At 63.8% G+C, this 57,671-nt stretch carries 53 protein-coding genes (1 of these 53 running past the window's edge); 25 read left to right on the top strand and 28 right to left on the bottom strand.

Translation table 11 applies throughout. From position 1 onward, the window contains the following. The 21 genes from fliK to NKJ67_RS23230 all read right to left on the bottom strand — a co-directional run. On the bottom strand, positions 1-425 hold the start of the coding sequence (fliK, locus tag NKJ67_RS23330; protein ID WP_352583327.1) for a flagellar hook-length control protein FliK. 958 nt of this gene lie to the left of the window's left edge; only the first 425 of its 1,383 coding nucleotides appear in the window; the start codon lies at positions 423-425; its stop codon lies beyond the left edge, outside the window. Beyond that, positions 422-1,801: a MotC family chemotaxis protein gene (locus NKJ67_RS23325; protein ID WP_352583325.1), complete on the bottom strand. Its 1,380-nt coding sequence runs from the start codon at positions 1,799-1,801 to the stop codon at positions 422-424. The genes fliK and NKJ67_RS23325 overlap by 4 nt, the downstream gene beginning before the upstream one ends. Next, complete coding sequence (locus NKJ67_RS23320; RefSeq protein WP_352583323.1) at positions 1,798-3,141, bottom strand: MotB family protein; 1,344 nt, start codon at positions 3,139-3,141, stop codon at positions 1,798-1,800. The genes NKJ67_RS23325 and NKJ67_RS23320 overlap by 4 nt, the downstream gene beginning before the upstream one ends. Further along, the gene (locus NKJ67_RS23315) at positions 3,138-3,764 is read right to left on the bottom strand and encodes a hypothetical protein (RefSeq protein WP_352583322.1); all 627 of its coding nucleotides are present in this window, start codon (positions 3,762-3,764) and stop codon (positions 3,138-3,140) included. The genes NKJ67_RS23320 and NKJ67_RS23315 overlap by 4 nt, the downstream gene beginning before the upstream one ends. 3 nt (positions 3,765-3,767) lie before the next feature. Then, positions 3,768-5,414 (bottom strand): flagellar basal-body MS-ring/collar protein FliF, encoded by a 1,647-nt coding sequence (gene fliF / locus NKJ67_RS23310; protein WP_352583321.1) that lies wholly within the window; start codon positions 5,412-5,414, stop codon positions 3,768-3,770. Positions 5,415-5,546: 132 nt separating this feature from the next. Then, positions 5,547-6,611, bottom strand: a complete 1,065-nt coding sequence (locus NKJ67_RS23305; RefSeq protein WP_127270046.1) for a flagellin N-terminal helical domain-containing protein — start codon at positions 6,609-6,611, stop codon at positions 5,547-5,549. A 257-nt stretch (positions 6,612-6,868) separates the two neighbouring features. Beyond that, a complete protein-coding gene (locus tag NKJ67_RS23300; RefSeq protein ID WP_127271439.1) occupies positions 6,869-7,855 on the bottom strand; it encodes a flagellin N-terminal helical domain-containing protein in 987 nt (328 codons plus the stop codon). Between the two features lie 198 nt (positions 7,856-8,053). Then, positions 8,054-8,785 carry a flagellar type III secretion system pore protein FliP gene (gene fliP / locus NKJ67_RS23295; protein WP_127290412.1) on the bottom strand — a complete coding sequence of 244 codons (732 nt, stop codon included), beginning with the start codon at positions 8,783-8,785 and terminating at the stop codon, positions 8,054-8,056. Beyond that, a complete protein-coding gene (locus NKJ67_RS23290) occupies positions 8,782-9,276 on the bottom strand; it encodes a flagellar basal body-associated FliL family protein (protein WP_127399238.1) in 495 nt (164 codons plus the stop codon). Before NKJ67_RS23290 ends, fliP begins: the two co-directional genes overlap by 4 nt. A 17-nt stretch (positions 9,277-9,293) precedes the next feature. Continuing rightward, a complete protein-coding gene (gene flgH, locus NKJ67_RS23285; protein WP_352583320.1) occupies positions 9,294-10,001 on the bottom strand; it encodes a flagellar basal body L-ring protein FlgH in 708 nt (235 codons plus the stop codon). Then, positions 9,998-10,582: a MotE family protein gene (locus tag NKJ67_RS23280; protein WP_502905229.1), complete on the bottom strand. Its 585-nt coding sequence runs from the start codon at positions 10,580-10,582 to the stop codon at positions 9,998-10,000. Before NKJ67_RS23280 ends, flgH begins: the two co-directional genes overlap by 4 nt. A gap of 9 nt (positions 10,583-10,591) precedes the next feature. Further along, a complete protein-coding gene (locus tag NKJ67_RS23275; protein WP_352583318.1) occupies positions 10,592-11,833 on the bottom strand; it encodes a flagellar basal body P-ring protein FlgI in 1,242 nt (413 codons plus the stop codon). Beyond that, entirely contained in the window at positions 11,830-12,357 is a 528-nt protein-coding gene (gene flgA, locus NKJ67_RS23270) for a flagellar basal body P-ring formation chaperone FlgA (RefSeq protein ID WP_352583317.1), read from the bottom strand. Before flgA ends, NKJ67_RS23275 begins: the two co-directional genes overlap by 4 nt. Before the next feature lie 3 nt (positions 12,358-12,360). Further along, positions 12,361-13,149 (bottom strand): flagellar basal-body rod protein FlgG, encoded by a 789-nt coding sequence (gene flgG / locus NKJ67_RS23265; RefSeq protein ID WP_013529795.1) that lies wholly within the window; start codon positions 13,147-13,149, stop codon positions 12,361-12,363. Between the two features lie 11 nt (positions 13,150-13,160). After that, entirely contained in the window at positions 13,161-13,487 is a 327-nt protein-coding gene (fliE, locus tag NKJ67_RS23260; protein WP_127397190.1) for a flagellar hook-basal body complex protein FliE, read from the bottom strand. Beyond that, on the bottom strand, positions 13,487-13,903 hold the full coding sequence (flgC, locus tag NKJ67_RS23255; RefSeq protein WP_013529797.1) for a flagellar basal body rod protein FlgC: 417 nt from the start codon (positions 13,901-13,903) through the stop codon (positions 13,487-13,489). Before flgC ends, fliE begins: the two co-directional genes overlap by 1 nt. Positions 13,904-13,905: 2 nt before the next feature. Then, entirely contained in the window at positions 13,906-14,286 is a 381-nt protein-coding gene (flgB, locus tag NKJ67_RS23250) for a flagellar basal body rod protein FlgB (RefSeq protein ID WP_027038255.1), read from the bottom strand. Between the two features lie 79 nt (positions 14,287-14,365). Beyond that, complete coding sequence (locus NKJ67_RS23245; protein WP_292336253.1) at positions 14,366-15,205, bottom strand: hypothetical protein; 840 nt, start codon at positions 15,203-15,205, stop codon at positions 14,366-14,368. Continuing rightward, a complete protein-coding gene (gene fliI / locus NKJ67_RS23240; RefSeq protein ID WP_127408453.1) occupies positions 15,192-16,595 on the bottom strand; it encodes a flagellar protein export ATPase FliI in 1,404 nt (467 codons plus the stop codon). Before fliI ends, NKJ67_RS23245 begins: the two co-directional genes overlap by 14 nt. A gap of 3 nt (positions 16,596-16,598) precedes the next feature. Then, a complete protein-coding gene (gene flgF / locus NKJ67_RS23235; RefSeq protein WP_352583316.1) occupies positions 16,599-17,321 on the bottom strand; it encodes a flagellar basal-body rod protein FlgF in 723 nt (240 codons plus the stop codon). A 7-nt stretch (positions 17,322-17,328) separates the two neighbouring features. After that, the gene (locus tag NKJ67_RS23230) at positions 17,329-18,450 is read right to left on the bottom strand and encodes a DUF1217 domain-containing protein (RefSeq protein ID WP_352583314.1); all 1,122 of its coding nucleotides are present in this window, start codon (positions 18,448-18,450) and stop codon (positions 17,329-17,331) included. Positions 18,451-18,596: 146 nt separating this feature from the next. Between NKJ67_RS23230 and motA the strand changes: the two genes are divergently transcribed. Genes motA through NKJ67_RS23200 form a run of 6 tightly spaced genes read left to right on the top strand, consistent with a single transcriptional unit; the run spans position 18,597 to position 23,435 of the window. Then, positions 18,597-19,472: a flagellar motor stator protein MotA gene (gene motA / locus NKJ67_RS23225; RefSeq protein ID WP_127326683.1), complete on the top strand. Its 876-nt coding sequence runs from the start codon at positions 18,597-18,599 to the stop codon at positions 19,470-19,472. A gap of 32 nt (positions 19,473-19,504) precedes the next feature. After that, a complete protein-coding gene (locus NKJ67_RS23220) occupies positions 19,505-20,452 on the top strand; it encodes a FliM/FliN family flagellar motor switch protein (RefSeq protein WP_352583312.1) in 948 nt (315 codons plus the stop codon). A 16-nt stretch (positions 20,453-20,468) separates the two neighbouring features. Next, entirely contained in the window at positions 20,469-20,855 is a 387-nt protein-coding gene (gene fliN / locus NKJ67_RS23215) for a flagellar motor switch protein FliN (RefSeq protein ID WP_023809994.1), read from the top strand. 43 nt (positions 20,856-20,898) lie between these two features. Beyond that, positions 20,899-21,909: a flagellar motor switch protein FliG gene (locus NKJ67_RS23210; RefSeq protein ID WP_027038262.1), complete on the top strand. Its 1,011-nt coding sequence runs from the start codon at positions 20,899-20,901 to the stop codon at positions 21,907-21,909. A gap of 9 nt (positions 21,910-21,918) precedes the next feature. Beyond that, entirely contained in the window at positions 21,919-23,001 is a 1,083-nt protein-coding gene (gene flhB / locus NKJ67_RS23205; RefSeq protein WP_027038263.1) for a flagellar biosynthesis protein FlhB, read from the top strand. Beyond that, positions 22,998-23,435: a BspJ family T4SS effector nucleomodulin gene (locus tag NKJ67_RS23200; protein ID WP_023809991.1), complete on the top strand. Its 438-nt coding sequence runs from the start codon at positions 22,998-23,000 to the stop codon at positions 23,433-23,435. Before flhB ends, NKJ67_RS23200 begins: the two co-directional genes overlap by 4 nt. Before the next feature lie 34 nt (positions 23,436-23,469). Here NKJ67_RS23200 and NKJ67_RS23195 read toward each other — a convergent pair whose 3' ends face one another. The 4 genes from NKJ67_RS23195 to NKJ67_RS23180 form a co-directional block, all read right to left on the bottom strand. Continuing rightward, positions 23,470-24,240: a helix-turn-helix transcriptional regulator gene (locus tag NKJ67_RS23195; RefSeq protein ID WP_027038264.1), complete on the bottom strand. Its 771-nt coding sequence runs from the start codon at positions 24,238-24,240 to the stop codon at positions 23,470-23,472. After that, positions 24,237-24,947, bottom strand: a complete 711-nt coding sequence (locus NKJ67_RS23190; RefSeq protein ID WP_352583309.1) for a helix-turn-helix transcriptional regulator — start codon at positions 24,945-24,947, stop codon at positions 24,237-24,239. Before NKJ67_RS23190 ends, NKJ67_RS23195 begins: the two co-directional genes overlap by 4 nt. Positions 24,948-25,499: 552 nt before the next feature. After that, complete coding sequence (locus NKJ67_RS23185; RefSeq protein ID WP_352583307.1) at positions 25,500-26,531, bottom strand: histone deacetylase family protein; 1,032 nt, start codon at positions 26,529-26,531, stop codon at positions 25,500-25,502. Positions 26,532-26,557: 26 nt separating this feature from the next. Next, positions 26,558-27,319: a TetR/AcrR family transcriptional regulator gene (locus NKJ67_RS23180; RefSeq protein ID WP_352583305.1), complete on the bottom strand. Its 762-nt coding sequence runs from the start codon at positions 27,317-27,319 to the stop codon at positions 26,558-26,560. A 154-nt stretch (positions 27,320-27,473) separates the two neighbouring features. On the opposite strand from NKJ67_RS23180, the gene NKJ67_RS23175 reads away from it, so the two are divergent. The 8 genes from NKJ67_RS23175 to NKJ67_RS23140 all read left to right on the top strand — a co-directional run bounded on the left by NKJ67_RS23175 (position 27,474) and on the right by NKJ67_RS23140 (position 38,100). Further along, positions 27,474-29,153 carry an amidohydrolase gene (locus tag NKJ67_RS23175; RefSeq protein ID WP_352583303.1) on the top strand — a complete coding sequence of 560 codons (1,680 nt, stop codon included), beginning with the start codon at positions 27,474-27,476 and terminating at the stop codon, positions 29,151-29,153. A 141-nt stretch (positions 29,154-29,294) separates the two neighbouring features. Next, positions 29,295-30,389, top strand: coding sequence for an ABC transporter ATP-binding protein (locus tag NKJ67_RS23170; RefSeq protein ID WP_127380735.1), 1,095 nt, complete (start codon positions 29,295-29,297; stop codon positions 30,387-30,389). 2 nt (positions 30,390-30,391) lie between these two features. Then, complete coding sequence (locus NKJ67_RS23165) at positions 30,392-31,312, top strand: ABC transporter permease (protein ID WP_352583301.1); 921 nt, start codon at positions 30,392-30,394, stop codon at positions 31,310-31,312. Further along, positions 31,305-32,105 carry an ABC transporter permease gene (locus NKJ67_RS23160; protein WP_352583299.1) on the top strand — a complete coding sequence of 267 codons (801 nt, stop codon included), beginning with the start codon at positions 31,305-31,307 and terminating at the stop codon, positions 32,103-32,105. Before NKJ67_RS23165 ends, NKJ67_RS23160 begins: the two co-directional genes overlap by 8 nt. A gap of 23 nt (positions 32,106-32,128) precedes the next feature. Next, positions 32,129-33,163 (top strand): ABC transporter substrate-binding protein, encoded by a 1,035-nt coding sequence (locus tag NKJ67_RS23155; RefSeq protein ID WP_352583297.1) that lies wholly within the window; start codon positions 32,129-32,131, stop codon positions 33,161-33,163. 68 nt (positions 33,164-33,231) lie between these two features. Continuing rightward, complete coding sequence (locus NKJ67_RS23150) at positions 33,232-34,428, top strand: serine hydrolase domain-containing protein (protein ID WP_352583295.1); 1,197 nt, start codon at positions 33,232-33,234, stop codon at positions 34,426-34,428. Between the two features lie 35 nt (positions 34,429-34,463). Beyond that, positions 34,464-35,645, top strand: coding sequence for a serine hydrolase domain-containing protein (locus NKJ67_RS23145; RefSeq protein WP_352583293.1), 1,182 nt, complete (start codon positions 34,464-34,466; stop codon positions 35,643-35,645). 127 nt (positions 35,646-35,772) lie between these two features. Continuing rightward, positions 35,773-38,100, top strand: coding sequence for a Tex family protein (locus tag NKJ67_RS23140; protein WP_352583291.1), 2,328 nt, complete (start codon positions 35,773-35,775; stop codon positions 38,098-38,100). Here the strand turns inward: NKJ67_RS23140 and NKJ67_RS23135 are convergent, their stop codons facing one another. After that, a complete protein-coding gene (locus tag NKJ67_RS23135; protein WP_127326690.1) occupies positions 38,101-39,012 on the bottom strand; it encodes a LysR family transcriptional regulator in 912 nt (303 codons plus the stop codon). Between the two features lie 138 nt (positions 39,013-39,150). On the opposite strand from NKJ67_RS23135, the gene NKJ67_RS23130 reads away from it, so the two are divergent. The 9 genes from NKJ67_RS23130 to amaB all read left to right on the top strand — a co-directional run bounded on the left by NKJ67_RS23130 (position 39,151) and on the right by amaB (position 52,984). Further along, positions 39,151-40,347, top strand: coding sequence for an acyl-CoA dehydrogenase (locus NKJ67_RS23130; RefSeq protein WP_127257792.1), 1,197 nt, complete (start codon positions 39,151-39,153; stop codon positions 40,345-40,347). A gap of 112 nt (positions 40,348-40,459) precedes the next feature. Beyond that, the gene (locus NKJ67_RS23125) at positions 40,460-43,819 is read left to right on the top strand and encodes a transglutaminase family protein (protein ID WP_352583289.1); all 3,360 of its coding nucleotides are present in this window, start codon (positions 40,460-40,462) and stop codon (positions 43,817-43,819) included. A 6-nt stretch (positions 43,820-43,825) separates the two neighbouring features. Continuing rightward, positions 43,826-46,237: a circularly permuted type 2 ATP-grasp protein gene (locus tag NKJ67_RS23120; protein WP_352583287.1), complete on the top strand. Its 2,412-nt coding sequence runs from the start codon at positions 43,826-43,828 to the stop codon at positions 46,235-46,237. A gap of 66 nt (positions 46,238-46,303) precedes the next feature. Then, positions 46,304-47,188: a transglutaminase family protein gene (locus NKJ67_RS23115; protein WP_127270501.1), complete on the top strand. Its 885-nt coding sequence runs from the start codon at positions 46,304-46,306 to the stop codon at positions 47,186-47,188. Between the two features lie 143 nt (positions 47,189-47,331). Then, on the top strand, positions 47,332-48,270 hold the full coding sequence (locus NKJ67_RS23110; protein WP_127271543.1) for a glycosyltransferase family 2 protein: 939 nt from the start codon (positions 47,332-47,334) through the stop codon (positions 48,268-48,270). A gap of 99 nt (positions 48,271-48,369) precedes the next feature. Further along, a complete protein-coding gene (locus tag NKJ67_RS23105) occupies positions 48,370-49,476 on the top strand; it encodes a DNA topoisomerase IB (RefSeq protein WP_127271541.1) in 1,107 nt (368 codons plus the stop codon). Positions 49,477-49,584: 108 nt separating this feature from the next. Then, entirely contained in the window at positions 49,585-49,959 is a 375-nt protein-coding gene (locus NKJ67_RS23100) for a YciI family protein (protein WP_127270092.1), read from the top strand. Continuing rightward, positions 49,956-51,230: an RNA polymerase sigma factor gene (locus NKJ67_RS23095; RefSeq protein ID WP_127270094.1), complete on the top strand. Its 1,275-nt coding sequence runs from the start codon at positions 49,956-49,958 to the stop codon at positions 51,228-51,230. Before NKJ67_RS23100 ends, NKJ67_RS23095 begins: the two co-directional genes overlap by 4 nt. Before the next feature lie 239 nt (positions 51,231-51,469). Continuing rightward, positions 51,470-52,984 (top strand): L-piperidine-6-carboxylate dehydrogenase, encoded by a 1,515-nt coding sequence (gene amaB / locus NKJ67_RS23090; protein ID WP_502905228.1) that lies wholly within the window; start codon positions 51,470-51,472, stop codon positions 52,982-52,984. 46 nt (positions 52,985-53,030) lie between these two features. On the opposite strand, the gene NKJ67_RS23085 is transcribed toward amaB, so the two are convergent. Then, positions 53,031-53,897, bottom strand: a complete 867-nt coding sequence (locus NKJ67_RS23085; protein WP_352583283.1) for a hypothetical protein — start codon at positions 53,895-53,897, stop codon at positions 53,031-53,033. 154 nt (positions 53,898-54,051) lie between these two features. Further along, positions 54,052-54,924, bottom strand: coding sequence for a hypothetical protein (locus tag NKJ67_RS23080; protein ID WP_256745537.1), 873 nt, complete (start codon positions 54,922-54,924; stop codon positions 54,052-54,054). Between the two features lie 446 nt (positions 54,925-55,370). Between NKJ67_RS23080 and NKJ67_RS23075 the strand changes: the two genes are divergently transcribed. Together NKJ67_RS23075 and NKJ67_RS23070 are read left to right on the top strand one after the other, a co-directional pair. Further along, entirely contained in the window at positions 55,371-57,077 is a 1,707-nt protein-coding gene (locus NKJ67_RS23075) for a ShlB/FhaC/HecB family hemolysin secretion/activation protein (RefSeq protein ID WP_256745538.1), read from the top strand. Between the two features lie 10 nt (positions 57,078-57,087). Then, the coding region (locus tag NKJ67_RS23070) for a two-partner secretion domain-containing protein (protein ID WP_352583281.1) at positions 57,088-57,671 on the top strand (584 nt) is incomplete at its 3' end.

The raw sequence follows: 57,671 nt of genomic DNA, 5'->3' as shown, positions 1-57,671 counted from the left end.
CCGGCTGCCTTGGCCGTTGTCGAGAAATGCCGCAGGTCATGAAACGCGATCAGCAGCGGCAGGTCGTCCTGAAGCGGCTCGGCGTCCGGCGCCGTCTCTTCAGCGTCGGCCTTCGCGTTTGCTTCCAAATCGTCCTTGCCGGTTTTCACGTTTGCCACTTTGGCCGAGATGGTCCTTGCGGGCTCGGCCGATGCTGGTTCGGCCTTGGCGTCATGCCCGGCAAGGCCGGCCGCGAGCTTGCTCCAGCGCTGGTCGCGCGATCCCGCCTCTGTCGACGGCTGCCGTTCCGGGCGGGCAGCACCGGCATCGTCGCGCAGCATCTTGCCGAAGCCGGCGTCATCGTTCCTGCCGTTCGCGGCCGGCTGCTCCGACGTCGCGCGCGTGGAGGCAAATCCTGGCAAGGCCGAGCCGAGGCTGGTGGTCATTTGGGGGCGGCTCCAAGCATCTGGTCGATCAGGTCGAGCTGTCGACGTGTTCTGGTCATGGCGGCGTCGGTCGGATCGGCGGGCTCTGGAACGGCTGCGGGTGACGGTGCCGACGCCGGCATGACAGTCGCAGGGTCGGGGGATGCCGCTGCTGCCGTGTCCGGCGCATTGGCGGCTGGTCCGCCGGAGGCCGCGGTGACGGCGGGTTGCTCCGAGATGGCGCCTTCGACCGGTGGCAGGCCACTGTCATCGGCGCCTTGCACCGTGGCGATCTCGGGCACCGGCTGCGCCGCGGCGGCAGGAACTGGGGCAGGCTTTTCCGCCGGAAGGGCGGTGGGCGGCGCGACGACCTCGCCGGCAATGGCCTGCGCGGCGTCGAGCAAAGCGCGGTCGCCCTCCGACAGCCGGCTGCGGTCGATCTTGCCGAGCTTGGCACGAACGTCCTCGATTGTGCCCGAGGTGACGGTGGAAAGGCTGGCATAGAGCAGGGCGCGTGGATCGTCCTGATTGGTGTTGCCGTCGCGGCCCTGCTCGGCCCGCGCCGAAGCGAAGGCCGACAGCTCGTTCAGGCCGTCTATCGCGGCCCGGCGGGCGATGCGCAGATAGATCACCTTCTCGCGCTCGGGATCCATCATCGAGGTGATGTCGCCCAGCTTCTCTTGGCTGATCGACATGTGCAGCGCGATGACGCCGGAGACGAAGGAGTCGGCGAACTGGCTGGCATAGGGCGAATAGAGATAGCGCTCGACATATTGGGTGGAAGCAAGGGCGAAGCGTGCCGCGTCGCCTTGCGCGACTGCAAGGCCGACCGAACGGCGAAGTGCCGCTTCCTCGACCAGCGTGCCGGGGCTGAGCAATCTTGCCTCGTCGAGCAGACGGAGTGCGGTCGCCGGCTGATCACCGGCAAGCAGTGAGCCTTTGACCAAAGCGAGGAAGGCGCCGAGATCCGGAGGCAGCGCCATGGGATCGATCGGCCTCAAGGCTTCGATAGCCTCGCCGGGCCGGCCGTTGAGATAATCAATCACGCCTTTGGCGATGGCAAGGCTTTGCGGATCCGTCGTAGCGCGCGACGTGGCCGCTTCGACGGTCACCGGGTTGCCGCCGCTCATGCCGTAGACAAGCAGGGCTCGAAAGTTCTTGGGATCTTTGTAGTCCTCGGCATTCGCCGCCCGCAGGCGCGCATCCGCCATCTCCAGCAGCTTGGCCTGCATCGGCAGGGCGGCATGATCGCCGGCGGCTATGCGGTCCTGGATGAGTTGCAGCGAGCGCACCAACTGATACGGCTGCAGCGCGTCCTGGGCGAAACCGGCCGACGGGTGTCCGCCGGCCAGCAGCAACAAACCAATCAACCGGCGGGTGACGGCCGCTCGCTTCATCCGCCGGTCGCCATCAGGATCTCGATGCGACGGTTCGCGGCCGCCAATGGATCGGCTGCTACCTTCGGCTGGCGGTCGGCGAAGCCGGCGACCTCGGTGATGCGGCGTTCGTCGACGCCGCCGCGCACGAGCATGTAGTAGGCGGAATGCGCGCGCGCCGTCGACAGCCGCCAATTGTCGTAGCTGTCGCCGCGGAACGGCCGGGCATCGGTGTGGCCGTTGATGCTGATGGTGCCCTTCTGGCTGTTGACGATGCGGCCGATCTTCTCCATCGCCAGCACCAGTTCGCGTCTCGGCAATGCCGAGCCGACCTCGAACATGCCGAAGTCGAGCTGATCGGTGATCGAGATGACGATCCCCTTGTCGGTGGCTTCGACCGAGACGCCGTCGTGCAGCTTGTCGCCGGGCTTGAAGGCATCGGCCAGCTGCCGCTTGACGTCGGCAGCTGCCTTGACGGCAGCCGCGGTTGGCGCCTTCTCGCCGATGTCGGGCCTGGCGGCCTTTTGCGCCTCAGGCTCTGCCTTGGCTGCGTCGGCGACCGTGGTGCCGTCCGGTTTGGTCTCGCCGGCCATTGCCGTGGCAGGGTTCGCGGCCTGCTTGCCGGTCGCGTCCTTGGCCAGCGGCTCAAGCGGTGCGGCCGCGACAGGCGGCACGGCTTTGACTTTGAGCACTTTCGTTTCGGCGGTCTTGTCGCCGGGCTTGGCCGGATCGCCCTCGACCTTCGTGCGCTCGGCGCTGGCTTCGGCGCCGGGCGCCGCTACCTGCTGCGACCAGAAATCCGGCTCGAAGGGATCGCGGTAGGAGGCGCCACCGGAGGCGCCGGTAGCCGGGCCGGCAGCCTGCACGCCGCCGTCGCCTTTCTGGCTGACATTCTGCATGACGCCGGTATCCGCGGCGATTTCCGAAAGCACCGCGTAGGGATCGGCGAAGAGATGGTCGTCGGAGCGTTCCGCCTGCTGCGGCTCCTGCTTGTCCTGCTTGCGGTCCGACGCGCCCGCGCCGGCATTGCCGTTCTGTCCGGCTTTGCTGGTCGCCTCTTGCGGATCGTCTGCCGTCAGCCCCATGGCGCGCGGTCCGTCGCCGAGATCCTCCAGGCCCTTGCGGCTCGAATTGCGGTCGACCAGCTTGACCGGGTTGAAGTAGCTGGCGACGGCTGCCTTGGTCTGCTCGTTGGCGGCGTTGATCAGCCACATGACCAGGAAGAAGCACATCATGGCCGTCATGAAGTCGGCGAAGGCGATCTTCCAGACGCCGCCATGGTGGGCCTCGTCATGGTCGTCATGGCTGCGCCGCACGATGATGATCTCGTGGCGGCCGTGGTCGGCGTCTGCGACGCTCATGCCAGGACCTCCGAGAGGACCGTCGACCATTCGGCCATGCGCGTCTCGAACACCGCCTCGTCGATGGCGACGGTCAGGTCGAAGCCTGGCGCCTCGACAAAATCGAGATTGGCGGCGCGGGGTCCGAGCGACGCCTTCAGTGTTTCGAACATCGAGAGCGGGCCGCGCACGACGATGCGCACCGCTTCGGCATCGCCGACCGCTTCGCGGATGGCGCCGGCCAATGCCTCGATCGAACGTTTCTGCAGATCGTCGCTGACGATGCCGCCGATGATGCGGGCGACCGTGGCGGCGACAAGTCCGGTGACGCGCGCCTCCATGGCATCGATGCGCAACGAGACCGCCTTGCCGACATCGTCGCCGAGGCTTTCGAGAAATATCCTTGCTTCCTCGGCATTGGCCTGGCGTTCGGCTTCGAGCGCGGCGTCATGCGCAGCCGACAGGCGGACCTCCAGCGCTGCCTCCGCCTGGGCAACCGCCTCGGGGATCAGCGTGCCGATATCGGCCTGCGGCGCCAGCGTCTCGGGCTTGTGTTCGGGATCGATTGCTGCCCGTGACTGGCCGGCACGTTGCGCGCGCGTCCCGAAATCAGGCAGAAGGTCGAAGAGGGCTACGGAGGGCATGGTTTACACCGCCACTTCCTGGGCGGCCCATTTGCGCAGGATCTGCGCGGTGCGCTCCTCGTTGAGATCGACCATCCTGGCAAGCCTGTCCTGCGGCGCCGGCCGGATCTTCTGGCGAAGATCGTCGAGCGGCGTGGGGCCTGGGCGTGTGCCTGGCAAGGTCCCAATCGCGGCACTGTCGGTGGCCGCTATTGCCTCCGGCGTCGGCAGCGAGCGCTGGACGTCGTCGAAGCTGGGACCTGCCAGGGCCGGAGTAGCCTTTGCCGTCAGCGCCGCGGCCATCGGCCTCAGGCCGAAGAAGGCGACCAGGAACACCACGACGATGAAGGCACCGGCATTGATCATCGTGCCGGCATGCTGGCCGATCGAATCGAGCATTCCCGCCTGCGGGATCGCCTCGCCATCCAGGCCGTCGATGAACTCGACCGCCGAGACGTCGATGATGTCGCCGCGCTTTTCGTCAAGGCCGGTAGCGGACGTGACCATCTTCTGGATCTCGGCGACGCGCTTGGCGATCTGCTCCGGCGTGGCGTCCTTGCCGAGGATGGCCGTCAGCCGTTGCTGATTGACGACCACGGCAATCGACATCTTGGTGACGGTGTAGCCGTTTGAGACCGTGGCGATCTTCTTGGAATTGATCTCGTAGTTGGTGATCTCTTCCCTGCGGTCGTTCTGCGAGGAGGATTGCGGACCATCGGTGGCGGTTGCCTGGGTCTCGGGCAGGTTCTGCTCGACGCTGGCCGGAGTGGAAGCCTGCTTCTGGTTGTTGTTCTCGTTGGCCCGCACCGACTGCACCGAGCGTTCGACGCGGGAATTCGGATCGAAGATGGTCTCTTCCGTCTGGCGGGTGTCGGTGTTGACCTCGGCCTTGACGCTGGCGCGGAAATTGTCGGGGCCGAGATAGGCCGTCAGCGCACGGCGGATGTTGTCTCCGATCTGCGCCTCGACGGTCTGCTCGACGCCGAGCGTGCGGGCGGCGCTGGTGTTGGAAGGATCGTCGCCCGCGGCCAGCAGATTGCCGCTGGAATCGAGAACAGTCACCTTGTCTGCCGACAGGCCGGGAACGGCGGCGGCGACGAGATGGCGGATCGACATGGCGCTCTTCTCGGCGTCGATGCCGGCGTAGCGGATGACCACGGAGGCCGAGGGCTGCTGCTCGTCGCGGCGGAAATTGGCCCGTTCGGACATGACGATGTGGACCCGCGCAGCCTTGATGCCCGATATGGACTGGATGGTGCGGGCGATCTCGCCTTCCAGCGCCCGCACGCGGGTGATCTGCTGCATGAAGGAGGTGAGGCCGAGCGAGCCGACATTGTCGAACAATTCGTAGCCGGCATTGGCGCTGGTCGGCAGGCCCTTTTCGGCAAGCAGCATGCGGGCCTGAGCGGTGGTGCCGGCCGGCACCAGAACCGAGGTTCCATCGGCGCCGACATCGAAGCCGATGCCGGCTTCGCCCAGCACCAGGCCGATCTGGTTCACGTCGGCGCGGTCTAGTCCCACATAGAGCGTGTCATAGGCGGGGCGGTTGAGATAGACCGAGGCGATGCCGATGACGCCCATCACCAGAACGGCGATGCCCGCCAGCATGGCGAGGCGCTTCACGCCAAACCCGCGGAGATTCGAGATGATGCTCTGGATCTGTTCCGGCACGGTTCAACGACTCCCAGCATGATTGTCCGCCGGAACTCTAGTCTTCGAAGCTTGTGCGAAAATGAAATCGGGCCGCGCTGGCGGCGCGGCCCGATTATCTGATGGAAAGGACGGCGCCGGTGGCGCCCGTGATCAGCTCTTGAACAGAGACAGGATCGACTGCGAGGCGCTGTTGGCGATCGACAGCGCTTGAACGCCGAGCTGCTGCTGAACCTGCAGTGCCTGGAGCCGGGTCGATTCCTTGTTCATGTCGGCATCGACAAGCTGGCCGACGCCGCGGTCGATGGAGTCCATCAAACTCTGGGTGAAGGTCTTCTGCAGGTCAATGCTGCTCTTGGCGGAACCGAGGATGGTGGCGGAGTCGGTCAGCTGGGCCATGACGTTATCGATCCTGTTCACCATCTGCGTGATGATGTCGTCGGTAATGCCTGGTGCCGTGATATCGAGGTTGTAGGCGGAGATATTGTCGACCTTGGCGACCGCTCCCGCCGCCGTCTGGCCGGCGGTGTTCGCGGCGATGTCCGTTCCTCCGCCCGCGATCACGCCCGCATAGGCGTTGTCGTACAGGGTCTGGGCGGCGCCCGTGGAATAGATGGACGTCTGGCGATCGAGGGTTCCGTAATTCTTGACCTCGGCGGCGAGGCCGTAGTCGAAAAGCTTGGTGCTCTCGACATCGATATCGATCGTCCCGATCGAGATGGCGCCGGATGAGGAACGATTGAATGAGGACACGATCTGGGAGTCGGGCTGGACGCCGTCATTGGCGGCCGCAACCTGCTTTGAGGTCACCGCTAGGAAGTTCGAGCCTGAAAAGGTGGCCGCATCGGCGAACGACTTCATCTGCGCCTGAAGCGCTTTGATCTCGGTCTGCGTCTTTGCCTTGGCTGCGTCCGTCTGGCCGACGGTCGAAAGCAGCTTGGTCTTGATCTGGCCGATCGTTGTCAGCACATTGTTCATGCCGGTGTAGGCGGTGTCGACTTTCGAGGCGCCGAGGCCGAGTGCATCCTGCACCGTCGACAGGGCCTGGTTGTCGGAGCGCATCGTGGTGGCGATCGACCAGTAGGCCGCGTTGTCCGAAGCTTGCGAGACACGGTAGCCCGTCGATATGCGGGCCTGTGTCTGCTCGAGTGACTTGTTGGTGGCGCTGAGGCTTTGAAGCGCGGTTAACGCCGCGGCGTTGGTCATGATACTCGCCAAGAAAGTCGCTCCTTCTCAAAGGCCGGCATGCTCAGACATGCCGGATAGGCCTGCTTCAACCGTGGTATCGTGCCAGTAGGGCCGATTCGCCAACCGTTGTAAGCTATTGGTTAACCATAATTAGCGGGACATGGTTAACAGCCTGTTAAACGCGGCCTTTCGAGAGTTAACGACAGAGCGTTGCGCGCGGTCCGAGCAAACGAAATCGGGCCGCGCTTTTGGCGCGGCCCGATTTTAGTGCAAGTTGGCGGATGCGATTAGCCGCGGAAGAGCGACAGGATCGACTGCGACGAACCGTTGGCGATCGACAGCGCCTGGATGCCGAGCTGCTGCTGGACCTGCAGGGCCTGGAGGCGGGTCGATTCCTTGTTCATGTCGGCATCGACGAGCTGGCCGACACCGCGATCGATGGAGTCCATCAGGTTCGAGGTGAAGGTCTTCTGCAGGTCGATACTGCTCTTGGCGGCGCCGAGCGTGGTGGCGGCGTTGGTCATGGCCTTGAGCGCGGCATCGACGACGTTCATCTGCTGCGCGATCTGGCTATCGCTGGCGGCCGTGCCACCCGAGAAGATAGTCAGCGAGGCAACCGAATAGGTGTCGGTAACCGCTGCGGCAGCGCCCAACGTCGGTGCCGAGGCCGTGGCAACAGCAGCGCCCGTGGTGCCGAGGCGGGCCGTGTCGAGAATACCCTTGGCGGTTGGTGCCGCGCCGGCATCGTACAGCTTGATGCTTTCCACATTGACATCGATCGTGGAGATCGAAGCCGCGCCGGTCGCGTCGCGGTTGAAGGCCGAAACAATCTTCACGTCGGCCGCGGTGCCTGTCGCAGTGGACACCGAAAGCATGTTGGTGCCGGAGAAGGTGGCGCCATCGGCGTAGGCCTTCAACTGGTTCTGAAGGGCGGCGATTTCGACCTGGGTCTTTTCCTTGGAGGCGTCCGTCTGGCCGTAGGACGCGACCAGCTTGGTCTTGATCTGGTTGATCGTATCGATCGCGCTACTCATGCCGGTATAGGCTGTGTCGACCTTAGAGGCGCCGAGGCCGAGAGCGTCCGAAACGGTGGACATTGCCTGGTTGTCGGAGCGCATCGTGGTGGCGATCGACCAGTAAGCGGCGTTGTCCGAAGCCTGCGAGACCTTGTAACCGGTCGAGATGCGGGCCTGGGTGTCGGTGAGGGATTTGCTGGTGGCGTTGAGGCTCTGCAGGGCCGTCAATGCGGCGCTGTTCGTCATGATGCTGGACATGGTACTCGGACCTTGATTTTACAGGTATTTTTTACATACCGGCTCTACCGGTATGACGGTGCGGCATCATGCCCATGATCTCTCAAAATCGATCACCCGCCATCTGCGAGCGAATATGCGGGCAAGTCCCTACCAAAGGGCTAAACCGGACGGTTAATCGAAAATATATTGCTGGGATTTCGAGCCGGCGCCGCAGGGTCAGTTGAAGGAGCGCACCAGGCTGCCGACAAGCAGGTTCCAGCCGTCGATCAGGACGAAGAACAGGATCTTGAACGGCAGCGACACCACTGTCGGCGGCAGCATCATCATGCCCATCGCCATGGTGATGGTGGCGACGATCAGGTCGATGACCAGGAATGGCAGCACGATCAGGAAGCCGATCTCGAAACCGCGCCGGATCTCCGAGATCATGAAGGCCGGCACCAGGATGCGCAGGTCGACGGTGTCACGCGAAACGGTCTGTCCGCGCTCGCGGGCAAGGTCGGCGAAGAGGTCGAAATCCTTGTCACGCACATTGTGCAGCATGAAGGTGCGGAACGGGTCTGAAATCTTGTCGAAGGCTTCGGTCTGCGTGATCTGGTTGTCCATCAGCGGCTTGACGCCGGTGTTCCAGGCCTGATCGAAGGTCGGCGCCATGACGTAGAACGTCATGAACAGCGATAGCGAAATCAGGATGAGGTTCGCCGGTGTCGACTGCAGGCCGATGCCGGCGCGCAGGATCGAGAAGGCGATGACGAAACGGGTGAAGCTGGTCACCATGATCAGCAGGCCTGGCGCCACCGACAGAACGGTCAGCAAGCCGAACATCTGGATGATGTAGCCTACGGTGGTGCCGTCAGCCTTGCCGATGCCGCCGAGATCGAGTTGCTGGGCCGTCGCGATGGAGGTGGCGGCCGCGATCATGGCCGTGGCGAGAAGGAACTTTCTCATTCGAGCAGCAATGTCCTGATGAGTACCTGTTTGGCGTGACCCTGGCTGCGGATCGCGGCGCGTTCTTCGAGGTCGGCCTTCAGGTGCTGGTAGCCGCTGGCCCCCTCGATCTGATGCATCTTCAACGTGCGCACCAGGGCCAGAAGGTCCTGGTGGATGTCATCAGACATTGCCTGTGGCTGCGGCGCGTCATAGACGATGGACACCTCCATCCTGATCCATGTGCCGGCAGGCGAGGCGATGTTGGTGGTGATCGGCGCCAGCACGACAAGCATCGGGCCCAGGCCTGGCTGCTCGGCCGCGGTGGGCTGCATGATCTTGCCTTCGTTCTCAGGCGCGACCGGTACCGACGCCGGTGCGCCGACGCCTTTGAGATAACCGCCGGACATCCAGCCCATGCCAATGGCGGCCGCCGTCACAAGCAGCAGCAGGCCGGCCTGGATGGCAGGGGAGGGACCCTTGCGTGGCTGAACCTGTTCGATATTTGCCACGGCGCCCTGCTCCGATCCTAGAACGGAAGAACCTGGTCGAGAATCTGCTGGCCGTAGGCAGGCTGCTGGACCTCGGTGATGCGACCGCGTCCGCCGTAGGAGATGCGGGCCTCGGCGATACGTTCGTAGGGGATGGTGTTTTCGGCGCCGATATCGGCCGGCCGCACGATGCCGGCGAGCGTCAGCACCCTGAGCTCGGCGTTGACGCGCACTTCCTGCGATCCGGTGATCATCAGATTGCCGTTGGGCAGCACATCGGTGACGATCGCCGCGACATTGAGTTCAAGCGTTTCCGAGCGCTTGATCTCGCCGTCGGCAGTCGTGTCCGTGGTGGAGGTGAGAGCCCCAGCGCCCTTGCCGGCGGTGCTCCACTTGTCCCACTGCGCGCTGAGGTCGTAACCGAGCTTGCGATTGGCGGTGCGGCTCCTGTCGTTCTGGTTCTTGAAGTTGGCCCGATCGTTGATCTTGATCTTGACCGTCAGGATGTCGCCCTGGGACAGCGCCCGCGGGTCGGTGAACAGCCGGCTCTGGCGGTCGTCCCACAACGAGAATTTCTTGACCGGCGCGGGCGGCGTTTGCGGATAGCGATAGAGGGAGCCGGTGCTGCCGCCATCGATGCCGGAGCCGACCGGGGACAGAGCCGGCTCCCTGCCGACCTCCTTGAGGTTGGTTCCGCAACCCGACAGCATGGTGACCGCGCACAGGGCAAGCATTTTCCGGTTCATGACGGGTCTACCCTTCGGGCTGCGCTGGCCATAATGCCGGTGAGCGTCGCCGCCGCCTTCTGGTCCATTTCGTTGAGGATGACGCTCGCCTTGCGTGTATCGAGCTTCATCAATATGGCCGCAGCCAGATCGGCGTTGACGATGGCCAGCCGCTCGGCAGCGGCGTCAGGTTTCATGCCGGCGTAGATCTGGACGACGCCGTCCTCGGCCCGGGCCAGGAAAACCTCGCGCCGCTTCAGCCAGGTCTCGTATTCAGCTTTCTTTGCATCGAGAGCTTTCATGCGCTCGTCAATGCCGGCCTGGAGCTGCTTCAGTTCCTCCGCCTGCAGGACATAGCGGCGGTCGCGGGCGGCGTCGGCGATGTTTGAGCAGAAGCGCTCGATCTCGCTTTGGTCCGGCGCCTTTTCCCGTGTCAATTGCTGCGGCGCCGCTGCCACCGGTGCTCCCGGCAGGACCTGGCGGACCGTCTCCTCGCCGCGTGCGGTGTCGCCGGCAAAGGGCAGAGCCGCGACGATGGCGGTCGCGAGCAGGATCGCGACTTTGCGGTGTCTGCCGTCATGGCGTGGGAAGGAGCGCGTCATCGGCATCGCCTATTGCAGAACCAGGTCGGCCTGCAGGGCCCCGGCCGACTTGATGCCCTGCAGAATGGCGATGATGCCGTCAGGCTTGACGCCGAGGCGGTTGAGGCCGGAAACGAGGGTCTGGAGATCGGGTCCGTCAAGCACGGCAACGCGGGCGTCGGGCCGGCTGGCGTCGATGGCGGTGAACGGTTCGACGGCGGTCTCGCCCTTGGAGAAGGGCTCGGGCTGGACAATGCGCGGCGCTTCGGTGATGCGCACGGTGAGCGTGCCGTGGCTGATGGCGACACGTGAGATCTTGACGTCATTGCCGATGACGATGGTGCCGGTGCGCTCGTCGATCACGACACGGGCCGGCGTGTCGGATTCGACCACCAGATTCTCGATTTCGGCATAGAAGCGCGCCGCCGAGACACCCTTCGGCCTTCTGATCTGCACGGTGCGAGAATCGCGCTCTGCCGCCACTCGCATGCCGAAGCGCTGGCCGGTGTAGTCGTTGATGGCGTCCGCGATGCGGATAGCGGTCGAGAAATCGGGATTGCGCAGTTGCAGCGTCAGGACCGCCTGATCGTCGAACTCGGCCTGGACAGCACGCTCGACGATGGCGCCGTTCGGCACGCGGCCGGAGGTCGGCACGCCTTGCGTCAGCTGCTCGGCCTGTCCTTGGGCGGTAAAGCCGGACACGATGACCGAGCCCTGGCCGACGGCATAGATCTCGCCGTCCGCCGCCTTCAGCGGGGTCATGATCAGCGTGCCGCCGGAAAGCGAGGTCGCGTCGCCCATCGAGGAGACGTCGATGTCGATGCGGGCGCCCGATTGCACGTAGGGCGGCATGTTGGCGGTGACGATGACGGCGGCGACATTCTTGGCGCGCGCACTGCCGCCTTCGGTGGCGATGCCGAGATTTTCGAGCATCGCGCGGATCGACTGTTCGGTGAATGGCGAGTTGCGCAGGCTGTCGCCCGATCCGGCAAGGCCGATGACCAGGCCGTAGCCGACGAGCTGATTGTCGCGCGAACTCTGCAACTGGGCGATGTCCTTGATGCGCGCGGCCACCTGGCCCGGCGGCAGCGAACTCGGCCCGGTCGAAACCCGGAACATGCGGCTGGTGGTGGCCGGATCATATTCGGGATCGTTGTAGACGCCGCCATTCTTGGCGGCGAGCTCGCGCTTGGCCTTCGACGTCAGGCCGTCGGCCAGCGCCGGCTGCAGGCCAAGCACGGCTGCCAGCATCAGGGTAAGCCCGCGTATCATGACGCGCTGACCTGGATGGTTCCGTCCGCCATCACCGTGCCGGACAGGATTTTGCCGCTGTCGATGTTGCGAACCTTGACGAGGTCGCCCGGGGCTCCCGGCTGCAGCGTCACGGCGGTGGCCGAGATCGTCAGCCCGCCGGCGATGAAGAAGATCTGCACGGAAGCACCCTGTTCGACCAGCCAGGTCTCGCGGATGGCGGTGGAAGGAATGTAGCGGCCGGGCAGCAGCGTGCGCTTGGCGACTTTGCCATCCAGTTCTTCGGCCCGCGTGGCGACCGCCTCCGGCTTGTGCTTGCCGACGACAAGGGTGACCTGTTTCAGGGCAGCCAGGTTGATGGTCTCGCCGGGATAGATTACCCGGCTCGGAATAAGCACCACCTCGCCGCCAGCTTGATTGCTGGCGATCCGGGTGGCCGATTGGTTGGCCGATTCCTGGGCAAAAGCCGGCATCGTGCCGGTCACCAGCGCAAGGACGAGCGCGGTGCGGCGGAATGCGGACAGGAGGCCGGGCGTCGACATCATGCGTTACCTGATGTTCTTGGAGACCACGGAGGCCATGTCGTCGGCGGCCTGAATGACCTTGGAGTTCATCTCATAAGCGCGCTGCGCCGAGATCAGTTCGGTGATTTCCTTGACCGGGTCGACGTTGGAGGCTTCGAGATAGCCCTGCTGGATGGTGGCAAAGCCGGGATCGCCAGGCACGCCGACATTCGCCGGCCCCGAAGCCGTGGTTTCCTGGAACAGATTGTCGCCGAGCGGCGCCAGGCCGGCCTCGTTGGCGAAGTTGGCGATCTGAAGCTGACCGAGGTTCTGCAGGTCGGTCTGGCCGTCGATGCGGGCGAAGACCTGGCCGGTCTTGTTGACGATGACCTCGACGGCATCCACGGGGACATTGATTGCCGGAATGACGGCAGCGCCGTCGACCGTCACGAGTTGGCCGGTGGCGTTGGTGTTGAGAGCTCCGGCGCGGCTGTAGAGCGTGCCGCCGTCGGCACCCTCGATCTGAAACCAGCCCCTGCCGGTCAGCGCCAGGTCGAAACTGTTGCCGGTGCTGGTCAGTTCGCCCTGGGTGTGCACGTTGCGCACGGCCGTCGTCTTGACGCCGAGGCCGATCGAGACGCCCTCCGGCACCAGCGAGGCGTTGGAGCGGTTGGGCACGCCTTGCGTGCGGTCGACCTGATAGAGCAGGTCGGAGAATTCGGCGCGGGCGCGCTTGTAGCCGGTGGTGTTGATGTTGGCGATGTTGTTGGCGATGACTTCCAGATTTGTCTGCTGGGCATTCATGCCGGTGGCGGCGATGGCGAGTGCTTTCATGGCGGAATTCCTCAGATGCCCATTCGACTGACTTCGAGATAGGCGGAAACCACCTTGTCGCGGATGGCGACGGCGGTCTGAAGCGCCTGCTGCGCGCTCATCACGGCGTCGACCACCTGACGGGTGTCGGCGTCGCCCTTGAGCGCCTGCAACGATACCTGCTCGGCATTCTGCAGCGTGTTCACGGTCTTAGAGGCTGCCTGGCTCAGCGCCTCGGCGAAGGAGGTGCCGATGGTGCCGCCGGCTGAGGGTGTCGCGCCGCCCTGGAGCAGGCTTGTGGCCGCGTCGTCGCCGCCGATCGACGGCTTGAACTGAAGCGCTCCGATACCGCTGATCATTACTGGTTCCTCATCAGGTCGATGGTCATGGAAATCAGGTCGCGGGCCTGCTTGACCACCTGAAGGTTGGCCTCGTAGGAGCGATTGGCCTCGGTCATGTCGGCCATTTCGATCAGCACGTTGACGTTGGGCATCTTGACGTAGCCCTTCTCGTCGGCGGCCTCGTTGCCGGGCTGGAACTCGACTGGAAAGTCACTGGGATCTCGATCGATCGAGTTCACTGCAACCGTTGAACTGCCGGAGGCCCGGTCAAGCTCAGAGACGAAGCTGATGGTCTTGCGGCGATAAGGATCGGAGCCGGGCGCGGTGCCGGTCGACTGGGCGTTGGCGAGGTTTTCGGAAACCACGCGCAGGCGCTCCGACTGGGCGCCGAGGCCGGATGCTGCGACTTTGAGGGCTGCGGTCAGTGCGTCCATGGTCAGCTCTTCACCGCCATCATCATCATCGTATGAAACGCCTTGACGATCGCTGTGTTGAGCTCGAAGGAGCGGCGCACCTCGCCGGCTTTCAGCAACTGGTCTTCCAGAACGACCGAGTTCTTGGACGGCATGACGACGCCGTCATTCTCCTGCGGCTTGATGGTGAAGCCGGCATTGGTCGCCGCATTGCCGAGATGGCCGGCCTGGGTCGCCTGCAGCGATACGGCAGCGCGGTCGAGCACCTTTTCGAATGGCTCGACATCGTTTGCCGTATAACCCGGCGTGTTGGCATTGGCGATGTTGCCGGCGACTGCCGACTGGCGCACGGCCAGCCATTGCGCTTGCTTGGCGGCGAGGTCGAAAAGGGAAACGGGCTCCATGGGAATCTCCGAGCAGGTACCCAGAGACTAGGCCGCCAGTCTTGCGCGGGCCTTGCGGATGGCGGGAGCCGGAGATCGTTTATCTGGAGAGTTCGATCACCCGGTCGGCACTGGTGACCATGACCCATTTGCCGTTGCGCTGCTCGATGGAGGACACCTGACTGGAGTCAGGCAGTATCGAGCCGCGCTGGACGATCCAGAGGCCAGCGTCGTCCTGGATCATGGCACGGCCGTTAGCGACATGAACCATGCGGAATTTCGCCGCGTCGGCCGGAAACGGTTGCTCGTCGGGTGCGGCTGCGGGATTGGCGTCGTCCCGCACCGTCCCCGTGGCAAGAAGATCGAGATTGGCCGCGGGAATATCCTTTGCCGTCAGCGGCGCGCTGCGTTCGGCGACCACGCCGCCGCCCGCTCGCCCGGAATTGGAGCCGGTGCCGCCGAACTTCATCGCCTGGACGCCAAACTGGTCCTGGTTGAAGAAGATGTACCAGGGGAACAGGGCGCAGATCAGGCCGAGCGTGATGCCGAGCGCGGCTATGACGAAATCGCTGCGTCGGTCGGACTTCTTCTTCAGTCGGGGAAACGGTGCCTTAGGCGGCTGCGGCCATTCGGTGCGCGGGAACAGCCCGTCGATCAGCGAGTCGCGGCTGGCCTGCGTCATCTCGGCAGCCACCGCCTGGGGAGCCCGGGGCAGAGCGGGTTCGACGGGCCTGGCCAGATCAGGATCGGCTTTGCCAGCTCGTGGCAGGATTGGCTTGACGGCTCTGGCCAGAACGGCCTCGGCTTTGGCTGCGATGTCACGGGCGGCCTTTGCCTTGGCGGTTCTCGCTTCGTCAGCCTCGGCTTGCTCCACGGCGTTGGCCTCGGCGATCATGTCGCGCAGGATGCGCTCGGTATATTCGCGTTCAGTCTCCGGCATCGGCGTTCAGCTTGCTCTTGAGGTGGCGGGCGAGATCGGAGAACGGGTCGGTCGACGGGCGATCCTTCGGCGCTTGCGTCAGCGCCTCATAGATCAGCGGCACCTGGCGCACGGCGATGTCCAGTTCGGCATCGGCGCCCCCCTGATAGGCCCCAAGCAACCGGATATCGCGCGTGTCCTCGAAGCGCGAGATCATCGACTTCAGCCTTGTCACCAGCGCGCGCTGTTCTACGCTCCAGGCCTTTCCGGCCAACCGCGATATGGACGACAGCGGGTTGACGGGGGGATAGCGACCCTGTTCGGCGATCGTGCGATCGAGCACGACATGGCCGTCGAGGATGCCGCGCACGGAATCGGCGACCGGATCGTTGTGATCGTCGCCGTCGACCAGCACGGAAATGATGGCGGTGATGGATCCTTTGCCTTCCCCGCCCGGCCCGGCGCGTTCGAGCAGCTTGGGCAGTTCGGTGAACACCGAGGCCGGATAACCGCGCGCGACCGGCGGCTCGCCGGTCCCCGTCGCCACCTCACGCAGGGCGTGGGCGAAGCGGGTGATCGAATCCAGCACCAGCAAAACGCGATGCCCCTGGTCGCGGAAATGCTCGGCGACGCGCATGGCGGTGTCCGGCGCACGCCGGCGCATCATGGCGCTTTCGTCGCTGGTGGCGACGACGGCGACGGTCTTGGCCATGCTCTCGCCGATAGTATCCTCGAGGAATTCACGCACTTCTCGGCCGCGTTCGCCGATGAGCGCCACCACGACGGTATCGAATGCGTCGGCGCCGGCGAGCATGGCGAGCAGCGTCGACTTGCCGACGCCGGAGCCGGCAAAGATGCCAAGGCGCTGGCCGAAACAGAGCGGCGTGAAGATGTCGATGACCTTGACGCCGGTCATGAAGGCAGTGCCGACGCGTTGCCGCGCCATGGCTCCCGGCGTCGTCTGGGCGCCGCGCGATGTGTCGTCTCCCCGGGCGAGCGGCGGGCCGCCATCGATCGTCCTGGTGAGTGCGTCGATGGTGCGGCCGCGCCACGAGGCATGCGGCGCCACCACGAGCGGACCTCGGCGGAAAACGGCATCACCGATGCCGGAATCGGCGCTGCGTTCGAAGGGTGCCACGACGGCCTCGTCGCGGCCGATCTTGACGATCTCGCCGCGCCGCGCACCGGCATCGCCGCGCTGCTCGACGATGTCGCCCAGCCTGGCGAAGCCGGAAAGGCCGTGCACCTTGTAGTGCGTGGGCGTGACTTCGATGACGCGGCCGCCGCGCTTGAGCAGCGCCTCGGCGTCGGCGAAACGCCGCCAGACCCGTTCCAGCGCGGCAAGCCGGTCTTCCGGCGCCGGCTGGAGTTGTCTTTCGAGTGCGCGCAGGGATGGCTGGTCGAGCGACATGGATTATTTCGAGCCGAGCGTCTTGATCGCCTCGTCGGTGGAGGAGTCGGTCTGCCGCATCAGGGCGGCGGTGTTCTCGAAGGCGCGCTGGACCATGATCAGCCTGGTGATCTCCAGCACCGGATTGACATTGGACTCTTCGAGAAAACCCTGGGCGACGCCGATATCCGAGCGATCGGTGACAGGCTCCGGGGTGCGTGCCGGAACGATGCCGGAATTGCCGTAGCGGACGAAGTTCGGGCCTGGGTCGAAATTGTAGAGACCGATCGAGCCGACAAGCTGATCGTTCTGGCGCAACGAACCATCGGCCCCGGCCTTGGGTGGGCCGTTGCGGGGATCAAGCTGGATCGGCGAGCCGCCGGCATCGAGCACCGGGTGGCCCTCGATCGACATCAGCTCGCCGTTCTCGTTCATCGAAAAGCGGCCGTCGCGGGTCATGACGGTGCCGACCGGCGTCTCTATGGCAAACCAGGCATCGCCCTGGACGGCGAAATCGAAGGGATTTCCGGTCTCGCTCAAGGCACCATGGGCGCCGGAAAGGTAGGTCTTGCCCGGGGAGGCGAAGGATACCGATTTTTGCCCGGTGCCGGAGACGATGTCCTCGAACTTCACGCCGGTAGCGCGAAAGCCGATCGTCGAGGCATTGGCGACGTTGTCGGCGATGGTGTCGAGGCGCCGCTCGAGCGCGATCTGCGACGAAAGGGCGACGTACAGGCTGTCCCTCATGATGGTCTCAGAACCTCAATTTCTGCATGGCCATCATCAGGTCGGTGGAGATGCCGACTGTGAGTGGCTGGGCAAACAGCACGCTGACCGAGGTGACGGCCGATGAAGTCGGGTGGTTGATCTCGTACATGCTGGTGAAGCGGGTCAGGAACTTGCCGAGTTTTTCGGGGTCGGAGAAATCCGAGATGTCGAGTTTTTGCTCGAACAGCTGCGCCTGCTTGTCGACATCGGCGGTGGCGAAGGAATCGGGCAGGCCGAGCACGGTGCGCACGACACTGGCAAGCGCGGTGTCGGCCAGCACGTCATACCAGCTGGTGATGGTTGGGGCCTTGCGATCGAAGTAAAGCGCCAGCCGCACACCCTGGTTAGCCTGACCGGCATCCTCTTCGAGGGTCTGGCGCATGTATTTGTCGACGGTCGGCTGCTGCGCCGGATTGATGGTCGTGGTGTTTTCGCCATAGGCCTCGAAGTTGAAGGCGGAGGCAAGCGCGGCATAGGTCTTGTCCGTCATCTTGTTGGCGACGCTGTCGGGATCGCGGACGCCGCCCTGCAGAACCCGCTTGATGAGATCCTTGTCCTCCGTCGCGGAATCGAGACCGAATGACGCCAGCGCGTATGTGTAGAGCCGGCTGTTCGACATCAGATCGTCGATCGACTTCACCTTGGTGATGTTGGCGAGATAGTATGTCGTCTCGCCCTTCACATAGGCCGAATTGGGATCGAGGCCGGCGATCTGCGCCTGGATGGCATAGTTCTTGGTCACCAACTGCTGTGTCTTGTTGTAGATGGTCGCATCGGCGCCGTTGGCGGCGAAGTTGAAAGCGCTGACGAATTCGGCGTAGCGCTTGTCGGTCAGCTTGTTGGCGAAGCTGTCGGGATCGGAGACGCCTTCCTTGAGTGCCTTGACCATGAAGGCCTTGGCGTAGTCCATGTCCTCCAGCCCGTAGGCCTTCATGGCATACTTGAACAAACGGTCGTTTTTGACGAAATCGTCGATCGATTTCACCTTGGTGATATTCGCGAGATAATATTTGGTGTCGCGATCAACCACGGGCTGCTGCTCGATCCTGTCGATCGATTTTGAAATATCCTTGGTGATGAGCTGGTAGCTGGTAAAGGTATTGAGCAAAGACGTGCCTCCGGCCGAAGCTATGCCGGCACAATACCCCTACTTCCTTGCGCGAAACTGAATCGCTTCCAAGCCCTCGATTCAAGCCTCACACAAGGCACGGGGACTATCCCTAGCTCCTGATGTGAAATGCGGAAGGACCTGTCGTGGGCATTCTGATTGGACTGGTGGTAACGCTCGGCTGCGTCCTTGGCGGCTTCATGGCCATGGGCGGCCATCTTCACGTGCTGATCCAGCCATGGGAGGTCGTGATCATCTGTGGTGCGGCTTTTGGCACCTTCCTCGTTGCCAATCCGATGAAGACGGTCAAGGACACCGGCAAGGCCATTCTCGAAGCCTTCAAGCAGGCGGTGCCGAAGGAACAGGACTATCTCGAGACGCTCGGCGTGCTGCACTCGCTGATGCGCGAGCTGCGCTCGAAATCCCGCAGCGAAGTCGAGGCGCATATCGACAATCCGGAAGAGTCAGCGATTTTCCAGGCGTTCCCAACCGTGCTGCACAATCATGACCTGACGCATTTCATCTGCGACTACTGCCGTATCATCATCATCGGCAATGCCCGCTCGCACGAGATCGAGGCGCTGATGGACGAAGAGATCCAGACCATCAGGTCCGACAAGATGAAGGCCTATCACGCGATGGTGGCGGTGGGCGATGGCCTGCCGGCGCTCGGCATCGTCGCCGCCGTGCTCGGCGTGGTCAAGGCGATGGGCGCGCTCGACCAGTCGCCGGAAATCCTCGGCGGTCTGATCGGTGCCGCACTTGTCGGAACGTTCCTCGGCATCTTCCTGTCCTATTCGGTGGTCGGGCCGGTCGCCACCAAGATCAAGACGGTGCGCGAGAAGAAGAACCGCCTCTATATCATCGTCAAGCAGACGCTGCTGGCCTACATGAACGGCGCGCTGCCGCAGGTGGCGATCGAGTTCGGCCGCAAGACCATCTCATCTTATGAACGGCCGACGATCGACGCCGTCGAGCAGAGCACGATGAATACCGGCACCGTCGAAAAGAAGGCCGCCTGAACGATGCGCGACAGATCGGTCCCGGCACTGTCATGACCAGCCTGGGCAGTCCAGCGGAAGCGCGCTCGCTGATCATCGAGCGTCTGGTCGGCGACAGCGGCGAGGCCGCCCAGGTCATCGACGCAGGCCGCGCCATGGCCGAACGCGCCGTACCGCTGTTGCAGAAAAGCCTGACCAGCGAGCTTGGCGTTCCGGTCGTCGTCGATCTCAAAGCGATCGAGGTCAGCCGCGTTCCCGAGGCGCGTTCGCGTGCCGACGACACGTTTGCCATGACCGTGATCGGCTCGTCCGCGTCCTCCGATGCGATGACCCTGGTGATCGATGCTCCGGCGATCGCTATCATGGTCTGCACGCTGTTCGGTGGCGATCCGGATCTGCCGGTCTCGCCGATCGAACGCGATCTGTCGCAGATCGAAATCGATGTCTCGACCATGGTGTTCCAGCAGGTCGCGCAGGCCCTCAACGGATCGGGAAAGCGTTCGCTCGACCTGCGCCTGCCCGCGCCGCGAGCAATGTCCGGCACCGAGGCGAAGCGGTATGTGCTGCGCGATGGCGCGGCAATCCGCATCGTGCTTGGCATCTCGACGCCGGCCGACAGTGGCACCGTCACGGTGACGATGCCGCAGCGCGTCGTGCTGGCCAGCCGCGACGGAGCCGTGCCTGTCAGCGACGACGATCACGGCCCCAGCTGGCGCGCCCGCTTTTCGGAAGAGGTGATGCGCTCCACCGTGGCGCTCGAGGCCACGATGCCGCTGGCGCGGCTGACGCTCGGCGATCTCGCCGGTTTCGAAATCGGCGATGTCATCGAATTCGAGGAAACGGCCCAATCCCAGGCGCGTCTCAGCGCACGGGGCAAGACGCTGTTCGTATGCGAGTTCGGCAAACTGGGACAGAATTACACCGTCCGGATCAGGCATCCTTACGACGCCGGGCAGGACTTTATCGACGGGCTGATGCCGGCTGCCGCCGGACGCGCCTGAGCATTTGGAGACGATCATGGCCAAAACCAAGGCGGAAGCCGACCTCGACCAGCCGGACGAGCAGCTCGACCGTGCCATCGAAGAGTTGCGCGGTGTCCTGCATGAAGAGGAGCAACGCCCCGATGCGGCGTTCAGGGCGGCCTCATCAGCCAATTCCAGCGTGATCATGAACATCCCCGTTGATGTCCAGATCATCCTCGGCAGCACCGAGATGCCGGTCTCCGATCTGATGGCGCTGCAAAAAGGGTCGACCGTGGCGCTCAATCGCCGCATCGGGGAACCTGTCGACGTCGTGGTCAACGGCCGCAAGATCGCGCGCGGCGAGATCACCGTGCTGGAAAGCGATCCGTCGCGTTTCGGCATCAGGCTGACCGAAATCATCGCCGGCACGAAGGGCGCCTAGACATGGTTTGCTGGGCTTGCCGGTGGCAGCGGAGGCGAGTGGCATGACGACGCCGGTGACCTTGACCCGCGCGCAGAAGGCGGCCGCCATACTTGTGGCTATGGGCAAGCCGTCGGCCAGCCGCCTGCTGAAATTCTTCAAGCAGGAAGAACTGAAGGCGCTGATCGAGGGCGCCCGCCTGCTGCGGACGATTCCGCAAAGCGATCTCGAACGTATCGTCGCCGAGTTCGAGGCCGAGTTCACCGAAGGGGCGGGATTGCTCGATTCCGCCGACAGGATGGACACCATCCTCAATGAATCGCTCTCGCCCGAAGAGATGAGCGCGATCATGGGCGACAAGAAATTCGAGGTCGCACCGGAAGGTCCGCCGCCGATCTGGCCCGAGCTCGAAAAGCTCGAACCGGCGCGGCTTGGCGCCTTCCTGGCCGGTGAGCATCCGCAGACGGCGGCCATGGTGTTGTCGAAGCTGGCGCCGCAGGTGGCGGCCAACGTGCTGTTGACACTGACCAAACCGATGCGTGGAGAAATCATCAAGCGCATGGTGACGATGGCCAATGTTCCCGACGCTGCCGCCAGGATCGTCGAAAACCGGCTTCGCACCAGCGTGCTGGCGGAAACCTCGACCAAGGACACCTCGGCCGGGCAGGCGCGTGTCGCCAGCGTTCTCAACGAACTCGACAAGCCGCTGCTTGAGGAGGTCATGCAGGATCTGGAAGCCGCCGGCACGCCCGATCTCGACGGTGTGAGGGCCCGGCTGTTTGCTTTCGACGACTTGCCGCTGCTCACCCAGAAAGCGCGGGTGCTGCTGTTCGACGGGCTGTCGACGGAGCTGGTCACGCTGGCCCTGCGCGGTACTTCGGCCGCACTCGCGGAATCGGTGCTGTCGGCCATCGGCGCCCGCTCGCGGCGCATGATCGAAGCCGAACTCGGGCAGGGCTCGGACGGGGTCCCTCTCGCCGACATCACAGCGGCCCGCAAGACGATCGTTACGACGACGATCCGGCTGTCGCGCGAAGGCGCCTTCGAACTACCCTCGACCCAAGACGCCGCCTAAGACCGCGCCATGGCTGACGCGGTCGACAAAGATTCGAAAACCGAAGAGGCGACGGAAAAGAAGATCCGCGACACCATCGAACAGGGCAAACTGCCCCATTCGCGGGAGACAGCGCTCCTTGCCTCGTTCGTTGCCATACTGGTGTTCACCGTCTTCTACGCCAAGGATGCGATCATCGATCTCGGCATGTTCCTGTCGATGTTCCTGGAGAAGCCGGAAGCCTGGCCGATGGACACCGAGACCGACGTCATCGCGCTCTACAAGATCGTCCTCCTCGAGGTTGGCCGCGCCGTCCTGAGCCTGATGGTGCTGCTGACCGTCGCCGGCATCGGCGCCTCGGTGTTCCAGAACATGCCGCAATTCGTAGGCGAGCGGATCCGGCCGCAACTCTCGCGCATTTCGATCGCCAAGGGGTGGAACAGGCTGTTCGGCATCCAGGGTTGGGTCGAGTTCCTGAAGTCACTCGGCAAGGTCGGGTTTGCCATCGTCGTGCTGAGCTTCACGCTATCGGAAGACCACCGAAAGCTGCTCGCCGGGATGATCACAAATCCGGTCGCCTTCGGTCTCGTCATCCGCGGCATCGCCGTCGACATCCTGGTGGCGATCGTCTTCGTCATGGGGCTGATCTCGGCAATCGACATCGTCTGGTCGCGCTTCCACTGGAAGCAGGATCTGCGCATGAGCAAGCAGGAGGTCAAGGACGAGTTCAAACAGTCCGAGGGCGACCCGATCGTCAAGTCGCGGCTGCGCTCGCTGGCGCGCGACCGGGCGCGCAAGCGGATGATGACGGCGGTGCCGCGCGCGACGCTGATCATCGCCAACCCAACGCACTTCTCGATCGCGCTGAAATATGTGCGCGACGAGGACTCGGCACCCATGGTGCTGGCCAAGGGCCAAGATCTGGTGGCGCTGAAAATCCGCGAGATCGCGCGGGAACACAACATCCCGGTCTTCGAGGACGTGGCGCTCGCCCGCTCCATGTACAAGCAAGTTTCGGTCGATAGTGTGATCCCGTCACAATTCTACCAGGCCGTCGCCGAACTGGTGCGGATCGTCTACTCGAAAAAGGCTGAGCGCAGACAGATTTCATGAACCGGCAACCGCACGCAAAATCTCGCGAGATCATCGTCGCCAGCGCCATCGAGCAGGTGGTGGGGGAACTCAGGCTGATCGATGTCGCCGACTACATCGCCTTTATCCGGCTGGAGCATTTCGCGTGCCTGTCGGACCTGGTCGATTCAGCGGTCGAGTTATTCTTCATGCCGGGCACTCTGCGGCTCGGCCATGGTGGTGAGGCGCATGTCGACTGGAGCGGCAGCCCGCGCATCGTGCTCGATCTGGAACTGAGGCCGCCCGGCGTCACCGTCTATTTCCAGCTGACGCTGAGCGAGCTCGGCGCTTCGGTGGCGGTCAACTACGTGTCGTTCGAGAAGCCGGGCGAAGACCCGGAGCACAATACGGCGCTGCTCGAGGCGGTGATCGAAGAGGCGCGTATCCGCAAGGTCGAGCCGCTCGCCTATCGCTGACCGTCGGTCGCTTTCGAAGCGCTGCCGAATTCCCCTATTCGATCAAGCCCAGCCGCAGCGCCTTGGCAACGGCCTGGTTGCGATTGACGGCGTTGAGCTTCTGGGTCGACTGGGTCAGGTACTGGTTGGCGGTGTGCACCGACAGTTTCAGGAGTCGCGCGATCTCCTCGCTGGTGTTGCCGTTGGCGGTCAGCTTCAGGCATTCGAGTTCGCGCTTGGAGATTGCGCGCATGCGGCCGGCATCGCCCGGACGGATGCGGGCTACGGCGGCGAACAGCGAAAAGCAGCGGGCGTGTATTTCGTAGAGCGCATCCTGCTGCAAGGTCATCTCCGAGCCCAGGAACACGACAAGGCCGCATTGGCCGCGGTCGGCGTGCACGGGAAAAGCGATGCCGCTGGTTCCGGGCGCCAGCGCCGGCATCCGCTCGGTCCAGGCGAGATTGCCAAGCAGCTCCGCCATGGCGGCGACGCCGTCATCCGTCCACCAGCGCGGTTCGGTCGAGAGGCGGGTGTGGCGCACGATCTCCTCGCCGTTGGCGCCTGAGATGAACTTGGTGGCCACGGCAATGCCGGGATAGTCGGAATCAAAGCATGGCACGAGCCGCGCCCGCTCGGGCGAGGGGCTTACGAAGAAGAGGCCGAAAGCCGAGGCATTCATGTCAACGGCGATCCAGCGGCAGCGGCGCACGGCATCGGGAATGGTGACGGCGTGATGGGTTTCGGAGCCAAGGGTGAAGGCCCCGAACGGGTTGCGCTGCTCGTTGAAAAGGGCTTCGGCCGTTTCCTTGATATCGGCGTGTTTCAAATGATGCCGCTCCTGATCGCCGTGGCGATGGCCATCGCGCGGTTGCTGGCCGCGAATTTCTGGATGGCGTGGGTGATGTAGCTGTTGACGGTGTTGGAGGAGACGCCAAGTATGACGGCGACCTCGTCGGTGGTCTTGCCTTCGGAAACCCAGAACAGGCATTCGCGCTCGCGATCCGATAGCGGATCCTGCATGGCGGCGGCGGCAATCAGTTGCGGGATGTGCGAGAGCGCGTAGCAGCATTTCAGTTGCGCCCGCATCAACGCTGGCTGGTCGATGCTGCCGGCGGTCGCCGCAGAGAACAGGGCGAACAGGCGCTGGCGACCGACATTAAGGCGCAGCGAATAGATCTCGGCATGGCCGAGAACGTCGAGAAGTCGGGCTTCCTCGCCGGTGACCAATCCGTCTGCTTCAGGTGCCCGGGATGCCACCAGCGGCTGTGGGCGGATGCCCGGCGCGACGGTGAGCGCGCCTTGCGCAAGCCCGGCGATCAGCCGCTTGCCGATCAGTTCGATGGCATCGAAAATCCAGTTGGAGGAGACGATGCGCGCATCGTTGCGGTCCTGGTCGTGGACAATGGCGACCAACATGTAGCTGTCGGCGCCGATCTCGGCGGTCAGTTGCATGAAAAAGCTGGTGAGATCGCCGCGCGACGTCAGGCGCGAGCCCAATGTGTCGGAGTGAAGAAGTGCGGCGGGACTGCTCATTCTTGTTGCTTTTGGCCGGAATCGTTTCTGCTGTCCGGATGCTGGAAGCCAGCCGCCGAACCCGAATACGCATTACTTTGACGAAGACACACGCGTGGCGCAGGGCTGCGCCGAACCAAATCCCGAATCCATTCAGGGAACGCGAAGCCGTCCGCGTCTGGTGCCGGAAAAGCTCCGGAACAAGAGACTTTGGGTGGTCGCCGCGCCCCCCGAGGACCGGCTGATTCGGGTCTAATCTACCCGCAGTTGAATCTGACATCAAACGCGATTTGACAAAATCGAATCCGATGGACTCAGGTGCGACTCAGAGGTCGGTTTTCGCGCCTTGGACAGAAGACCGGGACGCGAAAGTCTTCGCCGGCCATCTCGGCGGCTGGTCGATTTCTCCAGGCTCGGGAGCATTGAACAGATGGGCGCGCCGGTTGCTGTGCCGAAGGCTGGTGCCTTGGCCCGATAGTGGGAACCGGGCGATGTTGCCACCCGATCCCGGCGGTCCTTTGCTTATGCCTGTCGTTGTCCCAAAATCGCTGGATGCTCGTGGACGACAGGCATTTACCGATCCTCGAACCCGGTCAGCACGCCGACGGCGTTGACGCCGATCTCCTCAACGGCATAGCCGCCTTCCATGACGAACAGCGTCGGCAGGTCGAGCCTGGCGATGCGGCGGCCGATCTTGGGATAATCGGAGGTCTTCAGCTTGAACTGGCTGATCGGGTCCTTCTCGAACGTATCGACACCCAGCGAGACGATGACGACATCCGGTGCATAAGCGATGAGCCTGGCGCAGGCATCTTCGAGCGAGGCGTTCCATGCATCCCAGTCGGTGCCGAAGGGCATCGGATAGTTGATGTTGAAGCCTTCGCCTTCGCCGGCGCCGCGTTCGTCGGCATGGCCGAGGAAGAACGGGTACTCGACCATCGGATCGCCATGCAGATTGAGCACCTGGACGTCGGCACGGTCATAGAAGATCTCCTGCGTGCCGTTGCCGTGGTGATAGTCGACATCGAGGATCGAGATGCGTTTGGCGCCCTGGTCGCGGAACCATTGCGCGGCGACGGCGGCGTTGTTGATGTAGCAATAGCCGCCCATGAAGCCAGCCCCGGCATGGTGGCCGGGCGGACGGCAGAGCGCGAAGGCGGAAGCCTCGCCATCCTTGACCAGGCCGGCGGCGGTCAGCGCCACGTCGTGGGAAGACTTGATCGCCGCCCATGTGCCTTCGACGAAGGTGGCGCCGGCATCGAAGGAATAATAGCCGAGCAGGGCGTCGATGCGTTTTGGCGGCACGTCGCCGCGCAGGCCGCGCGTCGGCCAGGTGAAGGGCATCGCCGTGCCCGTGAGGCCTGCTTCCAGCCATTGCGGCCAGACTGTCGGGAGGAAGTCGATATAGTCCGATTTGTGGATGCGCTTGGCGGCGGCGAGATCATGTTCGTGCGGCGCGATGATGGGACCGAGTTTCTCGCTTTCGACCCGCGCCTTGATGAATTCGGCCCGCGACGGCTTTTCGAAACCCGGCACGATGGCTGATGTGACCAGTTCCATTTGACCGGCATGGCCGGCGTGAAGGGGGGAGAAAACAGTCTTCATAAATTCCTCTCGAAGTGTGAAATCAGTCAAGATTCAAGATTGAGATAAGGGCTCACCAGAGCGAGCCACATTCTTTCCACATCGTCCTCGATGAGGTCGTATGTCTTGCGGTCTCTTTTCAGCCCGACAAGCCGGCAGGCGTGCCCGACGTCCATCATCAGCACGCCGAGCCGGCTGGCGATCTTGTCTTCAAGCGCCGGGTTCACATGCTGCAGCCATGCGGCGTAGAGGGCGATGATCTGCTCGTCATATTCGTTCTGGATCGGCCTGAGGTCGGCGTTGCCTGAAATGGCCTCGATCACCGGCATCAGGCTGGCGTTTTCGAGGTAGAGTCTGGACGTGTCGATGAAGAGCTTGCGCACTTCGCGCCGAAACTCTTCACGGTTGGTGGGCGGGGCGACCTTGATACGCTTGGCGATCACCTCGGGGAAGGATGACAGCCAGCGCCGGGCGAGGTCCAGAAGAATGGCTTCCTTGTTGGGGAAGTATTGGTAGATCGAACCAACCGACAAGCCTGCGCGCTGCGCAATGGCGAGCGTCGTCGGCGTCTTGGTTCCTTGCTCGCGCGTCAAGACCAGCGCTGCGTCGAGAATCCGGTCGACCACCTTGCTGGAGCGTTGTTGCCGCGGCTGTTTGCGCGGTTCGAGCGCTATCCTGGTTTTGCGGTCGAGACTGCGCTTCACGGCTTGATGTCCTCGTTCCCCGCCCGGTCTCAACATGGTGGGAGCTTGCTGTCCACAATACATTCCAGATTCGGTATGTTGACAAACGCGAATAATCAGTCGCATTCTTTATCCACGCTGCCTCTTGGGATCACAAGGGGAATTTCCAAGACAGCGCGCTGGCATTCTTTTTCGTCCCATGGCGCCGCTCCGGTGGAGTGGCAGGTCGTTGGACAAGAGGTTGTCGGTCTCAGTCAGTCGTCAAAAGCGCGGAGTCGCGATGTCTGTCACAGGTGCGGGTCACAATGCGGATCTGATCGTCATCAATGGTCGTGTACTGACCATCGACGACGACAATCCCACCGCCGAGGCCGTCGCCGTCAAGGACGGCGCAATCATCGCCATCGGCAGCCGCGCCTCCATCGAAGAGTTCAAGGGACCGGCCACCAAGGTAATCGACGCCAAGGACGGCTCCGTTCTGCCGGGTTTCATCGAAGCCCACATGCATCTGTTTTCGGGCGGGGCTGAGCTTGCCCACCTTCAACTCACCGGTATCCATGGCTTCGAGGCGCTGCAGAAGGCGATCCGCGACTATGCGCCGACCCGGCCCGACGCCAAGATGCTGGTCGGCCAGGGCGTCGACTACACCGTGCTCGGCAGCGAGCGCGTGACGCGCCATCACCTCGACGCCATTTTGCCCGATCGCCCGTTCTGCATGGCGGCGCCCGACCATCACACCATGTGGGCCAACACCAAGGCGCTGGAAATGGCCGGCATCCTGCAGGGGCGCACGCTCGGGCCGGGCAATGAGATCGTCATGGGCGACGACGGACTGGCTGCGGGTGAATTGCGCGAAGGCGAAGCCTTTGGCCCGGTGCTCGACCTTGCCGGCGAAGGTCGGGTGCGGCTGGGGCTGTCGACCGGCGGCGAGCCGGACCCGATGCCGACCTCGGCCGAGCGGGACGCCGACCGCGACATCATGCGGCGCGGGCTCGCCTGGTGCGCCCGCCACGGCATCACCTCGATCCAGAACATGGACGGCAATCTCTATCAGCTCGAGCTGCTGGCCGAGATCGAAGCCGAGGAAGGCTTGCCCTGCCGCGTCAAGATCCCGTTCCACTACAAGAATTTCATGACGCTCGACATGCTCGACAAGGCGTCCGATATGGCCGAACGCTACAACAGCGAATGGCTGTCGTCGGGCATGGTCAAGGTGTTCTACGACGGCGTTCTCGATTCCTGGACCGCTGTCATGGTCGAGCCCTATGCCGACCGCCCGGACTGGGTTGGCGAGCCGCTGTTCACGCCGCAACAATTCATCGATCTGGCCGTCGCAGTCGACAGACGCGGGTTGCAGATCGCCGTGCACTCGATCGGCGACGGCGCGGTGCGCGCGGTGCTCGACGGTTATGAGGCGGCGCAGAAGGCGAACGGCAAGCGCGACAGCCGTCACCGGGTCGAGCACATCGAGGTCACCACCACTTCGGACGTGCCGCGTTTCGCCGAACTCGGCGTCATTGCCTCCATGCAACCGCCGCATCCGCCCGGCGCCATGGATTTTCCGTTGGAGCCGACGGTGTCGCGCATCGGGCCGGCACGCTGGCCGCTGAGCTATGCCTGGCGGACCTTGAAGGATGCCGGCGCGCATGTCGTCTTCGCATCCGATTGGCCGGTGTCGCCGATCGATCCGATACTGGGCATTCAGGCGGCAGTGTTGCGCAAACCGTGGGCAGAAAGCGACCCGGACCAGAGTTTCTCACTGCATGAAGCGGTCGCCGGTTACACGATCGAGGGCGCCTACGCCGAATTCGCCGAGCACCGCAAGGGCAAGCTGAAATCAGGCTACATGGCCGATCTGGTGGTTTTGTCGATGGATATCGAGAACACCGCCCCGGCCGATCTGCACAAGGTGCGGCCGGTGACGACGATTTGCGGCGGCAAGATCACCTATCAGGCCTGACTATGGCATGGGGCTTGCAGGCCTCAAAGACTGACTGAACTGTAACCTAATGCCGGGCTTGCCAACCCACCGGCCATGTGGTCACATCGAACAGGGGAAGAGCTCCGCCAGCAAGAGCGGAGTCAACAGTGAGGCGTAATCGTGCCGGACAAACCGGATCGGAATGCGATTGAAGTAGTAAACGTCAGCAAAATTTTCGGATCAGGTGAGGGGCAGGTAGCTGCCCTCGACACGGTCTCGGTATCTATCCGCGAGAACGAATTCTTCACGTTGCTGGGGCCATCCGGCTGCGGCAAGACGACGTTGCTCAGGCTGATCGCCGGCTTCGACTTTCCAACCGCCGGTGAAATCCTGCTCTACGGCCAGGACATCGCGCCGCTGCCACCCTTCAAGCGGCCGGTCAACACCGTTTTCCAGTCCTATGCGCTGTTCCCGCACATGACGGTCGCCGACAATATCGGCTTTGGCCTGGAAATGCTGGGTAAGCCGAAGGCCGAGATCAAGGCGCGCGTCGCCGAGATGCTGAAGCTGGTCAAGATGGAGGCACTCGCCGGTCGTCGCACCAGCCAGATCTCCGGCGGCCAGCAGCAGCGCGTGGCCTTGGCCCGCGCCCTGGCGCCGCAGCCGAAGGTGCTTTTGCTCGATGAGCCGCTGTCGGCGCTTGACTACAAGCTGCGCAAGGAGATGCAGATCGAGTTGAAACGGCTGCAGCACGAGACCGGTATCACCTTCATCTTCGTCACCCACGACCAGGAAGAAGCGCTGACCATGTCAGACCGCATCGCTGTCATGTCATCGGGCAAGATCCTGCAGGTCGGTTCGCCCTGGGATATCTACGACAAGCCGGCGGAGCGCTTCGTCGCCGACTTCATCGGTGAAACCAACTTCCTCACCGCCGCCATCAGCGAGATGGCCAACGGCAAGGCGCGCGCTACGCTCAAATCCGGTGCGACCATCGAGGCGACCGTGGCCCAGGGTTTCCAGCCCAAACCCAACGCCACGGTCGTGGTTCGGCCTGAACACGCCAAGCTGACCAAGGCCAAGGGCGAACTGTCGGGGACGGTCGAAAACATCGTCTATTTCGGCACCGACACCCACATCCATGTTCATCTCGACAGTGGCGAACTCTTCACCGTACGCCAGCAGAACACGCGCAGCGCGGGCTGCGGTTTCGAGAAGGGCGACGCAGTCGGCATCCTCATCGGCAGCGATGCCGCTCAGGTCCTGAAGGACTGACGATGGCGACCGCGGAAGAAGTCGCCAAGGCAGCGGAGCGGCGCGATGTCCGGGACCGCTGGCTTTTGTCAGCGCCAGCGCTGCTGGTCATTTTCCTCGCCGCGACCGGCCCCTTGCTGATCGTGCTCGTCTACTCGTTCCTGACGCCAGGCTCCTATGGCGACGTGAAGTGGCAGTTCTCGCCGGAAGCCTGGATAGCGGTGTTTCTGGAACGCGATATCTTCGACGACACGCTTTCGATCGCCGCCGCCCACGTCACCATCTTCCTGCGCTCGATCAAGCTCTCGGTGGTGACGACGATCGCGACTTTGGTGCTTGGTTTCCCGACTGCCTATTTCATGGCGACGCGCAGCGAAAAGACGCGCGATCTCTGGCTGTTCCTGATCACCATTCCGTTCTGGACCAACCTTTTGATCCGGACCTTCGCGGTGCTGCAGATCATTCGCAACGAAGGCATCGTCAACACGATCCTGCTCAAGCTCGGCATCATCTCGGCGCCGATCCAGATACTCTACACCGACACGGCGATCCTGATCGGCATGGCCTATGTCTACCTGCCGCTGATGGTGCTGCCGATCTATGCCAGCATGGAAAAGCTCGATTTCCGGTTGGTCGAGGCGGGGTACGACCTTTACGCGTCGCGCTTCCAGGTGCTGCGGCGGATTATCTTTCCGCTGGTCAAGCCGGGCGTCATCGCCGGCTCCATACTGGTCTTCATTCCAGCGCTTGGCGCCTATGTGACACCGAGCGTTCTTGGCGGCGGCAAGAACATGATGCTGTCCAACCTGATCGAATTGCAGTTCGGGCAGGGTCGCAACTGGCCACTCGGCTCGGCGCTGTCGATCGCCGTCATGATCATCGTCATGGTGGCGCTGCTTGCCTATGTGCGCAATGCTGGCAAGTCGGGGGTGCGTCATGGCTAAGAACTTTTCCATCAAGCACCAGCCAGGATTCACCGCGATCGCCGCGACCTGCTTTATCGTGCTGTATCTGCCGATCGTCGTGCTGGTCATCTATGCCTTCAACGCGGCGAGCTCGACCTCCGAATGGGGCGGCTTTTCGCTGAAATGGTTCCAGTCGGCATGGCAGAACACGCAGGTCGTCGATGCCACGCTGCGTTCCTTCCAGATTGGCTCCATCGCGGCGGTGCTCTCCACGATCTTTGCCACCATGGCGGCGCTCGCCACCACGCGCATCGCGCCCTATCCCGGCCTCACCTTCAAATATGCGGCGATCAATCAGCCGCTGATGGTGCCCGAGATCGTCACCGGGGTGGCGCTGTTGATCTTCTTCTCGCGCATCAAGATCTTCACCGGTTATTCCGGCATCGGCTATCTGGTCGCCGCGCACACGGCGTTCTGCATTCCCTTTGCCTATCTGCCGATCCGGGCGCGACTTGAGAATATGGACCTGACGCTGGAGCGTGCCGCAGCCGACCTCTACGCGACGCCCTGGAAGGCCTTCCGGCGCATCACGCTGCCGCTTCTGTGGCCCGGCATCCTGGCCGGGCTGATGCTGGCCTTCGTCATCTCGCTCGACGACGTCGTCATCACCGAGTTCGTCAAATCAGGCGGCCAGGACACGCTGCCCACCTACATGCTCGGCCAGATCCGCCGCGGCATCACCCCCGAGATCAACGCGATATCGACCGCCTTCCTGCTGCTTTCGGTCGCGATCGTCACGTTGTTTTTCTTCGTCAGCAGGAAACGAGACTGAACCGAAAAATGGGAGTTAAAACCATGAACTGGAAGACGACAGCAACCGCCATGGGGTTGGCGTTGCTCGCCTCGACGGGCCTGGCCCGCGCCGACGGCGTGCTCAACATCTACAATTGGGGCAACTACACCAGCCCCGACGTGATCAAGAAGTTCGAGGCCAAATACAACGTCAAGGTGACCATCACCGATTACGATTCCAACGACACCGCGCTGGCCAAGGTTCGCCAGGGCGGCACCGGCTTCGACATCGCGGTGCCGTCGCAGACCTACGTGCCGATCTGGATCAAGGAAGGCCTCATCCAGGAGACCGATCCGGGCAAGATGGAAAACTTCAAGAACGTGGCGCCGGAATGGGCCAATCCCGATTTCGACCCGGGTCGCAAATACAGTGTTCCGTGGGCGTGGGGCACGATCGGCGTGGTCGTCAACACCGATGCCTACAAAGGCCCGGCCGATAGCTGGGGCATCATCTTCAACACGCCTGACGAGCTCAAAGGCAAGGTCAATGTCGTTCCGGAGATGGGCGATGTGATGTTCGCCGCGATCAAATATGTCGGCGGCCAGCAATGCACCGACGACAAGGCGGTGCTGAAGAAGGTGCGCGACCTGCTGGTGGCGGCCAAGCCGAACTGGATCGCGATGGAATACAACACCATCGAGAAGATGGGCGCCGGTGATTTCAAGGCGACCAGCGACTGGAACGGCTCGGCGCTGCGCCAGCGGCTGGCCAACCCTGCCATCCACTACAACTATCCGAAAGAAGGCTTCGGCCTGTGGAGCGACAACGTCGTCGTTCTGAAGGAAGCCAAGAACGTCGAGAACGCCAAGCTTTTCCAGAACTTCATCATGGACCCGGAAAACGCGGCAGGTCTCTCGGCCTTCCATCGCTACGCCAATGCCATCACCGGCTCGGACAAGTACATGCCAGCCGACATGAAGGACGCGCCGGAAGTCATCATTCCGGCCGCGGACAAGCCACGTGGCGAGCTGCAGAAGATGTGCTCGCCGGAGACCCAGGAAATTTACACCAAGATCTGGACCGAGTTGCAGAAATAAACTGGGTTCGACGGACCCGGCGGCACATGCCGCCGGGTCCGTTTTCATGTTCAAGGGACTCGGCCGTCATGGACTCCTATCGTAATTCCGATCCGCGGCCGCCGATCATGCAGGGCTCGCCGCCCGCCATGGTGCCGCCGAAGCTCGACTGGGACCGGCCGCCGTGGAACCGCTGGGCGTTCCAGCACATCCGTGAAATTCTGCCGACCGCCGAAGTCTGGCGCGGCAACGGCCATCGCCGCCGTCTCGAACGCGCCGAGGTCGATCTCGACGGGCTGCCCGTCGAGGACAGTAAGGGCATGCCGACAAGGCTCGCCGGGCTGCTCGACGAGACCTATACGGACGGCTTTCTGGTGCTCAAGGACGGCAAGGTCGCCTATGAGCGCTACTTCAACGGCATGGATGAGCGCACGCTGCACCTGTCGCAGTCGATGGCGAAGTCCCTTACCGGTTCGGTGTTCGGCATACTGGTTGGGCGCGGCCTGATCGATCCGGCCAGACCGGTAACCGACTATCTGCCGGAACTCGGCGTTACCGGCTGGACCGGCGCCAGCGTCCAGCATGTGCTGGACATGACCAGCGGCGTCCGTTTCTCAGAGGAATATACCGACCGCTATTCCGACATCGGCCAGGTCGATGTCGCCACCGGCTGGAAGCCGGTGCCGCCGGACAGCGATCCGGCCTTTCGCTGGCCCTCGCACATGTTCGAGCTGATCCTCGGCTTGAAGGACACGATCCGCCCGCACGGGGCTCAATTCGAATACCGCTCGATCGAGACCGACGTGCTTGCCTTCATCATGGAGCGGGTGACAGGCAAACGGCTGCCGCAGGTGGTTTCGGAAGAACTCTGGCAAAAGCTCGGCGCTGATGAAAGCGCCTGCTTTACGGTCGACAGCGCCGGCTATGCGGTGGCCGACGGTGGCTTCAACGCGACGCTGCGCGACTATGGCCGCTTCGGCCAGCTGATCCTCGACAATGGTGGCGGCGTCGTGCCGGCTGGCTGGGTCGAGGCGACCCGCAACGGCAGGCACGGGCCGGACTTCAGCCCCAGCCTGCCGGAGGGCAGCTATCGCAACCAGTTCTGGATCGAGGACCCGCACTCGCGCGCACTGATGTGCCGCGGCGTGTTCGGTCAGATGATCCATATCGACTGGAACACCGGAATGGTCGTGGTGAAGCTTTCGACCTGGCCGGATTTCGCCAATGGTGCCTATTCCATGGCGACGCTGAAAGCCGTGCACGCTATCGCAACGGCACTTCGCTGAGCCCCACAAAAAGAAACGACCCGGAAGGAAACGCCATGACCGGCAAGACCGTGTTCGAGACCCGCTATGGCTTCCGGCGCAACGAGGTGGTGCTCGCCAACTGGCGCGAGAACCCGTTCAACCGGTGGTCGTTCCAGAATCTCGGCGAACTGGTGCCGACCGCCCGCGTGGCGGCGGCGTCGGGCGTTGTCGAAACCCCCGTGCGCGATATGGGCGGCCTGCTCGGCGAGAAGGTCGCGATCGCCGGCACACCGGAGACGGTGGCTGAATTTCTCGCCCGTTCGAGCACCGACGCACTGACGGTGATGAAAGGCGGCAAGATCGTCGGCGACTGGTTCGCCCCGCATATGGACTTCGGCGCCCGCCACATCATCTTCTCGATCAGCAAGTCGGTGACAGCCATCATCGCCGGCATATTGCAAGGCGAGGGGGTGTTCGACCCGGAAGCGCCGGTGACGGCCTACATCCCTGAAGCCGCCGGCTCTGCCTATGGCGATGCGAGCGTGCGGCATGTGCTCGACATGAGCGTCAGCCTCGATTTCGAGGAGGCCTATCTTGATCCGGAGAGCGCTTTCGCCCGCTATCGCCGCGCCACGCTGTGGAATCCGGGCGGCGGCACGGAGAGCCTGCGCGAATTCATCCTGACCCTGCAACGCCTTGCCGAGCCGCATGGCCAGACCTTCCGCTACCGCTCGCCGAATTCCGACCTGCTCGGCCTGCTGCTCGAGCGCGCGTCGGGCCAGCGGTTCACCGACCTGATGCGCGAGAGGCTGTGGCTGCCGCTCGGCGCTGTCAGCGAAGCCTCGATCGGCGTCGACATGGAAGGTACGGCGCGCACGGCCGGCGGTATTTCGGTGACGCCGCGCGACCTGGCGCGTGTCGGCGAGATGATGCGGCAGGGCGGGGTGGCCAATGGCCGCCGCATCCTACCGGAAGCCTGGGTTCGCGACACGACCAGCACTGGGGGCAGTGCGGACGCCTGGCAGCGCGGTGCGATGCTGCCACTGTTTCCCAAAGGTCGTTACCGGAACAAATGGTACCAGACTGGACACGAGAACGGCGCCTATTGCGGCATCGGCATTCATGGCCAGTGGCTGTATGTCGATCCCAGGACCGAAGTGGTGATCGCCAAGATGTCGTCGCAACCCGAGCCGGTCGACGATCCGCTCGATGTCGAGATCGTCGCCTTCTTCGAGGCGCTGAGCCGGATGGTCTGATCCTCGCCTGGCCGCCACATTAGCGCGCGCTTTCCTGTGGACCCGCCGGGCTCATGGAAACGCGGCGGTTGGCGGACCGGACGTCTGCGCCTATGGTCGCCGCTCTTTGGACGAGAGCAGGTACGACATGGCATCCGACATCAAGCGCATTGCAGCCATCATCGCGGCAGAGATCAGCGCGCGGCCCGAACAGGCGGCCGCGGCGATTGAACTGCTCGATGAGGGCGCGACAGTGCCGTTCGTGGCGCGCTACCGCAAGGAAGTCACCGGCGGGCTCGACGACACGCAATTGCGCGATCTTGCCGAACGCCTTGCCTATCTGCGCGAGCTCGATGCGCGCCGCGACACCATCCTTGGCTCGATCCGCGAACAGGGCAAGCTGACCGAGGAGCTTGCAGGCAAGATCGTCGCCGCCAGCACCAAGGCGGAACTTGAGGACATCTACCTGCCCTACAAGCCCAAGCGCCGGACCAAGGCCGAGATCGCCAGGGAGCGCGGGCTGGGGCCGCTGGCCGAAGCCATCCTGGCGAACCGCTCATTGGTGCCTGCCGAACTGGCGCTGGCCTATGTCAGCGAAGAGGTGGCCGATACCAAGGCAGCGCTCGAAGGGGCGCGCGACATCCTGTCGGAACAATTCGCCGAGAATGCCGATCTGGTCGGAAAATTGCGCAGCTACATGAAGGAGCGCGCCTTCATGCGCGCCAGGGTGGTCGACGGCAAGCAGGAAGCCGGTGCGAAATTCTCCGACTATTTCGACCATGTCGAGCGCTGGGCAAATGTGCCGAGCCATCGCGCGCTGGCGATGCTGCGTGGCCGCAACGAGGAGGTGCTTTCGCTCGACATCGAGGTCGATGCCGATGATACGTCGCCGGTGAAGCCGGTCGAGCGGATGATCGCCAATGCCTATGCCATCGGAGGCAGCCTGCCGGGTGACCGCTGGCTGATGGAGGTGGCGGGCTGGACCTGGCGCATAAAACTGTCGCTGCACCTGACTCTCGACCTGATGCGCGACCTGCGCGAGCGGGCCGAGGAAGAGGCGATCCATGTGTTCGCCCGTAACCTCAAGGATTTGCTGCTGGCGGCGCCCGCCGGTTCGCGCGCCACTATGGGGCTCGACCCCGGCATCCGCACCGGCGTCAAGGTGGCGGTGGTCGACGGCACCGGCAAGGTGCTGACAACAACGACGGTCTATCCGTTTCCGCCCAGGAACGATGTGCGTGGCACGCAGGCGGAACTCGCCAAGCTCATCCGCCTGCACAAGGTCGAGCTGATTTCGATCGGCAACGGCACCGGCAGCCGCGAGACGGAAAAGCTGGTCGCCGACATGCTGTCCGACATGCCGGCGGATGGTGGTCCGAAGCCCCTGAAGGTGATCGTCAGCGAGGCCGGCGCCTCGGTCTATTCGGCATCGGCGACGGCGGCGGCGGAATTCCCCGGCCTCGACGTATCGCTGCGCGGCGCGGTGTCGATCGCCCGGCGCCTGCAGGATCCGTTGGCCGAACTGGTCAAGATCGAACCCAAATCGATTGGCGTCGGCCAGTACCAGCACGATGTCGACCAGTACCGTCTCGGCCGCTCGCTGGAAGCGGTGGTCGAGGACGCGGTCAACGCCGTTGGCGTCGACCTCAACACCGCCTCGGCGCCGCTGCTGGCGCGCGTTTCAGGTCTCGGCGCGTCTCTGGCCGACGCGATCGTCGCCCATCGCGATGCAACCGGGCCCTTCGCCAGCCGGAAGGATCTGCTCAAGGTGCCGCGGCTCGGACCGCGGGCCTTCGAACAATCCGCCGGCTTCCTGCGCATCGCCAATGGCAGCGAGCCGCTCGATGCCTCGTCGGTGCATCCGGAGGCCTATGGCGTGGCGAAGAAGATCGTCGCCGCCTGCGGGCGCGATGTGCGGTCGCTGATGGGCGATAGTGCCGCGCTGAAGGCACTCGACCCGCGCGTCTTCGTCGACGAGCGTTTCGGCCTGCCGACGGTGCGCGACATCCTGGCGGAGCTGGAAAAGCCCGGCCGCGACCCGCGCCCAGGCTTCAAGACGGCGACCTTCGCCGACGGCATCGACGACATCAAGGATCTGAAGCCCGGCATGCTGCTTGAAGGCACGGTCACCAATGTGGCCGCCTTCGGCGCCTTTGTCGATATCGGAGTGCATCAGGACGGGCTGGTGCATGTCTCGCAACTGGCCGACCGGTTCATCAAGGACGCGCATGAGGTCGTGAAGGCCGGCGATGTGGTCAAGGTGCGGGTCGTCGACGTCGACATCAAGCGCAAGCGCATCGCGCTTTCCATGCGCAAGGATGGCGGCGAGGGTGGCGCACCGCGTGGCGGGCCACGCGACAATGGCGGCGGCAGGCCGGCACCACGTTCGCCGGCACCGCAGCAACGCCAGCCGGAGCGGCCGGCACAGCAAGGCGCATTCGGTGCTGCCTTGGCGGATGCGCTGAAGCGAAAGTAGCTACCACGCCAGAACGGCCGGCTCCTTCTCGACCTGGCCCAGCAGCCAGTCGCGAAAACTGGCGACTGGCGGATGGCCGCGCTTGTCGTGTGGGACGACGAGATAGTAGGCGCTGCGGCTTTGCATGGGCCGGCCTGGCGCCGGCACCAGCTGGCCGCGCTGCAGTTCGCCTGCAATGAGGATCAGCGGCAGCAGCGCCACGCCGAGCCCCGCCATGCAGGCCTGGGCGGCGGTGCCGAACTGCTCGAACTGCATGCCCGGTCCGGTCGGCGCGCTCAGGCCCTGATGCTCGAACCATTCGGTCCAGGCGCCAGGACGCGTCGCCATGTGCAGCAGCGGCAGGCGGCCGATATCGGCCGGTGAGGCGATGGCGCGGCCGGCGAGGAATTCGGGCGACACGACCGGCGCCACGGTTTCGCGCACCAACAGTGTCGAGTCGGCCTCGGGCCAGTCCGGCAGGCCATAGTGGATGGCGGCATCCAGCCTCTCCCTGGCGAAGTCGAAGCGGCCGACGCGGGTGACGAAGTTGATGGTGATATCGGGATTGTTTTCTACGAAATCGGGGATCATCGGCATCAGCCAGCGCGTGCCGAAGGTCGGCAGAATAGCCAGGTTCAGGATGCCGCTATGCCGATTGCTCATCAATCCAAGGGCTGCGTCACGCAACTGGCCAAGTGCTGAACGCACCGCCTCGGCGTAGATTTCGCCCGATGTCGACAGCCTGACATTGCGGCTGTCGCGTTCGAACAGCCGGCGGCCGAATTGGTCTTCAAGCGATCTGATCTGCCGGCTGACTGCGCCCTGGGTCAAATCGAGCTCCTGGGCGGCAGCGGTGAAACTGCCCAGCCGGGCCACAGCCTCGAAGGCGGCAAGGGCGCTTATGTTGGGCAAAAGGCGGCGTTGGACACTCATGACCCATTCCTAGAGCTCATTGATCGGTGAATCAATTTCGTTTGATTTTTTCGAGGCGCAGGCCGATAGAACGGGCCAACATTTTGCTTCATGCATGTCATCGTTTTGAGCGACATGCATTGGTTTGGGAGAAACGCGATGGCCGCCGACAAGAACGCATTCGTCTGGGAAGATCCGTTCCTGATCGAGGGCCAGCTTTCGGAAGACGAGCGCATGGTGCGCGACGGCGCGGCCGCCTTCGCCGCCGACAAGCTGGCGCCGCGGATCGAGGACGCCTACCTCAACGAAACTTTCGATACCGCGATCTTCCGCGAAATGGGCGAGGCCGGCCTGCTCGGCATCAACATCCCCGAGGAATTCGGCGGGCTTGGCGCGAACTACGTCACCTATGGGCTGGTCGCGCGGGAAGTCGAACGTGTCGACTCGGGTTATCGTTCGATGATGTCAGTGCAGTCGTCGCTGGTGATGTATCCGATCTACGCCTATGGCTCGGACGAACAGCGCAGGAAGTACCTGCCCAAGCTTGCCAGCGGCGAGTGGATCGGCTGTTTTGGCCTGACCGAGCCGGATGCCGGCTCCGACCCGGGCGGCATGAAGACACGCGCCGAGAGGACAGCCAACGGCTACAAGCTGTCCGGTTCGAAGATGTGGATTTCCAACGCGCCGGTCGCCGACGTGTTCGTCGTCTGGGCGAAGCTGAAGGGCGAGAACGGCAAGGACGAGATCCGTGGCTTCGTGCTGGAAAAGGGCATGAAGGGGCTTTCGGCGCCGAAGATCGGCGGCAAGCTGTCGCTGAGGGCGTCGATCACCGGCGAGGTGGTGATGGAAGGCGTCGAGGTCGGCGAAGACGCGCTGCTGCCCAACGCAAAAGGCCTTGGCGGACCGTTCGGCTGCCTCAACCGGGCTCGCTTCGGCATTTCCTGGGGCTCGATGGGCGCCGCCGAGGATTGCTGGCACCGCGCCCGCCAATACGGTCTCGATCGCAAGCAGTTCGGCAAGCCGCTGGCCGGCACGCAGCTCTACCAGAAGAAGCTGGCGGATATGCAGACCGAGATCGCGCTTGGGCTGCAGGCATCCTTGCGCGTCGGGCGGCTGCTGGATGAAGGCAAGATGGCGCCGGAAATGATCTCGATCGTCAAGCGCAACAATTGCGGCAAGGCGCTCGACATCGCCCGCCAGGCCCGCGACATGCATGGCGGCAACGGTATCCAGATCGGCTACCACGTCATGCGCCACGCGCAGAACCTGGAGACTGTCAACACCTATGAAGGCACGCATGACGTGCATGCGCTGATCCTGGGAAGGGCGCAGACGGGGATACAGGCGTTTTTCTGAGCCGGCAACCGTTGCTTAAATTAGGTGCACCGCAACATCTCTGCTTGGAGAATGGCCGCCTGATGTGTCAGGGTTCAGCGAAATCGTTTGAAACGCTGAATTCCGGGGCTCCATGGCAATTCTGGCAGCTGTCTACCACCTGACCCACTACCAGTACGACCGGCCGGTGGTTCTCGGGCCCCAGATCATCAGGCTGCAGCCGGCGCCGCATTCCCGCACCAAGGTGCTGAGCCATTCGCTCAAGGTCGAGCCGGCCAACCACTTCGTCAATCTGCAGCAGGACCCCTACGGCAACTTCCTAGCCCGCTTCGTGTTTCCGGAGCCGGTGACGGAGTTGAAGATCGAGGTCGACCTCGTCGCCGACATGACAGTCTACAATCCGTTCGATTTCTTCGTCGAGCCGTCGGCCGAGGCGTTTCCATTCGAGTATCCGGAAGAAATCCGCGACGATCTCGCCATCTATCGCACGCCGGAACCCGCGGGACCCCTGCTGTCCGCGCTGCTGAACACCATCGATCGCAGCGCTGCCAACACCGTCAATTTCCTGGTCGACCTCAATGCGCGGCTGCAGCGCGAGATCGCCTATATCGTGCGCATGGAAACCGGAGTGTTCTCGCCGGAAGAGACCTTGGCCGCGAAAAAGGGGTCATGCCGGGATTCAAGCTGGCTGCTGGTGCAGATCCTGCGCAATCTCGGCATCGCCGCGCGCTTCGTCTCCGGCTATCTGATCCAGTTGAAGCCCGATCTGATCGCGCTGGACGGTCCGCCGGGAACGGCGACAGACTTCACCGATCTGCATGCCTGGTGCGAGGTTTATCTTCCCGGCGCCGGCTGGATCGGCTTCGATCCGACCTCGGGCCTGCTCACCGGCGAGAGCCATGTGCCGCTGGCCGCCACGCCGCATTTCCGCAACGCGGCTCCCATTTCCGGCATGGCGAGCTTCGCCAATGTCGAATTCGGCTTCGAGATGCGGGTCGACCGCATCGCCGAACATCCGCGCATCACCAAGCCATTTTCGGACGAAAGCTGGCAGGCGCTCGACGCGCTGGGCAACAAGGTCGATGCAGCGCTTGCCGCCGGCGACGTGCGGCTGACCATGGGCGGCGAGCCGACTTTCGTGTCGATCGACGATTTCGAGTCGGCCGAATGGAACACCGCCGCCGTCGGTCCCACCAAGCGCGAAAAGGCGGACGAACTGATCCGTAAACTGCGCGAGCGCTTCGCGCCCGGCGGCTTTCTCCATTACGGCCAGGGCAAATGGTATCCGGGCGAAAGCCTGCCGCGCTGGACCTTTTCGCTCTACTGGCGTGCCGACGGCCAGCCGGTATGGAGCGATCCGTCCCTGATCGCACGCGAAAAGAGCGAGGCCGATATCGGCCCGAAGCAGGCCGAAAGCCTGCTCACCGCGATTGCCGGCGAACTCGGCATCGACAAGACCATGGTCAGCGAAGCCTATGAGGATCCGGCCGAATGGCTGCTCAAGGAAGGCAAGCTGCCCGACAATGTCGATCCGTCCAACTCCAGGCTGGAGGACCCGGAAGAACGCAGCCGCATGGCGAAAGTGTTCGAACGCGGGCTGACCATGCCGTCCGGCTATGTGCTGCCGGTGCAGCGCTGGAATAGCCAGGCATCGGATCCGCGCTGGCGCTCGGAAAAATGGAAGACGCGGCGCGGCCGGCTGTTCCTGGTACCCGGCGATTCACCCGTCGGCTACCGCCTGCCACTCGGCACGTTGCCCTATGTGCCGCCGGAGCAATTCCCCTACATCGTGCCGGTCGATCCGTCGCTGCCACGCGGACCGCTGCCCACGCGTGAAGCCATCCTGCCCTCGGCGGCTCCGGCTGAACTGGAAGGTGCCGACGAGATGGCGCGCCGCCAGCAAGCGGCATCGTTCACCGCTGCGACCGGCCAGCAGGACCGGGTCGAACAAGAGATCACGGAGATCGGCGGCGCGGGGCGCCCCGCGCTTTCGGTCGAGCCGCGCGATGGGCGGCTTTGCGTATTCATGCCGCCGGTCGAGGCGCTGGAAGACTATCTCGAACTGGTCGCTGCGGCCGAGAACGCGGCGAAGGCGATCGGCCTTCCCGTGCATATCGAGGGCTACGGCCCGCCTCACGATCCGCGCCTCAACGTCATCCGCGTCGCGCCTGATCCCGGCGTCATCGAAGTCAACATCCATCCTGCTTCCAACTGGCAGGATTGCGTGGCGACGACGACGGCGATCTATGAGGAAGCACGGCAGACACGGCTTGGCGCCGACAAGTTCATGATTGACGGCCGCCACACCGGCACCGGCGGCGGCAACCATGTCGTGGTCGGCGGTGCGACACCCAATGACAGCCCGTTCCTGCGAAGGCCGGACCTGCTGAAGAGCCTGGTGCTGCAATGGCAGCGTCATCCGTCGCTGTCCTATCTGTTCTCCGGCCTGTTCATCGGGCCGACCAGCCAGGCGCCACGCTTCGACGAGGCGCGTCACGACTCGCTCTACGAGCTTGAGATCGCGATGGCGCAGGTACCGCATCCGGACCGGGGCAACGCACCCTTGCCATGGCTGGTCGACCGGCTGTTCCGCAATTTGTTGACCGACGTCACCGGCAATACGCATCGTTCGGAAATCTGCATCGACAAACTGTTTTCGCCGGACGGACCGACCGGTCGGCTGGGACTGGTCGAATTCCGCGGCTTCGAGATGCCGCCCAATGCACGCATGAGCCTCGCGCAGCAACTGCTTGTCAGGGCGATCATTGCCCGTGCCTGGAAGAGCCCGCTCGATGGCCGCTTCGTGCGCTGGGGCACCTCACTGCACGATCGTTTCATGCTGCCGCATTATGTCTGGGCCGATTTCCTCGACGTGCTCGACGACCTCAAGCTCAACGGCTTCGAATTCAGGCCCGAATGGTTCGACGCCCAGCTCGAATTCCGCTTCCCGTTCTGCGGTCAGGTTCAGCAAGCCGGCATCAAGCTGGAACTGCGGCAGGCGCTCGAACCCTGGCATGTCATGGGCGAGCAAGGCGCGATCGGCGGCACCGTGCGTTTCGTCGATTCCTCGGTCGAACGGCTGCAGGTCAAGACCGAAGGGTTGAATCCGGAGCGCCACGCGATCGTCTGCAACGGCCGTATCGTGCCGATGAAGGTGACGGACAACAGAGAGGTCGCGGTGGCGGGCGTCCGCTTCAAGGCCTGGCAGCCGGCATCGGGCCTGCATCCGGCGCTGCCGGTCAACACGCCGCTGGTCTTCGACATCTATGACCGCTGGTCGGGACGTGCGGTCGGCGGCTGCGTCTACCACGTCGCCCATCCCGGCGGGCGCAATTACGACACCTTTCCGGTCAATGGCAACGAGGCGGAAGCTCGGCGGCTCGCCCGCTTCGAACCGCGCGGCCATACGCCATCCGCCTATGTGATCCGTGAAGAACAACCGGCGGAAGATTTCCCGATGACCCTTGACCTTCGGCGGCCGGCAAGACTCTGATCAGCGATGGCAAAGGGGAATCACAAGAGGGGACGCGGCAAGCCGCAGACCTACAGCCTGCTGGAGCACTACCAGCCGATCGACGGCGTCGTCGACGAGATGGTCGATGCGTCAGGCAATCCTCGCCCGGCCTGGAAGCATTTTGTCGAGGCGCTCGAGGAACTTGGCGCTGAAAAGCTCGGCCAGCGCTTTGCCCGCGCCGACCAGTATCTGCGCGATGCCGGCGTTTATTACCGCGTCTATGACAAGGCCGGTGCCAATGAGCGCGAATGGCCGCTGGCGCATGTCCCGGTTCTCATCGAGGAGAGCGAGTGGGCGGCGATCAGCGCCGGCCTCGTGCAGCGCGCCGACCTGTTCGAGGAAACCATCGCCGATATCTACGGGCCGAACCGGCTGGTCGAGAAAGGCATCCTGCCGGCGGGATTGATCGCCGCCAGCCCGGAATATTTGCGGCCTGTCGTCGGCACCAGGCCGGCCGGCGGCCACTTCCTGCATTTCTGCGCCTTCGAACTCGGCCGCGGGCCTGATGGCCGATGGTGGGTGCTGGGTGATCGCACGCAGGCGCCGTCCGGCGCCGGTTTCGCACTGGAAAACCGCGTCGCCACCACACGCGCGCTGTCCGACATCTATGGCGAGATGCATGTGCACCGCCTTGCCGGCTTTTTCCGCCGTTTTCGCGACGCGCTGATCGGCATGGCCAAGGAAACCGACGGCCGCGTCGCCATCCTGACGCCGGGGCCGCTCAACGAAACTTATTACGAGCACGCCTACATCGCCCGCTACCTCGGCATCATGCTGCTCGAAGGCGAGGATTTGACCGTCTCCGGCAGCCGGCTGATGGTGCGCACAGTTTCCGGCCTGATGCCGATCAGCGTGTTGTGGCGGCGGCTCGACGCCGCCTTCGCCGATCCGCTCGAACTGCGCGCGGATTCGCAGATCGGCACGCCGGGCCTGGTCGAGGCGATCCGCCAGGGCGCGGTTGCTACCGTCAACGCGCTGGGCTCCGGCCTGATGGAGACGCGCGCGCTGCTTGCCTTCCTGCCCAAGATTTCACGGGCCTTGCGGGGCGAGGAATTGCTGCTGCCAAGCGTCGCGACATGGTGGTGCGGGCAAGCAACCGAACGCGCGCATGTGCTGGCCAACATCGATCGCATGGTGATCGGGCCGGCGCTGTCGACGAGGCTTGCCTTCGAGGACGACGATTCAACGAAGCTAGGCTCGGCTCTGTCGGCCGGGGAGCGGGCGGAACTGGTGGCGCGCATTGAACGTGATGGCGGCGATTTCGTCGGCCAGGAAGCGGTGACGCTTTCGACGACGCCCGTCTATGTCGGCGGCTGGCTGGAGCCGCGGCCAGCCAGCCTGCGCGTCTACCTGGCGCGAACGCCGGAGGGCTGGACGGTGATGCCGGGCGGTTTTGCCCGTATCGGCCTGTCGCTCGACCCGACGGCGATCGCCATGCAGCGTGGCGGCCAGGCGGCGGATGTCTGGGTTGTCAGCGACAAACCGGTGGAGCGCGAGACGCTGCTGCCGCAAGAAGGCGACAGTTTCAGCCGCACCAGGCCCGGCAGCCTGCCCAGTCGCGCGGCGGAGAACCTGACCTGGCTCGGCCGCTATATCGAGCGCTCGGAAGACACGGTGCGTATCCTGCGCGCCTACCATGTGCGGCTGGCCGAAACCTCCGACCCGGATATGCCGCTGCTCGCCGACATCAGGGATTATCTCGAACCTTTCGGCATCGATGTGGAGACGGCGATCCCGTCAGGGCTGATCGGCACGCTGGATAGTGCGGTCTACAGCGCCGGGCAGATCCGCGACCGCTTCTCGCCCGATGGCTGGCTGGCGCTGAAGGACCTGTCGAAAACCATCCATCAGTTCGCAACGACGGTCGCGCCCGGCGACGACGCGACCCGGGCGATGACGGTCATCCTGCGCAAGCTCGCCGGCTTTTCCGGCCTGCTGCACGAGAACATGTACCGCTTCGCCGGTTGGCGCTTCCTCGAGATCGGCCGCCGGCTGGAGCGCGGTATCCAGATCTCCCGCACGCTGTCGCGGCTGACCAGCGCCAAGGCGCCGGACGGCGCGCTGGACATGATGCTGGAGATCGGCGACAGCGTGATGACCCATCGCCGCCAATATCCGGTGCAGGCCGGTCGGCGCACGGTGATCGACCTGCTGGCGCTCGATCCGCTCAATCCGCGCTCCATCCTGTTCCAACTCGAAAGGCTGAAGGCCGAAATCGGCCTGTTGCCGTCGCTCGGCGGGGAGGGACAAATGTCGCCGGCGGCGAAGGAAATCCTGCAGCTCAACACCCAGATCGCCATCAAGGAGCCTTCGGATATGACGGCAAAGGCGCTGGACGACCTCGCCTTTGAAATCGGCGGCCTCTACAACAGCCTCGCCAAAGCCTATTTCGGCTAAGCAGGTTCCGCAAAACTGTCGCACGGTTTTGCGACAAGAACCTGCGCAAAGGCAGAAAAATAGAACATGCTCTACGACATCAGGCTTCATCTGCATTACGATTACGCTGCAGCGGCCGGCGGCGGTCGTCATCAGGTGCGCGTACTGCCGTCGACGATATCAGGCGTGCAGCGTGTCATCGCCGCATCCCTGTCCTTTGCGCCGGCACCCAACGAACGTTCCGACTTTTCCGATTTCTTCGGCAACAACGTCACCTCGATCGCCTTTCGCGACGCGCATGACGCGCTCGACATCAGGATGAGCGCCCGCGTGTCGGTGTCTCGGCCCGAGCCCGGGCTCGACGTGTCGCCCGATATCGCCCGGCTGAGGCAAGAACTCGCCGCGATGCGGTCTCTGGCACCTGATGCACCGCACCACTTCCTGACGGCCAGCACCCATGCCGGCATCGACGATGCGATCACCGCTTACGCACGCGACAGCATCGCCGGCTCTGCCGCCGGCACGGCCGTGAGCCTGTGCAATCGCATCCATCGCGATTTCACCTATGACGGCGAAGCGACAACGGTGCGGACCCGGGCCAGTGATGCCTTCAAGTTGAAGCGCGGCGTTTGCCAGGACTTTTCACACATCATGATCGCCGGCCTGCGCGGGCTCGGTATTCCGGCCGGCTATGTCAGCGGCTTCTTGCGCACCATCCCGCCGAAGGGCAAGCCCCGGCTGGAAGGCGCCGATGCGATGCATGCCTGGGTCAAGGTCTGGTGCGGGCGCGATGCGGGCTGGCAGGAATTCGATCCGACCAACGGCATGCGGGCCAGCAACGACCATATCACCGTCGGCCACGGCCGCGACTATTCGGACGTGGCGCCGATCGTCGGCGTGCTCAAGACCACGGGGGGACAGGTTGGCGAGCAAGCTGTCGACGTCATTCCGGTCGTGCTCGAAAGAGCCTGAAGCAGGTCGTACACGCAGCGGTATTTGCGCCGCAATTCGGGATGGACAAGACTGCTTCTCAAATACCGATGCGGCCGCTAGTCTGTATTCGTTTCGGGGTGACGGTAGTTGTATCCTCAAGCGCATGGCGCGAGGTTTTGTAATTGAGAGCAATCAGCGTCGTCATTCCTGCCTGTAACGCGGCGGCGACCATTGCTGCAACGCTGGCATCGCTACGCAGCGAGGCCGAGATCATCGGCGAGATATTGCTGGTCGACGATGCGTCGACCGATGGCACGGCAACCATCGCGCGGGAGGCCGCGGCACAACTCTCGTTGCCGCTGCGCGTGCTGTCGGCCAAATGCCGCGATGCAGGCGGTGCCCGCAATGTGGCGCTGGCCGAAGCGGTCTATTCCTGGGTCTACCTGATCGATGCCGACGACCTGCATCTGCGGGGCGGGTTGCGCGCACTGCTCCGCAAGGCTCAGGAGCGGCCGGAGGCCGACATGATCGTGGGTGCCTACCGGCGACGGGTGAACGGCCAGGACCGGCAGATCAAGATGCCGAACGGCTATCAGGCTGCGTGCCTGGCAAATGCCTCGGCCTATGTGAAAGGCGATATACGTTCGGTCGCCGTGGGCAGCGTTCTGGCATCGCGGACCCTGATCGGCGAGACGCGGTTCCCCATCGGAATGGCCTATGACGAGGACACGCTGTTCTGGGCACGGCTGATGAGCAAGGCATCGCTCGCCATGGTCTCGCAACCTGTCATGGTCTATGAGGTTTCGCCGGTACGTTCCGATGACCGCTTTGCCCTCAACCCGGTGCGGCGCTTTCTGGACTGGCGCCGGGAACTGCGCACACTCACCGACTGCAACATCCCGTTGTCGGCGCTCAAGGCCAGGGAAGGGCTTGTCGCCCTCAAGATCGCCCGGGTCCACTATGCGCGCGGCGACCTGGGCACCGCGGCGCGCTTCCTGGCGGTAGCCGCGGCCGCGCCGAAGCGGCGCTCAGAAGCTTGGCGCTGCCTGCGCTACAGGTTCAAGCTCGCGGCGCGGCGGCGTTTGTCCGCGCCGCCGATCAAGCTGCAAGGCGCTCTGTAGGCGCCAGCCACCGCGATATCGGCGCGAGGCGCTTTTCGGACGGCGGGTGGAACCAGCGGTCGGCCAGTGGCTTATCTACGGAATTCGCGTGGAGCCGACATGTTGCAAAAATCCGGATTGTCGCCCAGCCGACCGGCTGGCGAGGACGCTGTATCGCCAGATGGTGCGCCCAAAAACGGGGCACAAAGCTCGGCCGACCATGCGTCGCTTAGCTATGTCAGCGATGCCGAGCCCGGTATCCGACGGCTAAAGACGGGCAAGGGGTTTTCCTACCAGGGGCCGGACGGAGGGACAGTTTCGGACACTACCAGGGCCCGCATCGAGGCGATCGTCATTCCGCCGGCCTGGACGGATGTGTGGATTTCGCCGGACGCGGACGGCCATATCCAGGCAACCGGCAGGGACCAGCGCGGACGCAAGCAATATCGCTATCATCCGCAATGGGCCGAAGAGCGCGATGGTGCCAAATATTCGAGCCTGGTTGCTTTCGCCGAGAGCCTGCCGGACCTGCGGCACAGGATCGACAGCGATCTGCGCCGTCGTGGCCTGCCGTTCGAGCGTGTCGTCGCCGCGGTCGTCTGGCTGCTCGATAACACGATGATCCGGGTCGGCAATGCCGCCTACGCCCGCGACAACAAGAGTTTCGGGCTGACCACGTTGCGCGACCGGCATGTGGATATTGTCGGTTCAAGCCTGCGCTTTGCCTTCAAGGGCAAGTCGGGCAAGGAGTGGAAGCTGAAGCTGGTCGACCGCCGCATCGCCAGGATTGTGCGCGGCGCACAGGACCTGCCAGGCCAGAAGCTGTTCCAGTATCTCGATGAGGACGGCAACAGGCGGCCGGTCCGCTCCGAGGACGTCAACCGCTATATCCGTGAGGCGGTCGGTGACGCCTTCAGTTCGAAGCATTTCCGCACCTGGGGCGGCACCATTCACGCCGCGTCGCTGTTTGCCCAAACGGAACTGCCGCAAAGCCAGGCACAGCGAAACAGGGCGATGAACAGCGTCATCGACAAGGTTGCCGAGCGGCTGGGCAATACGCGCGCCGTCTGCCGCAAATGCTATATCCATCCGCGGGTCTTCGAAGCGTGGTCCGAGGGGCGGTTGCTGAATGAAATGGCACAAGCCAACAAACGCAAACGCTCCATCGATGGTCTCGATGACGAGGAAGCTCTCGTGCTGCGATGGCTGAAACTGGGAGAAAGCTGACCGGCGCGGCTGGCCGTGGCCAAATCCGTCTACATCTGGATTTTTTTATCGACGTCGTGTCGGGATCGGTCTTACTGTTTCGTCCTTTGACAGAGAAAAGGACCCGCCATGCTCTACGCAATCCTCTGCTATGCCTCCGAAGATGTCGTCTGCTCCTGGAGCAAGGCACAGGACGACGAGGTCATGGCCAATCTCCTCGACGTTCAGGACAAGTACGCCAAGGCTGGTCGGCTCGGCCCGGTGGCACGGCTTCTGCCGACGACCGCCGCGACGACCCTGAGAAAGGTCAAGGGCGAATCGGTCGTCATCGACGGGCCGTTCGCCGAGACCAAGGAACAGTTCCTCGGCTTCTACACGCTCGAATGCGCCGATCTCGACGAGGCGGTGGAGTTCGCCCGCGAGCTTTCCGAAGTCAACCCGAGCGGCGGCTCCTATGAGATCCGGCCGGTCTCGATCTTCAATCCCGCCAAGGTTTCCGCATGACCGAAATGGCCTGGATCAGCTCCGCGATCAGCGCCGCCCGCCCGCAGGCGATGGGTGCGCTGCTGCGTTATTTCCGCGATCTCGATACGGCGGAGGAAGCTTTCCAGGACGCGTGCCTCAGGGCGCTGAAGAACTGGCCGCAGAACGGGCCGCCGCGCGACCCGGCGGCGTGGCTGATCTTCGTCGGCCGCAACAGCGGCATCGATGCGGTGCGCAAGCGCGCCAAGCAGGCGCCGATGCCGGAGGAAGACCAGGTTTCGGATCTGGAGGACGCCGAGAGCGATATCGCCGAGCGGCTGGACGGGGCGCACTACCGCGACGACATATTGCGGCTGCTGTTCATCTGCTGCCATCCTGATCTGCCGGCAACGCAGCAGATCGCGGTGGCGCTGCGCATCGTCTCCGGTCTTACGGTCAAGCAGATCGCGCGCGCCTTCCTGGTTGGCGAAAGCGCCATGGAGCAGCGCATCACTCGCGCCAAGGCGCGCATTGCGGACGCCGGCGTGCCGTTCGAGACGCCGGGCGCGGTCGAGCGGTCGGAACGCCTCGCCGCCGTCGCCGCCATGGTCTACTTGGTCTTCAACGAGGGCTATTCGACCAACAGCGGCGAGGCGCCGGCCCGCGCACCGCTGTGCGAGGAGGCGATCCGGCTGGCACGGCTCCTGCTGCGGTTGTTCCAGACCGAGCCGGAGATCATGGGGCTGACGGCGCTGTTGCTTCTGCAGCATGCGCGCGCACCGGCCCGTTTCGACGAGAGCGGCGAGATCGTGCTGCTCGAAGACCAGGATCGCAGCCTGTGGAGCCGCAAGATGATCGATGAGGGGCTGGCGCTGGTCGACAAGGCGCTACGCCATCGCAAGCCCGGCCCCTACCAGGTGCAAGCGGCGATTGCCGCACTGCACGCGCGGGCCGAAAAGGCGGAGGATACCGACTGGAACGAGATCGATCTGCTCTATCGCTTGCTGGAGCAGATGCAGCCGTCGCCGGTGGTCACGCTCAACCGGGCTGTCGCGGTCTCGAAGGTGCGTGGACCGGCAGAGGCGCTGGCCATGATCGAGCCGCTGGAAGAACGGCTTTCCGGCTATTTCCATTTTTTCGGCCTCAAGGGGGGCCTCTTGATGCAACTCGACCGGGGGGACGAGGCGCGCGTCGCCTTCGACCGCGCCATAGCGCTTGCTAACACGGCGGCGGAAGCGGCACATATCCGCATGCATATCGACCGGCTGATCAGGGACGGTGCGGTACGCCCACCGGCCAAGAAGGCAAACTGAGCGCCATCTGCCCCATCTGGCTCAATCGTGCAGTTTGGGCTTAGACCATGCCGGGGTGGTGATTTTCCCTTGAAACGAGTAATGCCACGCGATGATCGTGCCTGAGGTGCCTTTGTGCACGCGGGCAGCATGACGCCAGGCTTTGACCGGCATGCCTTTTGTGCATGTCGTTGTCCCAAAACCGCGGGGCACTTTTGGGCGACATGCATTATGAGCGACTGGATCTGAAAGGGACAAGAATGACGATAGGCAAGGAAACGACCGAACTGCTGGCGAAACTGGGTGTGGCCAAGGAGACGCTTGTCGGCGGCGACCTGATCGTGCGCAGCCCGGTGACGGGCGAGCAGATCGCGGCGCTGAGGACGATCTCGCCGGCCGAAGCGGCTAAGATCATTGATGCCGCGCACAAGGCCTTCCAAGCCTGGCGCATGGTGCCAGGCCCGCGGCGTGGCGAACTGGTGCGGCTGCTGGGCGAGGAGCTGCGTACGCACAAGGCCGAGCTTGGCCGGCTGGTCTCGATCGAGGTCGGCAAGATCCCGTCCGAGGGCCTCGGCGAAGTGCAGGAGATGATCGACATCTGCGATTTCGCCGTAGGCCTCTCCCGGCAATTGTACGGCCTGACCATCGCCACCGAGCGCCCGGGCCATCGGATGATGGAAACCTGGCATCCGCTCGGCGTCGTCGGCGTCATTTCCGCCTTCAACTTCCCGGTGGCTGTGTGGTCGTGGAATGCCGCCCTGGCACTGGTCTGCGGCGACGCAGTGGTGTGGAAGCCGTCGGAAAAGACGCCGCTGACCGCACTTGCTTGCGAAGCCATCTTCAAACGTGCGGTCAAGCGCTTCGGCGCGGACGCACCTGATGGCCTGGCGCCGGTGCTGATCGGCGACCGCGCCGTCGGCGAGATCCTGGTCGATCACCCCAAAGTGCCGCTGGTTTCGGCAACCGGCTCGACCCGCATGGGCCGCGACGTCGGCCCGCGGCTGGCCAAGCGCTTTGCGCGTGCGGTGCTGGAGCTCGGCGGCAACAATGCCGGCATCGTCTGCCCGACCGCCGATCTCGACATGGCGCTGCGCGCGATTGCGTTTGGAGCGATGGGCACGGCCGGCCAGCGCTGCACGACGCTGCGGCGCCTGTTCGTGCATGACAGCGTCTACGACGCCTTGGTTCCGCGCCTCAAGAAGGCCTACGAGAGTGTGTCTGTCGGCAATCCGCTGGAGACGTCCTCGCTGGTCGGGCCGCTGATCGACAAGGCGGCCTTCGACGCCATGCAGAAGGCGCTGAAGGAAGCCGCTGCCCATGGCGGCAAGGTGACCGGCGGCACGCGGGTCGAGAACGGCCATCCGGATGCGTACTACGTGCACCCGGCGCTGGTCGAAATGCCAAGCCAGGTGTCACCGGTGACGGAAGAGACCTTCGCGCCGATCCTCTACGTGATGAAATATTCGGACTTCGACGCGGTGCTCGACGAGCACAATGCCGTGGGGGCAGGCCTGTCCTCGTCGATCTTCACCCGAGACCTGCAGGAATCCGAGCGTTTCCTGGGTGTCGACGGATCGGATTGCGGCATTGCCAATGTCAACATCGGTACCTCGGGCGCCGAGATCGGCGGTGCCTTTGGCGGCGAAAAGGAAACCGGGGGCGGCCGCGAGAGCGGCTCCGACGCATGGAAGGCCTATATGCGGCGCGCCACCAACACGGTGAACTATTCCAAGGCGCTGCCGCTCGCCCAGGGCGTGTCGTTCGACATCGACTGAAAGGCTCGCCGGCTTGGGCATCCCCGCACCGGGGATGCCGCACCGGTCAGCTGCCTGCCGGCGAGTCGAAGGCCTTGACGAACGCGGCATCGATGATAGCCAGCTTGACGGCCTGGGCGGTCATGTATTCCCGGTAGAAATCGCCCGACACCCACATCACCGAATTGCCGCGCTGGCCAAGCCAGCCAACGCTGCCGAGGTCTTCAGCATCCCGCAGTTTGCGTGCCAGGTGGGTTCGCGACAGCTTGAGCCATTTGGCGAAATCGCCGATCGAGACGACACCGGTCGGTATTTCAGCGAGGCCGGCATGGTCGGGATCGACGCCCGATATCAGCCAGTCCATGACGACGCCGCCATTGTTGAGCCAGGTGAACAGCGAAAAGGTCTGCCTGGGCTCGCGCACGGGGCTGGAGGAGATCAGGCCGTCGGCCACCAGCGGCTGCACCCTGGCGAGAGCATCGGGCCGCTCCAGAAACGTCGCCAGACGGTTCGCACCGTCGAGACTGTCCAGCGTGTGCAGGTGCGCCATCATCCAGCCGGCAACCGTCTCCAGCGTGTTCACCGTTGGCTGAATGGGGCGGATGCGGCCGTCCTGTGTTGCCGGCAGGTGCTCGATGAAATTGTAATGCAGCATCTCCTTGAGGAAGGCGTCGGCGGTGTTGCGGCTGGCGACGGAATTCTCCCGGATGACGTCGATGAAACGCGCCGCCGTCAACTGCTTGCGGTAATCACCGGGCTCCCGTCTGAAATGCAGGGCAAGGCCGATATGCGCCATCAACCAGCGCTGCTGGGTGGCAAATATCGAGGCAAGCCTCGGGTTCATCCCATAGGCCTGGATCATCGCCTGCGCCTGGGCACGGACACAGCGATGCAATGCCGGGTGACCGGCAATATGGTCAAAGGTCTGCGTCATTCCCCCCATGCTCCGATCCAGCCTTACGGCCACGAAGACGCAGATCACATTCTCAGCCTTCACGGCCCGTGTCCAGACGCGCCCTGTCTATAACAGGTTATGATCGCCAGGAGACAATGTTCTCGGTCCGGGCAGATGTCGATCGCGCCGACCCTCAGCGGTCTTCCGGGACTGGAAAACAGGCGGCGAATGCCGCATCGACAATGGCCAGCTTGGCGGCCTGGACGGTCATGTACTCCTGGTAGAAGGTGTTCGACACCCACATCACCGAATGGCCGCGCTGGCCGAGCCAGCCGATGCTGCCGAGTTCCTCGGCAGCGCGCAGCTTGCGGGCGAGGTGGGTCCGCGACAGCTTGAGCCATCTGGCGAAATCTCCGATCGAAACCACGCTGGTCGGAATCCGGTCCAGGCCGGCATGATCGGGGTCGATGCCCGACATCAGCCAGTCCATGACGATGCCGCCATTGTTGAGCCAGATGAACAGGGAAAAGGTCTGGTTGGGCTCACGCACCGGCTTGGAGGCAAGCAGGCCGTCCGCCACCAGAGGCTGCAGCCTGGCAACCATGTCGGGCCGCTCAAGGAACCTGGCCAGCCGGTCGGCACCATCGAGATGATCCAGCGTCTGCAGATGAGCAAGGACCCAGCCGGTGAAAGTCTGCACGGTTGCCGCCGTTGGCTGCAAGGGGTGCGTGCGCCCGTCGCCACCCGAAACATACTCGGCGACATGATAGTGCAGCATCTCCTTGATGAAAGCGTCCGCCGTGTTGCGGCTGGCCACCGCGTGCTGGTGTACGAACTCGATGAAACGCGATACCGTCAGCTCCTTGCGGCGGTCGTGCGGATCGCGCCTGAAATGCATGGCAAGGCCGACATGACCCATCAGCCAACGCTGCTGCGTGGCGAAAATGGAAGCCAGTCGCGGGCTCGTTTCATAGATGTCGATCAGCGCCAACGACTGTGCCTGGACACAGCGATGCAGGGCCGGATGGCCGGCAATGTCTTCCAGATTCAGTGCCTTCCTCCTCATGTTCCGAGTTAACTCCAACAGCGGAGTCGCGTCCACATTTTCCAGCCTTCGACAGCTGTGTCCAGAGGCACCGAATGCGAAGAGCAAGCCCAACCCGAACATGGGGCCGGCCACGACCGGTTCATGGTGGGGTCCGCTAACCGGTTGCTACGCCTTGGAAAACCCCTCCCAATAATAGTCAGCCGGACGGCCGCCCGTTGAATTGACGTTCACCAGAGCGCGGCATAGTTTCCGCGACATCCGAGCGGCGGGGGCACGCCTTCCCGGAAATGAGTTCGAAAGCAGATGCCAATTAACGAGCGATGAAATCTCGCGCGGTGGCGAAGCTTTGCCGAACTCTACCTCGAAGGACGAGTGATTGAGTGAAGTATACAAGCAAGATCGCGGTTGGCAGGGATAACGACTGTCACCCAGTTTTCGGTGAGCTGGCAGCCCGTGGGGGATGGTTGATCCTGCTTGTTGCCTCGGCGTGCCTGTGGCTTCAAGCCGGCGCATTCGCGCAGACAGCCAGCCAGATCACGCCGCCCAGCTTTCGGCCGCCGCCGGCAGCCAACACGGCAGGTGTTTCCATTCCCGAAGGTGTGGGCCTCGAAGCGCCGGCGGGTGCCGGGAAGCTCAAGGTCAAGCTCGGGGATGTCAGCGTCGAAGGCGGCTTGCCCGACATGGCTGGCGTAACACGCAAGATCGTTGCCGGCCTTGCGCACCGCACGGTGACGGCGGCGGAAATCTTTGCCGCGGCGCGAAAACTCGAAACCGAATATGGACGGGCCGGCTATGCGCTGGTGCGGGTGGTGCTGCCGGCGCAGAAGCTCAACGACGGCGCAAGACTCCGGCTGGTCGTCGTCGATGGCTTTCTCGAACGGATCGACACCAGCAATCTGCCCGAGCGCATACGCGGGCGGGTCGAGGCAACGCTGGCGCCGCTCGTTGGACAGAAAAGCATCAAGCTGTCGGCGATCGAACGCAAGCTGCTGCTGGCTGGCGATACGCCCGGCGCCCGGCTGCGCTCGACCTTGCAGGCAGGCTCGGCCAAAGGCGCAAGCGTGCTGGTCATCGACGGCAAATATCGCCCGATCGGCGGCCAAATGACCGGGGACAACTCGCTATCGCCATCGTTGCAGCGCTGGTCTACGGGCATCGGCGTCGATTTCAACTCATTGCTCGGCCTCGGCGAACTCGTCTATGTCAGGGCCGGCGGCTACCCCGATGGCGGCGAGAGCGGCCTGTTCACGGATGGCCCACGCAATCGCAACTATGCCGCCGGCATCGTCGTGCCGATCGGCTATGACGGGCTGACGCTCAACCTGGAAGCCAGCCGCACGCAGGCCAATCCGACAGCCGAGCCCGGCACGCTCGGCTTCGGCAGCGCTTTCGAGCGTTATTCGGCGCGGCTTCGCTATCCCTGGATACGCAGCCGCGCGCTTACGATCAGCACCGAACTGTCATTCGACGTGCAAAACGACACGCTCGACGCGGTGACGCCGATTTCGCTGCCGATCGCCGAGGACCGGCTGCGCATTGCCCGGCTCGGTCTCGACGGCACCTGGTTCACGCCGCTTGGCGGCGTCTTCATCGGCAATGTCGTGGCCTCGTTCGGCATTGACGGGCTCGGCGCGCGCTCGGCCGCCGATGCGACGCCGCTGCTGCCGCTGTCGCGCCAGGGCGCCGACGCCGCTTTCCAGAAACTGGAGGTCTCGGCCAGCTACAGCCAGCCGCTTTCCGCCCATCTCGGCGTCGATCTCTACGCCCGCGCGCAGACCTCGTTTGGCAAGCCGCTGCTGCAGTCCGAACAGATCGGGCTGGTCGGCGCGAACGGTCTGTCGAGCTTCGACGCCGGCGCGCTGCAGGGCGATTCCGGCTATGTGCTGCGCGGCGAGCTGTCCTCACCCTGGTACGTCCCGTTCACCGGCGGCATCGTTTCGTTGTCTCCCTACGTGTTCGGCGCTGTCGGCCAGGTGCATCTCGAAATGCCGACCGCGCTCGAGACGGCCAACATCGTCGGCGCGTCATACGGGCTTGGCCTTAAGGTCGGCACCGCGCTGGCGGGTGACGCGACCAACGCCAGCCTGACGCTGGAATGGGGCCGCCAGCATCGCGACGATCACCTGCCGACAAGCGATCGCTTTTCGCTCAGCGGCGCCGTCCAGTTCTAGAGAGATCACCATGCAGCGCCAAACCCTCTCACGGCGGCACCTTAACCGCACCGGCGCGCCGTTGATGGCGCTGCTTTTGACGTCGACGGCACTTGTCGGCTTCACGTCGGCGCGAGCACAGGAACTGCCGACAGGCGGCAGCGTCGCGTCCGGCGGTGTTACCATCGCCAATCCATCGTCGTCGCAACTGACCATCAGGCAGTCGACCAGTTCGGCGATCGTCAACTGGCAGAGTTTTTCCATCGGCGCCGGCGCGACAGTCAACATCGACCAGCCATCATCCTCGGCAACGATGCTGAACCGCGTCACCGGTGGCACTAAATCGACCATATCGGGCCAGCTCAACGCCAATGGCCAGGTGTTCCTGGTCAATCCCAACGGCATTGCCATCTCCAAGACCGGCAAGGTCAGTGCCGCCGGCTTCGTCGGCTCCTCGCTGGGCATCAGCGACGAGGATTTTGAGGCCGGAAAGCTGGAGTTCGAAGGCAATGGAGTTTCCGCTGCCGTCTCCAACCAGGGTGCGATCAGCATCGGGCGTGGCGGCTATGCCGCATTGATCGGTGGCAGCGTCGACAATGCCGGCTCGATCACCGT

Source organism: Mesorhizobium sp. M0088, from assembly GCF_040322895.1.
In the GTDB taxonomy this organism is placed as follows: Bacteria; Pseudomonadota; Alphaproteobacteria; order Rhizobiales; family Rhizobiaceae; genus Mesorhizobium.
Note: the sequence above shows the minus strand (reverse complement) of the source record. Positions and strands in the feature narration are given on the sequence as shown.

Excerpts from the sequence above, each read along its gene's own strand:
- NKJ67_RS23325 (WP_352583325.1), bottom strand. The coding sequence starts at position 1,801 with ATGAAGCGAGCGGCCGTCACCCGCCGGTTGATTGGTTTGTTGCTGCTG.
- NKJ67_RS23320 (WP_352583323.1), bottom strand. The coding sequence starts at position 3,141 with ATGAGCGTCGCAGACGCCGACCACGGCCGCCACGAGATCATCATCGTG.
- NKJ67_RS23315 (WP_352583322.1), bottom strand. The coding sequence starts at position 3,764 with ATGCCCTCCGTAGCCCTCTTCGACCTTCTGCCTGATTTCGGGACGCGC.
- NKJ67_RS23300 (WP_127271439.1), bottom strand. The coding sequence starts at position 7,855 with ATGTCCAGCATCATGACGAACAGCGCCGCATTGACGGCCCTGCAGAGC.
- fliP (WP_127290412.1), bottom strand. The coding sequence starts at position 8,785 with ATGAGAAAGTTCCTTCTCGCCACGGCCATGATCGCGGCCGCCACCTCC.
- flgH (WP_352583320.1), bottom strand. The coding sequence starts at position 10,001 with ATGAACCGGAAAATGCTTGCCCTGTGCGCGGTCACCATGCTGTCGGGT.
- NKJ67_RS23280 (WP_502905229.1), bottom strand. The coding sequence starts at position 10,582 with ATGACGCGCTCCTTCCCACGCCATGACGGCAGACACCGCAAAGTCGCG.
- NKJ67_RS23275 (WP_352583318.1), bottom strand. The coding sequence starts at position 11,833 with ATGATACGCGGGCTTACCCTGATGCTGGCAGCCGTGCTTGGCCTGCAG.
- flgA (WP_352583317.1), bottom strand. The coding sequence starts at position 12,357 with ATGATGTCGACGCCCGGCCTCCTGTCCGCATTCCGCCGCACCGCGCTC.
- flgG (WP_013529795.1), bottom strand. The coding sequence starts at position 13,149 with ATGAAAGCACTCGCCATCGCCGCCACCGGCATGAATGCCCAGCAGACA.
- fliE (WP_127397190.1), bottom strand. The coding sequence starts at position 13,487 with ATGATCAGCGGTATCGGAGCGCTTCAGTTCAAGCCGTCGATCGGCGGC.
- flgC (WP_013529797.1), bottom strand. The coding sequence starts at position 13,903 with ATGGACGCACTGACCGCAGCCCTCAAAGTCGCAGCATCCGGCCTCGGC.
- flgB (WP_027038255.1), bottom strand. The coding sequence starts at position 14,286 with ATGGAGCCCGTTTCCCTTTTCGACCTCGCCGCCAAGCAAGCGCAATGG.
- NKJ67_RS23245 (WP_292336253.1), bottom strand. The coding sequence starts at position 15,205 with ATGCCGGAGACTGAACGCGAATATACCGAGCGCATCCTGCGCGACATG.
- fliI (WP_127408453.1), bottom strand. The coding sequence starts at position 16,595 with ATGTCGCTCGACCAGCCATCCCTGCGCGCACTCGAAAGACAACTCCAG.
- flgF (WP_352583316.1), bottom strand. The coding sequence starts at position 17,321 with ATGAGGGACAGCCTGTACGTCGCCCTTTCGTCGCAGATCGCGCTCGAG.
- NKJ67_RS23220 (WP_352583312.1), top strand. The coding sequence starts at position 19,505 with ATGACCAGCCTGGGCAGTCCAGCGGAAGCGCGCTCGCTGATCATCGAG.
- fliN (WP_023809994.1), top strand. The coding sequence starts at position 20,469 with ATGGCCAAAACCAAGGCGGAAGCCGACCTCGACCAGCCGGACGAGCAG.
- NKJ67_RS23210 (WP_027038262.1), top strand. The coding sequence starts at position 20,899 with ATGACGACGCCGGTGACCTTGACCCGCGCGCAGAAGGCGGCCGCCATA.
- flhB (WP_027038263.1), top strand. The coding sequence starts at position 21,919 with ATGGCTGACGCGGTCGACAAAGATTCGAAAACCGAAGAGGCGACGGAA.
- NKJ67_RS23200 (WP_023809991.1), top strand. The coding sequence starts at position 22,998 with ATGAACCGGCAACCGCACGCAAAATCTCGCGAGATCATCGTCGCCAGC.
- NKJ67_RS23190 (WP_352583309.1), bottom strand. The coding sequence starts at position 24,947 with ATGAGCAGTCCCGCCGCACTTCTTCACTCCGACACATTGGGCTCGCGC.
- NKJ67_RS23185 (WP_352583307.1), bottom strand. The coding sequence starts at position 26,531 with ATGAAGACTGTTTTCTCCCCCCTTCACGCCGGCCATGCCGGTCAAATG.
- NKJ67_RS23180 (WP_352583305.1), bottom strand. The coding sequence starts at position 27,319 with ATGCGACTGATTATTCGCGTTTGTCAACATACCGAATCTGGAATGTAT.
- NKJ67_RS23175 (WP_352583303.1), top strand. The coding sequence starts at position 27,474 with ATGTCTGTCACAGGTGCGGGTCACAATGCGGATCTGATCGTCATCAAT.
- NKJ67_RS23165 (WP_352583301.1), top strand. The coding sequence starts at position 30,392 with ATGGCGACCGCGGAAGAAGTCGCCAAGGCAGCGGAGCGGCGCGATGTC.
- NKJ67_RS23160 (WP_352583299.1), top strand. The coding sequence starts at position 31,305 with ATGGCTAAGAACTTTTCCATCAAGCACCAGCCAGGATTCACCGCGATC.
- NKJ67_RS23155 (WP_352583297.1), top strand. The coding sequence starts at position 32,129 with ATGAACTGGAAGACGACAGCAACCGCCATGGGGTTGGCGTTGCTCGCC.
- NKJ67_RS23150 (WP_352583295.1), top strand. The coding sequence starts at position 33,232 with ATGGACTCCTATCGTAATTCCGATCCGCGGCCGCCGATCATGCAGGGC.
- NKJ67_RS23145 (WP_352583293.1), top strand. The coding sequence starts at position 34,464 with ATGACCGGCAAGACCGTGTTCGAGACCCGCTATGGCTTCCGGCGCAAC.
- NKJ67_RS23140 (WP_352583291.1), top strand. The coding sequence starts at position 35,773 with ATGGCATCCGACATCAAGCGCATTGCAGCCATCATCGCGGCAGAGATC.
- NKJ67_RS23135 (WP_127326690.1), bottom strand. The coding sequence starts at position 39,012 with ATGAGTGTCCAACGCCGCCTTTTGCCCAACATAAGCGCCCTTGCCGCC.
- NKJ67_RS23130 (WP_127257792.1), top strand. The coding sequence starts at position 39,151 with ATGGCCGCCGACAAGAACGCATTCGTCTGGGAAGATCCGTTCCTGATC.
- NKJ67_RS23125 (WP_352583289.1), top strand. The coding sequence starts at position 40,460 with ATGGCAATTCTGGCAGCTGTCTACCACCTGACCCACTACCAGTACGAC.
- NKJ67_RS23120 (WP_352583287.1), top strand. The coding sequence starts at position 43,826 with ATGGCAAAGGGGAATCACAAGAGGGGACGCGGCAAGCCGCAGACCTAC.
- NKJ67_RS23115 (WP_127270501.1), top strand. The coding sequence starts at position 46,304 with ATGCTCTACGACATCAGGCTTCATCTGCATTACGATTACGCTGCAGCG.
- NKJ67_RS23105 (WP_127271541.1), top strand. The coding sequence starts at position 48,370 with ATGTTGCAAAAATCCGGATTGTCGCCCAGCCGACCGGCTGGCGAGGAC.
- NKJ67_RS23100 (WP_127270092.1), top strand. The coding sequence starts at position 49,585 with ATGCTCTACGCAATCCTCTGCTATGCCTCCGAAGATGTCGTCTGCTCC.
- NKJ67_RS23095 (WP_127270094.1), top strand. The coding sequence starts at position 49,956 with ATGACCGAAATGGCCTGGATCAGCTCCGCGATCAGCGCCGCCCGCCCG.
- amaB (WP_502905228.1), top strand. The coding sequence starts at position 51,470 with ATGACGATAGGCAAGGAAACGACCGAACTGCTGGCGAAACTGGGTGTG.
- NKJ67_RS23085 (WP_352583283.1), bottom strand. The coding sequence starts at position 53,897 with ATGACGCAGACCTTTGACCATATTGCCGGTCACCCGGCATTGCATCGC.
- NKJ67_RS23080 (WP_256745537.1), bottom strand. The coding sequence starts at position 54,924 with ATGAGGAGGAAGGCACTGAATCTGGAAGACATTGCCGGCCATCCGGCC.